47 protein-coding genes and 1 pseudogene (1 of these 48 only partly in view) are annotated in these 56,544 nt (G+C 69.1%); 19 read left to right on the plus strand and 29 right to left on the minus strand.

Annotated elements, in window-relative coordinates; all coding sequences use genetic code 11:
* Positions 1-132: 132 nt before the first annotated feature.
* From aceA to AVS7_RS18915, 4 genes are all read right to left on the minus strand, one after another.
* Positions 133-1,464 (minus strand): isocitrate lyase, encoded by a 1,332-nt coding sequence (gene aceA / locus AVS7_RS18900; protein ID WP_020229622.1) that lies wholly within the window; start codon positions 1,462-1,464, stop codon positions 133-135.
* A 334-nt stretch (positions 1,465-1,798) separates the two neighbouring features.
* On the minus strand, positions 1,799-2,536 hold the full coding sequence (gene phbB / locus AVS7_RS18905; RefSeq protein WP_024001874.1) for an acetoacetyl-CoA reductase: 738 nt from the start codon (positions 2,534-2,536) through the stop codon (positions 1,799-1,801).
* A gap of 239 nt (positions 2,537-2,775) precedes the next feature.
* Positions 2,776-3,954 carry an acetyl-CoA C-acetyltransferase gene (locus AVS7_RS18910; protein ID WP_020229624.1) on the minus strand — a complete coding sequence of 393 codons (1,179 nt, stop codon included), beginning with the start codon at positions 3,952-3,954 and terminating at the stop codon, positions 2,776-2,778.
* 135 nt (positions 3,955-4,089) lie between these two features.
* Positions 4,090-5,802 (minus strand): alpha/beta hydrolase, encoded by a 1,713-nt coding sequence (locus tag AVS7_RS18915; protein ID WP_020229625.1) that lies wholly within the window; start codon positions 5,800-5,802, stop codon positions 4,090-4,092.
* A 142-nt stretch (positions 5,803-5,944) separates the two neighbouring features.
* Here AVS7_RS18915 and AVS7_RS18920 point away from each other — a divergent pair, with 142 nt between their 5' ends.
* Positions 5,945-6,250 (plus strand): hypothetical protein, encoded by a 306-nt coding sequence (locus AVS7_RS18920; RefSeq protein ID WP_034691225.1) that lies wholly within the window; start codon positions 5,945-5,947, stop codon positions 6,248-6,250.
* On the opposite strand, the gene pgeF is transcribed toward AVS7_RS18920, so the two are convergent.
* Together pgeF and maiA are read right to left on the minus strand one after the other, a co-directional pair.
* Positions 6,167-6,994, minus strand: coding sequence for a peptidoglycan editing factor PgeF (pgeF, locus tag AVS7_RS18925; RefSeq protein ID WP_024001876.1), 828 nt, complete (start codon positions 6,992-6,994; stop codon positions 6,167-6,169). The two genes, AVS7_RS18920 and pgeF, sit on opposite strands and share 84 nt — an antisense overlap.
* 5 nt (positions 6,995-6,999) lie before the next feature.
* Positions 7,000-7,668 (minus strand): maleylacetoacetate isomerase, encoded by a 669-nt coding sequence (maiA, locus tag AVS7_RS18930; RefSeq protein WP_034691245.1) that lies wholly within the window; start codon positions 7,666-7,668, stop codon positions 7,000-7,002.
* A gap of 59 nt (positions 7,669-7,727) precedes the next feature.
* On the opposite strand from maiA, the gene AVS7_RS18935 reads away from it, so the two are divergent.
* Both AVS7_RS18935 and AVS7_RS18940 read left to right on the plus strand, forming a co-directional pair.
* Positions 7,728-8,426: a fumarylacetoacetate hydrolase family protein gene (locus AVS7_RS18935; RefSeq protein ID WP_020229628.1), complete on the plus strand. Its 699-nt coding sequence runs from the start codon at positions 7,728-7,730 to the stop codon at positions 8,424-8,426.
* Positions 8,427-8,498: 72 nt separating this feature from the next.
* The gene (locus AVS7_RS18940; protein ID WP_020229629.1) at positions 8,499-9,047 is read left to right on the plus strand and encodes an NUDIX hydrolase; all 549 of its coding nucleotides are present in this window, start codon (positions 8,499-8,501) and stop codon (positions 9,045-9,047) included.
* A gap of 3 nt (positions 9,048-9,050) precedes the next feature.
* Here AVS7_RS18940 and AVS7_RS18945 read toward each other — a convergent pair whose 3' ends face one another.
* From AVS7_RS18945 to AVS7_RS18990, 10 genes are all read right to left on the minus strand, one after another.
* A complete protein-coding gene (locus AVS7_RS18945) occupies positions 9,051-11,513 on the minus strand; it encodes a penicillin-binding protein 1A (RefSeq protein WP_020229630.1) in 2,463 nt (820 codons plus the stop codon).
* Between the two features lie 44 nt (positions 11,514-11,557).
* Positions 11,558-12,496, minus strand: coding sequence for a GSU2403 family nucleotidyltransferase fold protein (locus AVS7_RS18950; protein WP_020229631.1), 939 nt, complete (start codon positions 12,494-12,496; stop codon positions 11,558-11,560).
* 60 nt (positions 12,497-12,556) lie between these two features.
* The gene (locus AVS7_RS18955; protein ID WP_020229632.1) at positions 12,557-13,507 is read right to left on the minus strand and encodes a patatin-like phospholipase family protein; all 951 of its coding nucleotides are present in this window, start codon (positions 13,505-13,507) and stop codon (positions 12,557-12,559) included.
* 28 nt (positions 13,508-13,535) lie between these two features.
* Positions 13,536-14,168: an excalibur calcium-binding domain-containing protein gene (locus AVS7_RS18960; RefSeq protein WP_020229633.1), complete on the minus strand. Its 633-nt coding sequence runs from the start codon at positions 14,166-14,168 to the stop codon at positions 13,536-13,538.
* 3 nt (positions 14,169-14,171) lie between these two features.
* Positions 14,172-16,241 (minus strand): NAD-dependent DNA ligase LigA, encoded by a 2,070-nt coding sequence (ligA, locus tag AVS7_RS18965; RefSeq protein WP_020229634.1) that lies wholly within the window; start codon positions 16,239-16,241, stop codon positions 14,172-14,174.
* A gap of 11 nt (positions 16,242-16,252) precedes the next feature.
* The gene (locus AVS7_RS18970) at positions 16,253-16,627 is read right to left on the minus strand and encodes a hypothetical protein (RefSeq protein ID WP_020229635.1); all 375 of its coding nucleotides are present in this window, start codon (positions 16,625-16,627) and stop codon (positions 16,253-16,255) included.
* Between the two features lie 8 nt (positions 16,628-16,635).
* Positions 16,636-17,730, minus strand: a complete 1,095-nt coding sequence (locus tag AVS7_RS18975) for a ZipA FtsZ-binding region (RefSeq protein WP_024001878.1) — start codon at positions 17,728-17,730, stop codon at positions 16,636-16,638.
* Between the two features lie 11 nt (positions 17,731-17,741).
* Positions 17,742-21,266 carry a chromosome segregation protein SMC gene (smc, locus tag AVS7_RS18980; protein ID WP_020229637.1) on the minus strand — a complete coding sequence of 1,175 codons (3,525 nt, stop codon included), beginning with the start codon at positions 21,264-21,266 and terminating at the stop codon, positions 17,742-17,744.
* 150 nt (positions 21,267-21,416) lie between these two features.
* A complete protein-coding gene (locus tag AVS7_RS18985; protein WP_020229638.1) occupies positions 21,417-21,746 on the minus strand; it encodes a YnfA family protein in 330 nt (109 codons plus the stop codon).
* Positions 21,739-24,879 carry an EAL domain-containing protein gene (locus AVS7_RS18990; RefSeq protein WP_020229639.1) on the minus strand — a complete coding sequence of 1,047 codons (3,141 nt, stop codon included), beginning with the start codon at positions 24,877-24,879 and terminating at the stop codon, positions 21,739-21,741. Before AVS7_RS18990 ends, AVS7_RS18985 begins: the two co-directional genes overlap by 8 nt.
* A gap of 305 nt (positions 24,880-25,184) precedes the next feature.
* On the opposite strand from AVS7_RS18990, the gene AVS7_RS18995 reads away from it, so the two are divergent.
* Both AVS7_RS18995 and AVS7_RS19000 read left to right on the plus strand, forming a co-directional pair.
* Complete coding sequence (locus tag AVS7_RS18995) at positions 25,185-26,975, plus strand: ABC transporter ATP-binding protein (RefSeq protein WP_049696970.1); 1,791 nt, start codon at positions 25,185-25,187, stop codon at positions 26,973-26,975.
* A gap of 29 nt (positions 26,976-27,004) precedes the next feature.
* Positions 27,005-28,333, plus strand: a complete 1,329-nt coding sequence (locus tag AVS7_RS19000; RefSeq protein ID WP_020229641.1) for a tol-pal system YbgF family protein — start codon at positions 27,005-27,007, stop codon at positions 28,331-28,333.
* Between the two features lie 64 nt (positions 28,334-28,397).
* Here the strand turns inward: AVS7_RS19000 and AVS7_RS19005 are convergent, their stop codons facing one another.
* Both AVS7_RS19005 and mdtD read right to left on the minus strand, forming a co-directional pair.
* Entirely contained in the window at positions 28,398-29,903 is a 1,506-nt protein-coding gene (locus tag AVS7_RS19005; protein ID WP_020229642.1) for a rhomboid family intramembrane serine protease, read from the minus strand.
* Between the two features lie 67 nt (positions 29,904-29,970).
* On the minus strand, positions 29,971-31,398 hold the full coding sequence (gene mdtD / locus AVS7_RS19010) for a multidrug transporter subunit MdtD (protein ID WP_020229643.1): 1,428 nt from the start codon (positions 31,396-31,398) through the stop codon (positions 29,971-29,973).
* A 279-nt stretch (positions 31,399-31,677) separates the two neighbouring features.
* Between mdtD and AVS7_RS24035 the strand changes: the two genes are divergently transcribed.
* Positions 31,678-31,836, plus strand: a complete 159-nt coding sequence (locus tag AVS7_RS24035; protein ID WP_024001881.1) for a DUF3309 family protein — start codon at positions 31,678-31,680, stop codon at positions 31,834-31,836.
* A 19-nt stretch (positions 31,837-31,855) separates the two neighbouring features.
* On the opposite strand, the gene AVS7_RS19015 is transcribed toward AVS7_RS24035, so the two are convergent.
* Positions 31,856-32,119 (minus strand): YdeI/OmpD-associated family protein, encoded by a 264-nt coding sequence (locus AVS7_RS19015; RefSeq protein ID WP_020229645.1) that lies wholly within the window; start codon positions 32,117-32,119, stop codon positions 31,856-31,858.
* 41 nt (positions 32,120-32,160) lie between these two features.
* Positions 32,161-33,057, minus strand: coding sequence for a LysR family transcriptional regulator (locus AVS7_RS19020; RefSeq protein ID WP_020229646.1), 897 nt, complete (start codon positions 33,055-33,057; stop codon positions 32,161-32,163).
* A gap of 108 nt (positions 33,058-33,165) precedes the next feature.
* On the opposite strand from AVS7_RS19020, the gene AVS7_RS19025 reads away from it, so the two are divergent.
* The 9 genes and pseudogenes from AVS7_RS19025 to AVS7_RS19065 all read left to right on the plus strand — a co-directional run bounded on the left by AVS7_RS19025 (position 33,166) and on the right by AVS7_RS19065 (position 39,738).
* Positions 33,166-34,686: a CoA-acylating methylmalonate-semialdehyde dehydrogenase gene (locus AVS7_RS19025; protein ID WP_020229647.1), complete on the plus strand. Its 1,521-nt coding sequence runs from the start codon at positions 33,166-33,168 to the stop codon at positions 34,684-34,686.
* Positions 34,683-35,066, plus strand: a complete 384-nt coding sequence (locus tag AVS7_RS19030) for a lysozyme inhibitor LprI family protein (RefSeq protein WP_020229648.1) — start codon at positions 34,683-34,685, stop codon at positions 35,064-35,066. Before AVS7_RS19025 ends, AVS7_RS19030 begins: the two co-directional genes overlap by 4 nt.
* A 13-nt stretch (positions 35,067-35,079) precedes the next feature.
* Positions 35,080-36,246: an acyl-CoA dehydrogenase family protein gene (locus AVS7_RS19035; RefSeq protein WP_020229649.1), complete on the plus strand. Its 1,167-nt coding sequence runs from the start codon at positions 35,080-35,082 to the stop codon at positions 36,244-36,246.
* A gap of 6 nt (positions 36,247-36,252) precedes the next feature.
* Entirely contained in the window at positions 36,253-36,627 is a 375-nt protein-coding gene (locus AVS7_RS19040) for a TfoX/Sxy family protein (RefSeq protein ID WP_020229650.1), read from the plus strand.
* 54 nt (positions 36,628-36,681) lie between these two features.
* Positions 36,682-37,602 (plus strand): annotated as a pseudogene (gene mmsB, locus AVS7_RS19045) (3-hydroxyisobutyrate dehydrogenase); the annotation flags it as partial.
* 139 nt (positions 37,603-37,741) lie between these two features.
* A complete protein-coding gene (locus AVS7_RS19050; protein ID WP_034691228.1) occupies positions 37,742-38,293 on the plus strand; it encodes a C40 family peptidase in 552 nt (183 codons plus the stop codon).
* A 141-nt stretch (positions 38,294-38,434) separates the two neighbouring features.
* Positions 38,435-38,686 (plus strand): GlsB/YeaQ/YmgE family stress response membrane protein, encoded by a 252-nt coding sequence (locus AVS7_RS19055; protein ID WP_020229653.1) that lies wholly within the window; start codon positions 38,435-38,437, stop codon positions 38,684-38,686.
* A gap of 19 nt (positions 38,687-38,705) precedes the next feature.
* Positions 38,706-39,221 carry a hypothetical protein gene (locus tag AVS7_RS19060; RefSeq protein ID WP_020229654.1) on the plus strand — a complete coding sequence of 172 codons (516 nt, stop codon included), beginning with the start codon at positions 38,706-38,708 and terminating at the stop codon, positions 39,219-39,221.
* Positions 39,222-39,252: 31 nt separating this feature from the next.
* Entirely contained in the window at positions 39,253-39,738 is a 486-nt protein-coding gene (locus AVS7_RS19065; RefSeq protein ID WP_034691230.1) for an EVE domain-containing protein, read from the plus strand.
* Between the two features lie 49 nt (positions 39,739-39,787).
* Here the strand turns inward: AVS7_RS19065 and AVS7_RS19070 are convergent, their stop codons facing one another.
* Complete coding sequence (locus tag AVS7_RS19070; RefSeq protein WP_034691233.1) at positions 39,788-40,735, minus strand: hydroxymethylglutaryl-CoA lyase; 948 nt, start codon at positions 40,733-40,735, stop codon at positions 39,788-39,790.
* Between the two features lie 126 nt (positions 40,736-40,861).
* Between AVS7_RS19070 and AVS7_RS19075 the strand changes: the two genes are divergently transcribed.
* On the plus strand, positions 40,862-42,013 hold the full coding sequence (locus AVS7_RS19075) for a CaiB/BaiF CoA-transferase family protein (protein ID WP_020229657.1): 1,152 nt from the start codon (positions 40,862-40,864) through the stop codon (positions 42,011-42,013).
* Here AVS7_RS19075 and AVS7_RS19080 read toward each other — a convergent pair.
* From AVS7_RS19080 to AVS7_RS19090, 3 genes are all read right to left on the minus strand, one after another.
* Entirely contained in the window at positions 41,994-42,983 is a 990-nt protein-coding gene (locus tag AVS7_RS19080) for a tripartite tricarboxylate transporter substrate binding protein (RefSeq protein ID WP_020229658.1), read from the minus strand. The two genes, AVS7_RS19075 and AVS7_RS19080, sit on opposite strands and share 20 nt — an antisense overlap.
* A gap of 100 nt (positions 42,984-43,083) precedes the next feature.
* On the minus strand, positions 43,084-43,971 hold the full coding sequence (locus AVS7_RS19085) for a LysR family transcriptional regulator (RefSeq protein WP_020229659.1): 888 nt from the start codon (positions 43,969-43,971) through the stop codon (positions 43,084-43,086).
* Positions 43,962-44,921 carry a class I SAM-dependent methyltransferase gene (locus AVS7_RS19090; RefSeq protein WP_020229660.1) on the minus strand — a complete coding sequence of 320 codons (960 nt, stop codon included), beginning with the start codon at positions 44,919-44,921 and terminating at the stop codon, positions 43,962-43,964. The genes AVS7_RS19085 and AVS7_RS19090 overlap by 10 nt, the downstream gene beginning before the upstream one ends.
* 88 nt (positions 44,922-45,009) lie before the next feature.
* Here AVS7_RS19090 and AVS7_RS19095 point away from each other — a divergent pair, with 88 nt between their 5' ends.
* The gene (locus tag AVS7_RS19095; protein WP_020229661.1) at positions 45,010-45,324 is read left to right on the plus strand and encodes a DUF2322 family protein; all 315 of its coding nucleotides are present in this window, start codon (positions 45,010-45,012) and stop codon (positions 45,322-45,324) included.
* A 69-nt stretch (positions 45,325-45,393) separates the two neighbouring features.
* Here AVS7_RS19095 and AVS7_RS19100 read toward each other — a convergent pair whose 3' ends face one another.
* The 5 genes from AVS7_RS19100 to aceE all read right to left on the minus strand — a co-directional run bounded on the left by AVS7_RS19100 (position 45,394) and on the right by aceE (position 53,323).
* Positions 45,394-46,359: a tripartite tricarboxylate transporter substrate binding protein gene (locus AVS7_RS19100; RefSeq protein ID WP_020229662.1), complete on the minus strand. Its 966-nt coding sequence runs from the start codon at positions 46,357-46,359 to the stop codon at positions 45,394-45,396.
* A 116-nt stretch (positions 46,360-46,475) separates the two neighbouring features.
* Positions 46,476-47,027, minus strand: coding sequence for a YdeI/OmpD-associated family protein (locus AVS7_RS19105; RefSeq protein ID WP_034691235.1), 552 nt, complete (start codon positions 47,025-47,027; stop codon positions 46,476-46,478).
* A 72-nt stretch (positions 47,028-47,099) separates the two neighbouring features.
* Positions 47,100-48,938: a dihydrolipoyl dehydrogenase gene (gene lpdA / locus AVS7_RS19110; protein ID WP_020229664.1), complete on the minus strand. Its 1,839-nt coding sequence runs from the start codon at positions 48,936-48,938 to the stop codon at positions 47,100-47,102.
* A 13-nt stretch (positions 48,939-48,951) separates the two neighbouring features.
* The gene (aceF, locus tag AVS7_RS19115; protein WP_020229665.1) at positions 48,952-50,604 is read right to left on the minus strand and encodes a dihydrolipoyllysine-residue acetyltransferase; all 1,653 of its coding nucleotides are present in this window, start codon (positions 50,602-50,604) and stop codon (positions 48,952-48,954) included.
* A 13-nt stretch (positions 50,605-50,617) separates the two neighbouring features.
* Positions 50,618-53,323, minus strand: coding sequence for a pyruvate dehydrogenase (acetyl-transferring), homodimeric type (aceE, locus tag AVS7_RS19120; RefSeq protein ID WP_024001882.1), 2,706 nt, complete (start codon positions 53,321-53,323; stop codon positions 50,618-50,620).
* 173 nt (positions 53,324-53,496) lie between these two features.
* Here aceE and AVS7_RS19125 point away from each other — a divergent pair, with 173 nt between their 5' ends.
* Together AVS7_RS19125 and AVS7_RS19130 are read left to right on the plus strand one after the other, a co-directional pair.
* Positions 53,497-56,049 (plus strand): PAS domain S-box protein, encoded by a 2,553-nt coding sequence (locus tag AVS7_RS19125; protein ID WP_024001883.1) that lies wholly within the window; start codon positions 53,497-53,499, stop codon positions 56,047-56,049.
* On the plus strand, positions 56,046-56,544 hold the 5' portion of the coding sequence (locus AVS7_RS19130; RefSeq protein WP_020229668.1) for a response regulator transcription factor. The gene runs 128 nt beyond the window's last position; only the first 499 of its 627 coding nucleotides appear in the window; the start codon lies at positions 56,046-56,048; its stop codon lies beyond the right edge, outside the window. Before AVS7_RS19125 ends, AVS7_RS19130 begins: the two co-directional genes overlap by 4 nt.

Here is a 56,544-nt window from a genome sequence, read left to right on the forward strand (position 1 = left end):
CCGCGCCAGCTCTTGCTCGACGCCATCGGAGTGCCGGTCATCAACACAGATTTGTGACAGAGCCAAAAGAAAAGCCACCCGACGGGTGGCTTTTTCACCTTCCAGTGCCCTATCGGGCACCTGGTGGCTCGATCAGTGGAACTGCTCTTCTTCGGTGGAACCCGTCAGGGCCTTCACGGAAGACGAACCGCCTTGGATCACCGTGGTCACGTCGTCGAAGTAGCCCGCGCCCACTTCCTGCTGGTGCGACACGAAGGTGTAGCCCTGCTCGCGTGCGGCGAATTCAGGTTCCTGGATCATTTCCACGTAATGGCGCATGCCTTCGCCGCGAGCGTAGGCGTGGGCGAACTTGAACGTGTTGTACCAGTTGCTGTGAATGCCGGCCAGCGTGATGAACTGGTACTTGTAGCCCAGTGCGGACAGGTCTTCCTGGAAGGAAGCGATCTGCTTGTCGTTGAGGTTCTTCTTCCAGTTGAACGAGGGCGAGCAGTTGTAGCTCAGCAGCTTGCCAGGGCATGCGGCCAGCACGGCCTGGGCGAATTCGCGGGCGAAGCCGATGTCGGGCACGCCGGTCTCGCACCACACCAGGTCGGCATAGGGCGCGTACGCCACGCCGCGGCTGATGGCCTGCTCCAGGCCGTTCTTCACGCGGTAGAAGCCCTCTTGCGTACGCTCGCCGGTCAGGAAGGGCTTGTCGTTGGCGTCGTGGTCGCTGGTGATCAGGTTGGCGGCCTCGGCATCGGTGCGGGCCAGCACGATGGTGGGCACGCCCATCACGTCGGCGGCGAAGCGCGCGGCGATCAGCTTCTCGCAGGCTTCCTGCGTGGGCACGAGCACCTTGCCGCCCATGTGGCCGCACTTCTTCACGGCGGCCAGCTGGTCTTCGAAATGCACACCTGCGGCACCGGCGGCGATCATGTTCTTCATCAGCTCGAAAGCGTTCAGCACGCCGCCGAAACCGGCTTCCGCATCGGCCACGATGGGCAGGAAGTAGTCGACGAACTCCTTGTCGCCGGGGTTCACGCCGCGGCCCCACTGGATTTCATCGGCACGCTTGAAGGTGTTGTTGATGCGGCGGACCATGGTGGGCACCGAGTCGTAGGCATACAGCGATTGGTCGGGATACATGGTTTCGCTGGTGTTGCCGTCGGCGGCCACTTGCCAGCCCGACAGGTACACGGCTTCCAGGCCCGCCTTGGCCTGCTGCATGGCCTGGCCGGCGGTGATGGCACCGAAGGCGTTCACGTAGCCCTTCTTGGCCCCACCGTTCACCAGTTCCCACAGCTTTTCGGCGCCGCGCTGGGCCAGCGTGTATTCGGGCTGCAGGCTGCCGCGCAGGCGCACCACGTCGGCAGCGCTGTAGCCGCGCTTGACGCTCTTCCAGCGAGGGTTCTGGGCCCAGTCCTTTTCGAGGGCTGCGATCTGTTGCTCACGGCTGAGTTGTGCGTTCAGGGACTTCGACATGGTTGCTCTCCAAGGGTTGGTTCATCGGGGGGCATCGGTGCGATGCCCTTGGAGACAACTTTAAGTCTTCTATAAGACTCGCACAAGCTCTTATGTCTTATAGAAGACATGATTTTTTTACTTAAAAATCAACGACATAACTTTTCATTTTTATGATGAGAAATATATTTTCTCGTATTGAGAAATTTTGCGGCAATGCAGCATGACTCATTTTTCATTTAGCAAAACTTCACTCACCATATGAAAAATCATGGCCGACATGAAAAAAGGGAACGCGCTGCGTTCCCTTTTTCGGCTTTCGCGCCCGCCTGGCAGCGGGCGCATGCCTGCATGCTTAGCCCATGTGCAGGCCGCCATTGACGGAGAAATCCGCCCCCGTGGCGTAGCCGCCTTCTTCCGAGGAAAGCCACGAGATGATGGATGCGATCTCGCTGGGCTCGCCCAGGCGCTTGACCGGCACCGTCGCCACGATCTTTTCCAGCACGTCCGGACGGATGGCCTTGACCATGTCGGTGCCGATGTAGCCCGGGCTCACGGTGTTCACGGTCACGCCCTTGGTGGCCAGCTCCTGCGCCAGGGCCATCGAGAACCCGTGCATGCCCGCCTTGGCGGCCGAGTAATTGGTCTGTCCGGCCTGACCCTTTTCGCCGTTCACGCTGCTGATGTTGACGATGCGGCCCCAGCCCTTCTCCACCATGTCGCCCACGACCTGCTTGGTCACGTTGAACATGCTGTTGAGGTTGGTCTCGATCACCGCGTCCCAGTCCTCGCGCGTCATCTTGACGAACATGCGGTCGCGCGTGATGCCAGCGTTGTTGACCAGCACGTCAATGGTGCCGTGCTCGGACTTGGCCTTGGTGAAGGCCTCGACGGTGGAGTCCCAGTCGCCCACGTTGCCCACCGATGCATGAAAGGTGTAGCCCTGTGCCTTCTGCTCTCCCAGCCATTTCTCGTAGTCGCGCGTCGGGCCGCAACCTGCGATGACCTTGAAACCATCCCGGTGCAGACGCTGGCAAATGGCAGTGCCGATGCCCCCCATGCCTCCTGTGACGTACGCGATCTTCTGACTCATTGTGCTCTCCTGGTTTGGCAAAACGGAATGTGTTCCAAGTGCCACTCTACCCAAGAATCGCGGTGTTTCCGTCGAGGAAAACACGGGGCGCCGCAGAGATTTTGGAGGCCCTCAGGCATGCGATGATGACGGGTTATGGATGCGCCATGCTTTGCCATGGGACCATGAAAAAAGCCGCGCCCGAGGGCGCGGCCTGTGGGCCTGGAGGCCCCGCTCGCGCAGGGCCACCGTCTGGCTCCTCAGCGCTCCACCGCCAGCGAAACGCCCATGCCGCCGCCGATGCACAGTGCGGCCAGCCCCTTCTTGGCATCGCGGCGCTGCATTTCGTGCAGCAGCGTGACCAGCACGCGGCAGCCCGATGCGCCGATGGGGTGGCCGATGGCGATGGCGCCGCCGTTCACGTTCACCTTGGCGGGGTCGACGCCCAGCTCCTTGTTCACAGCGCAGGCCTGCGCGGCGAAGGCTTCGTTGAGTTCGAACAGGTCCACGTCGCCCACGTTCCAGCCTGCGCGCTGCAGTGCCTTGCGCGATGCGGGCACCGGGCCCATGCCCATGGTGGCCGGGTCGAGGCCGCTCGTACCAAAGGCCGCGATGCGCGCCAGGGGCTTGAGGCCCAGGGCCGCGGCCTTCTTGGCGCTCATGACCACGACGGCGGCAGCGCCGTCGTTGATGCCCGAGGCGTTGCCCGCAGTCACGGAGCCGGCCTTGTCGAAGGCGGGGCGCAGGCCGGCCAGGGCATCGGCATTGGTCTTGCGGTTGAGGTATTCGTCGGCCGCGAAGACGATGGGGTCGCCCTTCTTCTGCGGCAGCGATACGGGCACGATTTCGTCGGCGAAGCGGCCGGCGTCCTGCGCGGCCGCGGCCTTCTGCTGGCTGGCCAGGGCCAGCGCGTCCTGCATCTCGCGCGTGATGCCGTGCTGCTTGGCCACGTTCTCGGCGGTGATGCCCATGTGGTACTGGTTGTAGACGTCCCAGAGGCCGTCCACGATCATGGTGTCCACCAGCTTCCAGTCGCCCATGCGCTGGCCGTCGCGCGAGCCGTTGAGCACGTGGGCCGAGAGGCTCATGTTTTCCTGGCCGCCGGCCACGACGATCTCGCTGTCGCCCGTGGCGACGGCCTGCGCGGCCAGCATCACGGCCTTCAGGCCGGAGCCGCACACGGCGTTGATGGTGAGCGCGGGGGTTTCCTTGGCCACGCCGGCCTTCATCATGGCCTGGCGTGCAGGGTTCTGGCCGCAGCCGGCCGCGAGCACCTGGCCCATGATGACTTCGCCCACCTGGTCGGGAGCCACCCGCGCACGCGCCAGCGCCTCGCGGATGACGAGGGCGCCCAGCTCGGTGGCGGGCGTCTTGGCGAGTGCGCCGCCGAACTTGCCCACAGGCGTGCGTACGGCAGAGACGATGACGATGTCTTCCATGATGTCTTCCTTTCTTTCATCCGGCCGAAAGGCCGTATTTGGCGGGACCCGCGCACGGGGCGGCGCAGGCCCTGCAATGCATTCTGAATCTGCCTGCTGTCAGGACTATTGCGTAATCAATGCCGCGGAAAACTCTCAGGCCTTCTGCTGGACGTAGCTGCCGGGCGCGGGCTCGATGGCCTTGAACTTGGGCGCCTTGCCGTAGCACTTGGGCGCAGCGACCTGCTTGCCCGCATGGCCCTTGAGCCAGGCGGCCCAGTCGTCCCACCAGCTTCCGGGCAGTTCGGTGGCGCCTTGCACCCACTCGTCCAGCGTAGCCGGCAGCTTGCCGTCCTCGCGCAGCCAGTGGCTGCGCTTTTTCTTGGCCGGCGGGTTGATCACGCCCGCGATGTGGCCGGAGGCGCCCATCACGAAACGCTTCTTGCCCGGCAGCACCTGCGTGGAGGCGTAGGCCGCGCCGATGGGCACGATGTGGTCCTCGCGCGAGCCGTAGATGTACACGGGCAGCTTCACCTTGCGCAGGTCCAGCTTCTCGCCGCAGACGGTGAGCTTGCCGGGCTGAATGAGGTTGTTCTCCAGGTAGAAGTTGCGCAGGTACCAGGCGTAATAGGGGCCGGGCAGGTTGGTGGCGTCGCTGTTCCAGTAGAGCAGGTCGAACGCGGGCGGCGTCTCGCCCTTAAGGTAGTTGCCCACCACGTAGTTCCACACCAGGTCGTTGGGCCGCAGGAAGCTGAAGGTCGATGCCAGCTCCTGCCCCTTCATGAGCCCGCCCTGCCCCATCTGCATCTCGCGCAGGCGCACGAAGCTCTCGTCGATGAAGACGTCGAGGATGCCGGTGTCGGAGAAGTTGATGAGCGTGGTGAGGAAGGTGGCGCTGGCCACAGGCTCCTCGCCACGCGCGGCCAGCACGGCCAGGGCGTTGGCCAGCATGGTGCCGCCCACGCAGAAGCCCAGGGCGTTGATCTGCGGCGCGCCCGTGATCTGCTGCACGGTGGCGATGGCGGTGAGCACCGCGTCCTCGATGTAGTGGTCCCAGGTCTTGTCGGCGAGCGACATGTCCGGGTTGCGCCAGCTCACCACGAAGGTGCGGTGGCCCTGCGACACGGCGTAGCGGATCACCGAGTTGTCGGGCTGCAGGTCGAGGATGTAGAACTTGTTGATGCACGGCGGCACCATGAGGAAAGGACGCTCGTACACCTTGGGCGTGAGCGGCTTGTATTCGATGAGCTGGAACAGCTCGTTCTCGAACACCACCGCGCCCTCGGTCGTGGCCACGTTGCGGCCCACCTCGAAGCGGCTTTCGTCGGTCATGGAGATGTGGCCCTGGCGCAGGTCGTGCAGCAGGTTGGCCACACCCTTGGCGATGCTCTCGCCCTGGGTTTCCAGCGCCTTCTTCTGCGCATCGGCGTTGAAGGCCAGGAAGTTGCTGGGCGCCATGGCGGCCAGCCACTGCTCCACGCTGAAGCGGATGCGCGCGCGGGTCTTGTCGTCGGCCTCCACGGCATCGACCAGCCCCATGAGCGTGCGTGCCTGCAGCTGGTAGGCCGCCACGGAGAACGCCGACAGGGGGTTTTGCGCCCAGCCGTCGCCGCTGAAGCGCTTGTCGCCGCCTTGCGGGGGTGCTGCCTGCCAGCCCTGGCTCCACAGGGCGCGGGCGCTTTCCATGTACTGCTGCTGCAGCTCGGCCAGCTTGCCGGGCGCGAAGCCCACGGGCTGGTGCGGCTTCAGGGCCGCGGACAGGGCGCCCATGTCCACGGGTTGCAATGCTTGCAGCATCTTGGTCCAGCCGTCACCGAAAATCTGCTGGAATTGCCGGGCGCCTTCGGCCCAGCCTGCGTCAGAATCCATGCTGCCTCCTTGTGAATGCATGTGCCATGGCGCGGGCCCTCGCCCGCGAGCCATGGCAACCATTGTTGCCGAGCCCGGAACCGCCCCGCAAGCCATGGCATTCACCAAGGCCCCTCCAAAACCCTTTGTTTCCTGTCCGTTCATGTATCTGGTGGTCATTGCGTGGCTGTACATCACCCTGCTGATGGCCGTGGCCGAAGCCACGGCCGCCAACGGCACGGTGCTGGGCGCCATCGTCACGTTCGTGCTCTACGGGCTGCTGCCCCTGGGCCTGGTGCTCTACATCCTGGGCACGCCGGCACGCAAGCGCGCGCTGCGCGCGCGCGAGCAGGCCGAGCGCACGGCGGAGGCGCAGGCCGCGCCGTCAGCCGGCCAGCCAGATGCAGGCGGCCATACGCCCGCTGGCGCCGAAGCGGGGGTTGTCCCGCCGGTAGGAAAAGAACCGTGACGGGTTGCCCACGGTGCACCACGCAGGCGAACTGTCGTTGCCGTAGAGCCGCTCCACACCTGCCGCGCGAAGGCGCTGGCGCGCCAGGCCAGCCAGGTCGGCCAGGTACTTGCCGCCGGCCCGGGGCTGGAAGTGCGCAGCAGCCGCGCCGTCCTGCACGCAAAAGGCCTCGCGCACTTCGGGGCCGACCTCGAACGCCGTGGGGCCGATGCAAGGGCCCAGCCAGGCGATGACGTCCGCCGCCTCGATTGCTTCTTTTTTCATAGCTGCTTGCGCTTGGCCAGCAAGCGCTGGAGGCTGAAAAGACTCCAAGGCCGATTCCAGCACCCCCGCCGCCAGCCCGCGCCAGCCCGCATGCGCGGCCGCTACGCGGGTGCCGGCGCGGTCGGTGAAGAGCACGGGCAGGCAGTCGGCGGCCATGGCCACGCAGGCCACGCCGGCCTGCGCGGTGGTGCAGGCATCGGCCTCGATGCCGTCGGGCGTGTCCGCCAGCAGAGGCTGCAGGACCGTGCCGTGCACCTGCCGCAGGTACACGGGGCGCACGGGGCCTTCCGCACTCAGCACCGCCTGCAGCGTGGCCCAGTTGGCGCGCACGGCGGCGGGGTCGTCGCCCGCGTAGCGCCCCAGGTTGAAACTGTCCCAGGGCGCGGCGCTCACGCCGCCGGCGCGCGTGGTGCACACGGCGTGGACGTGCGCGGGCGCGGGCCAGTCGGGCCTGAGCCAGTCGGCGGGCTGCGCTGCCACGGGGGTCAGCCCTCGCCGTCGGGGCAGGCCGAGGGCTGCGCGCACTGGAACGCGGGCAGCTGCATGCAGGCCTCGAACGCGGCCATGGTGCGCGGCAGGCCGCCCATGTCGACCTGGAAGCGCTGGCCGTTGAAGATCTGCGGCACCAGGCAGCAGTCGGCCAAGGTGGGCGCGTCGCCCCAGCTGTAGACGGAGGGCGGCAGGCCCGCGCCGTCGCGCTCCGCGGCCAGCAGGGCGAGCTGGCGCTCGTAGGCCTCCAGGCCGCTGCGCACCCAGTGGCGGTACCAGGCGTCCTTGGCCTCGTCCGTCACCTGCAGCTGGTGCTTGAGGTACTTGAGCACGCGCAGGTTGTTGAGCGGGTGGATCTCGCAGGCCACCATCTGCGCGAGCGCACGCACGCGGGCGCGGGCCAGCGCGTCCGGCGGCAACAGCGGCGGCGCGGCGTGGGTTTCTTCCAGGTATTCGATGATGGCCATCGACTGCGCGAGCAGGTGGCCGTCATCGGTTTCCAGCGCCGGCACCAGCGCGTCGCCCTGGCGCTGGGCGTAGGCCGGCGCGTGCTGCTCGCCCTTCACCAGGTGCACCGGCAGGTATTCGTAGGGCAAGCCCTTGATCTCGAGCGCGATGCGCACGCGGAACGATGCCGAGGAACGGAAGTAGTTGTAGAGCTTCATGGAGCGCAGCATAAGGCACCGTGGCACACTGCATGCTCCTTCGAAACGCTTGGCTTTCCATGACTTCCTACGTGATTCCCCCCGCTCCCCAGGCCAGTGTGCCCGTCGCCGGCACGGCCGACCGTTTCCCCGTGCACCGCATCTATTGCGTGGGCCGCAACTACGCCGAGCACGCCAAGGAAATGGGATTCACCGGCCGCGAGCCGCCCTTCTTCTTCATGAAGCCCGCCGACGCCGTGCTGCCCGTGGCCGCCGACGAGACGGGCCGCATGCCCTACCCCACGCTCACGGCCAACCTGCACCACGAGATCGAGCTGGTCGTCGCCATCGGCAAGGGCGGTGCCGGCATCAAGGCGCAGGACGCGCTGCAGCACATCTGGGGCTACGCCGTGGGCCTGGACATGACCCGCCGCGACCTGCAGAACGACATGAAGAAGCAGGGCCGCCCCTGGTGCATCGGCAAGGGTTTCGAGGCCAGCGCGCCCATCGGCCCCATCACGCCCGTGGCCCAGGCAGGCGACGTGGAGAAGGCCGCCATCTGGCTGCAGGTGAACGGCACCGACCGCCAGCGCAGCAACGTTCATCAACTCATCTGGAACATCGCCGAGACCATCGAACACCTCAGCGCCGCATGGACGCTGCAGCCGGGCGACCTGATCTTCACAGGCACGCCCGAAGGCGTGGGCGCGGTGGTGCGCGGCGATGTGCTGGAAGGCGGCATCGACGGCCTGGGCTCCCTGCGCGTCGCGCTCACCTGACCGCTACCACAACCATAGCTGCCAGCGCTTGATGGACGGGCGCTGGAGCCGTTTTTCATTCAAAAAGAAAGCATGACCTTCCGCCGCCCCATCCAGCACTGCCGCGCGTGCGGCTCGGCCGTGGCCTACCGCGTGCCCGACGACGGTGACACGCGCGAGCGCGCCGTCTGCCCCGCCTGCGGCACCATCCACTACGAGAACCCGCTGAACGTGGTGGGCACGGTGCCCGCGCTGGGCGACCGCGTGCTGCTGTGCAAGCGCAACATCGAGCCGCGCTGGGGCAAGTGGACGCTGCCCGCGGGCTTCATGGAACTGGACGAGACCACCGCGCAGGGCGCGGCGCGCGAGACCGACGAGGAAGCGGGCGCGCAGATCGAGATGGGCCCGCTGTTCTCGGTGCTGAACGTGCCGCGCGTGGGACAGGTGCACCTGTTCTACCTGGCCACGCTGCTCAGCGACCGGTTCAACCCCGGCTACGAGACCATCGAGGCGCGCCTGTTCCCCGAAGACGAGATTCCCTGGGACGAGCTGGCCTTCCGCACGGTGAAGGCCACGCTGGAGCGCTACTTCGCCGACCGCCGCGCGGGACGCTTCGGCATGCACTGCATCGACATCGTCTAGGGTCTACTGCGGCGGGCTCTCCCACGGGCTGGGCACGACCACGCCGCGGTGCACCGGCTCCGTCGTCACCATGCCCGGCTCGGGCTGCGGCCCGTCGGGCTCCGTCATCCACACGGGCGGCTCCACGGGCACCGGTGCGCGCGGCGCCACTTCCTGCAGCGGCACCAGGGGCGCGTCGGTGATCTCGGGGCGCTCGCTCTCCAGAGGCGCGCTGGCGGTGCTGGCCGGGGGCGCGGGCGCGCGCGGCAGCTCGGGCTCGGGCGCGCCTGCCGGGCCGGCCTGCTCGCCGGTGGGGCGGCCGAACAGGTCGTAGACCCAGTTGCGCAGGGCGCTCACGGCCCCCGCCGTGCGGCCGGCCCAGGAGCTTTCCTCCTCGTCGACGAAGCGCTCGCGCGCGTCGATGAGCTTGGCGCGCAGCGCTTGGCGGAACACGTCCCCCACCATCGGCAGCGCGCTGTGCGCGCCCTGGCCCCAGTAATCGCTGCGCAGGGTGATGCGCGCATCGTTGAAGCCCACCCAGGCGCCGGCCACGAGCTGCGGGTGCATGAGGATGAACCAGCCGTCCGTGTTGTCCTGCGTGGTGCCGGTCTTGCCGGCCACGTCGGCGGTGATGCCGTAGCGGCTGCGGATGGCCGCGCCCGTGCCCTTGTCCACCACGCCGCGCAGCGCGTCGCGCAGTTCCTGCGCGGCGGTGAGGCCCAGGGCACGCTCGGGCGGCGCGGCCTTGAACTCCTCCAGCAGCCTGCCGTCCTTGTCCTCGATGCGCGTGATGACCTGCGGCGCCCGGTAGCTCCCTGCGCTGGCGATGGTGCCGTAGGCGGCCACCATTTCCTTGAGCGTGACGTCGCTCGTGCCCAGCGCCAGCGCGGGCACGGGCTCCAGCTTCGACTCGCGCACGCCCATGGCGCGCGCGAGCTGCGCCACGCGCTCGGGGCCCACCTGCTGCATGAGCTGGGCGGTGATGGTGTTCTTGGAATAGGCCAGCCCGTCGCGCAATTGCATGGGCTCCTCGCTCGGCGGAGTATTACCGTCCGTGGGGCGCCAGACGCGCTTGCCGCCCAGGGGGATCTCAACAGACGTGTCCAGCAGCGTGTCGGTGGGCAGCATGCCCTTGGCGAAGGCCGCGCCGTAGACGAAAGGCTTGAACGTGGAGCCCGGCTGGCGCCGTGCGGCCTGCACGTGGTCGAACGGGTCGCTGCCGTAGTCGCGGCTGCCCACCCAGGCCAGCACCGCGCCGCTGCGCGGGTCGAGCGCCATGAAGCCGGCCTGCACGCGGGTCTTGGCAGCGCGCAGCTCGCGCAGGAAGGCCGCATCCTGGAGCAGGTCCTGCAGCACCGCGTCGGGCTCGCCGCCCGCGGCCACGGCCTTTTCGTAGCGCGCGGACTCGCGCACCAGCTGCTGCACCAGCGTGCTCTTGGAGCCCCACACGCCGCGCGGCGCCCAGGCCCCGTCGGCCACGCCCTGCAGCGCCCGGCCCTGGCGCTGCACGGCTTGGGTGGCGATCTCCTGCAGGCGGCCGTCGATGGTGGTGCGCACCACGAGCCCGTCGGAATACAGGCTGTAGCCGTTGCGGTCCGCCCAGTCGATGAGCTGGCGCCGCAGCTGCTGCGCCAGGTGCGGCGCCAGGCCCGCCACCTCGCTCTGGCGCTCGAAGCGGATGCGCAGCGGACGCTTGGCCAGCGTGTCGTATTCGGCGGCCGCGAGCTTGCCGCGCTTCTTCATCTGCGCGAGCACCGTGTTGCGCCGTGCTTGTGCGCGCTCGGGGTTGAGCACGGGGTTGTAGTAGGCCGTGCCCTTGAGCATGCCGATCAGCGTGGCGCTCTCCAGCACCGTGAGCTTGTCGGCCGACTTGTCGAAATACGTGCGCGCCGCCATCTCGATGCCGTAGGCGTTGTAGAGGAAGGGCACGGTGTTCAGGTAGGTCTCCAGGATCTCGTCCTTGGAGTAGCTCCACTCGATCTTGAGCCCGGTGATCGCCTCCTTGAGCTTGCGCGTGAGCGTGGGCGCGCGGCCGATCTCCTCGGGGTACAGGTTGCGCGCAAGCTGCTGCGTGATGGTCGAGCCGCCCTGCCGGTCGCCCCCCGCCGTGCGCACCACGGCCGAGAGCGTGCGCCGCCAGTCCAGCCCGAAGTGCTCGTAGAAGCGGTGGTCCTCGGTGGCGATCAGCGCGTCCACCACCGCGGGCGCGATCGCATCGAACGGCACCCACTCGCGGTTGACCCACTTGTACTCGGCCAGCAGCCGCCCGTCGCTGGAGACGAGCTGCGCGGGCTGGTCGGTCTTGGCCTTGCGGATGTCGCTGATCGCCGGAGTGAACGGAACCAGCGCCAGCACGTAGAGCAGCACTGCTGCAGGCACGGCCGCCAGGAACAGCGCGAGGGTGTGCTGCGACCACAGGCGGTCGGGCTTGCGCAGAAAACGGCGCAGCGCCTGCCAGGCGGTGCGGGGAATGTCGGATGGATTCATGTCAAAATGGGCTCTGGCGCTTATGTGACAAGCGCAAGCAGCTATCAATTCAGAAGCAATCCCTCGTCCAGCAGGGCTTGCACGATATCCGCCTGGCGTGCATCGCGCCGGCGCTTGATGGGTTCGCGGTGCGGCGCCTCGGCCGCCATCCAACGCTTGAAGGCCACGAAGGCTGCGGGCGCAATGGTGCGCATGCGCGCCATCCGCCCCGTGGCGGAAACCACCACCTGCTCGAAGCGCGCGGCGCTCGTGAGGAACGAGGCGCGCCGAGCCTGCACAGGCCAGAGGTCCTCCTCGTCGCTGGAGAAGCGGAATGGGTGCGGATCGTCGCCTTCGGGCTGCCGGCGCAGGAAATCCACCTCAAAACCCTGGGCGTTGATGGCCGTCTCGTTCTGGCCTTCCTTGCGGCGGAAGCTCGGGTCGGCGCGCTGCAGCACCTGGAGCATGGACACATCGAGCCTTTGCATGTCCGCCAGGAATTGCACACGTCGCCGCGCATCCCAGAGCAGATCCACGTCCTGCGTGGCCAGCGCACCCTGCACGATGCGCACGCCCGCAGCCATCTCGTAGGCGTAGAGGGCATGCGTGCCGACCACCGTGAAGTGCCGGTCCAGGCCGCTTTCGGCCAGGGTATGCAGCAGCGTGATGAGCAAGGCCGGAGCCCTGCCGACCTTCAGCGCCTTGTTCATGCGCTCGGCATCCCTGAGTGCCATGCGCAGCGATTGCAGCCGGGCCTGGCACTGCGCCTTGCGCTCCGTGAAAGCGGCGTAGGTGGCTTCAGTCTCGGCGCTGCGCGCGCCGATGCGGGTCTGGCGGTTGTCCGGTTGCGTCTTGACCAGGTATTCGTACTCCCCTTGGCGTTTCCAGTACATGCCGCCCGCACAGGTGCGCGCATCCCGCGCGACGCGTGCGTGCTCGTCGAACACGGTGGCCGCATCGATCACCTGGCGCGCGGCGTTGTCGGAAAGGGGCAGGTAGTCCATTGGCCGTAAAAATTCAAAAATTGATTTTTATACGGCCAATTATTGCAAATCAACCACTTATCACCCCATGAATCGCCGCAACTGCGGCAACGCAGCCTGTGCGGCGCGGCGGCCCTCAGCGATCGCCTCGGGCGCGCGGTGGAAGTCCAGCAGGCCCAGGTGCGCGAGGCTGGGCGCCACCACCACCTCGGGCGGGTCGCCCGCCATGCGGCTGCGGGTGATGCGCATCTGCATGATGGTGACGCTGGTCATCACCACGTCCAGTACGGAGGGCTTGCGCGGCAGGGGCGCCACGGCCGGGCCTGCTGCGGGCGCCCCGGCAGGTGCCCAGAACCGCAGACGGCTCATCCAGTCGGTGCTGGCAGCCGGTTCGGGCTCGGGCACCGCGCCGGGCTGCTCCGGCGGCGGGTCCTGCACCACGGCCAGGGGCTGCATGTGGCGGTGCAGAATGTCGGTGTTCAGGTCCACCGCGATGACGATGTCCGCTCCCATCGCGCGTGCGAGCGAGGCCGGCACGGGGTTGACAATGCCGCCGTCAACCAGCAGCCGCCCGTCCGCCCGCGCCACGGGCGTAAACAGGCCGGGCAGCGCGATGGAGGCGCGCACCGCGTCGGCAATGGAGCCTTCGCGCAGCCACACCTCGGCGCCCGAATGCAGGTCCGTCGCCACGGCGCCGAAGGCCAGCGGCGAGTCCTCGATGTCGAAATCCGCGAAGTGGCGGCGCCAGAAGGCGATGAGTTTTTCGCCCTTGAGCATGCCGCCCGCGAGGTTGAAGTCCATGAAGCCGAACACGTCGCGCATGCCCAGGCCCTGCACCCAGTCGGCGAAACGCTCCAGCTCGCCGCCCGCGAAGGCCGCGCCCACCAGCGCGCCGATGGACGCGCCGCAGACCACGTCGGGCTTGAGCCCCTCTTCCTGCAGCACCTGCAGCACGCCGATGTGCGCCCAGCCACGCGCGGAGCCGCTGCCCAGCGCCAGGCCCAGCCGAGGTGAGCGGCGTGTGAGTACCATGGGTCAAGCTCCTTGCAACATCGGCAGCCTATGGAGCAAGCGGACGGGTGCACCACTGCTGCTCGCATGGGACTCCATCACCGTTGCCATCCATTTGAACGCCCGGGCAATTGCGCAGGAAATAGGTGGCTTCCTCGCACGACGTCATTTGTGAGCAGTACCGGCGGCCATCGCAGCGGAAGGTGACGGCATGGGCACTGCTGCTACCTCCGCTCACGCCGGAGGGTGCAGCCACCATCGGCTTGGCCGTCCGCTGGCCCTGCGCGGCCCACCACTGGTAGGCCTGCCAGCCGATCAGCCCCACCACAACCCAGCCCACCAGCAGGCCCAACCAGCGCCCTGAACCGCCCGCGGGGGCAGAATAGCCACGTCGATCTCCCCCCGCATCCCCGCGCCGCTCCGGAACACCGGGCAGACGCTCGGATACTCGGACAGGGATGGCATCCAAGCGGCTGACACGCCGTGCCTGTTTGCGCCCCTGGTCATCGGATCCGATCTCGAAGCTTATGCGCTCGCCCATGCGGGGGCGCGCGTCCGCGCCCCGGTCAACCGGGGCGAACGCGCGGATGTGAACGAACACCTGATCGCCCCCTGCCGCCGGTTCGATGAACCCAAAACCGCGTTCATCGTTCCAGCGGGCGATGCGACCCTCGAACCGCATGCCTTACGCCCCCGCCGCCAGCAACGCGCGCAAACCATCTTCGTCCAGCACGGGAATGCCCAGCGCCTGGGCCTTCTCCAGCTTGCTGCCTGCCTCGGCGCCGGCCACCACGTAGTGGGTCTTCTTGCTGACCGAGCCGGCCACCTTCGCTCCGGCAGCTTCGAGCAGGTCCTTGGCCTCGTCGCGGCCCAGCGTGGGCAGCGTGCCGGTGAGCACGATGGTCTTGCCCGCGAGGGGCAGCGTGGCACCCTCTTGCGGCTCGCCCTCTTCCCAGGTGACGCCGCAGGCGCGCAGCTGCTCCACCACCTCGCGGTTGTGCGGCTGGGCGAAGAAGGTGTGGATGGCCTCGGCCACCACGGGGCCCACGTCGTTCACCTGCAGGAGCTGATCGACGCTGGCATCCATGATGGCGTCGAGTGCGCCGAAATGCCGCGCCAGATCCTTGGCCGTGGCCTCGCCCACGTGGCGGATGCCCAGGCCGAACAGGAAGCGCGGCAGCGTGGTGCGCTTGGATTTCTGCAGCGCGTCGAGCACATTCTGCGCGGACTTCTCGGCCATGCGGTCCAGCTCGCTGAGGCTCGACAGGCCCAGCCGGAACAGGTCGGGCAGCACGCGGATCACATGGCCCTCGACGAGCTGGTCCACCAGCTTCTCGCCCAGGCCCTCGATGTCCATCGCGCGGCGCTGGGCGAAGTGCAGCACCGCCTGCTTGCGCTGCGCGGGGCAGAACAGGCCGCCGGAGCAGCGGTGGTTGACCTCGCCCGGCTCGCGCACCACGCTGCTCCCGCAGATCGGGCACTGCGCGGGCATGCGGAAGTTGGGCACGTAGCCGGCGCGCGGTGCGGGCACCACGCCCACCACCTCGGGAATCACGTCGCCCGCGCGGCGCACGATGACCTGGTCGCCCACGCGCACGCGCTTGCGGCGCAGCTCGAACAGGTTGTGCAGCGTGGCGTTGGTGACGGTGACGCCGCCCACGAACACGGGCGCCAGGCGCGCCACGGGCGTGAGCTTGCCGGTGCGGCCCACCTGCACGTCGATGCCCTCGACGCGCGTCATCATCTCCTGCGCGGGGTATTTGTGCGCCACGGCCCAGCGCGGCTCGCGCGTCACGAAGCCGAGCTGCCGTTGCAGCGCCAGGCTGTTGACCTTGTAGACCACGCCGTCGATGTCGTAGGGCAGCTGGTCGCGCTCGGCGCCGATGCGCTGGTGGAATGCTATGAGTTCCGTAGCGCCTCGCGCAATCTGCACCTGCGCTGCGACCGGAAAACCCCATGAACGGAGTTTTTCCAGCAGTTCGAAGTGCGTGGCGAACTCCGCGCCCTCCACCTCGCCCACGCCATAGGCGAAGAACGAGAGCGGCCGCTGCGCGGCGATGCCCGAATCGAGCTGGCGCACCGCGCCCGCCGCCGCGTTGCGCGGGTTCACGAAGGTCTTGCCGCCCTGCTCGCGCTGGCGCTCGTTGAGCCGCTCGAAATCCGCGCGGCGCATATAGACCTCGCCGCGCACCTCCAGCACGGGCGGCGCGTCCTTCGGCAGCGTGAGCGGGATCTGGCGGATGGTGCGGATGTTGTGCGTCACCTCCTCGCCCACCTCGCCGTCGCCGCGCGTGGCGGCCTGCACCAGGCGGCCGCGCTCGTAGCGCAGGCTCATCGCCAGGCCGTCGAACTTGGGCTCGGCCACGTATTCGACGGGCGGGGCATCGGGCGCCAGCTTCAGCTCGCGCCGCACGCGTGCATCGAACGCCTCGGCGCCGGTGGCCTCGGTGTCGGTCTCGGTGCGGATGGAGAGCATGGGCACCTGGTGGCGCACGGGCGTGAGGCCATCCATCACCGCGCCGATCACGCGCTGCGTGGGCGAGTCGGGCGTGACCAGATCTGGGTAGGCGCCTTCGAGCGCCTGCAGCTGCTGGAACAGGCGGTCGTACTCGGCGTCGGGCACGCTGGGCGCGTCGAGCACGTAGTACGCGTGCGCCCACTGGTTGAGCTGGTCGCGCAGCGCTTCGATTTTGCTGGCTACCAGCGCTGGCCCCTTGGGCGCTGGAGCCGGAAAAAGGTCGGATTGTTCAGACATGCCAGGAAAGGTCAGGCCCGGTCCCACTGGGCCAGGTGCAGCAGCACGCCCGACGGGTCCCAGACGTAGGTCACGCACGCGCCGTAGGGCTCCTGCTTCGGCGCGGCTACGCGGGCGCCGGGGAAGCGGCCCGTGCCGATGAGCTGCGAGACGTCCGCGAAGCACTGGGCCGCGTCCTGCACGGAAATGTGCAGCATGCAGTTGTCCGCCCAGTCCTTCACGTAGTAGCGCTGCAGGTAGAACCGCGTCCCGCCCAGCTGGAACAGCGCCAGGCCGTCGTCCGACCACTCCAGGGTGCAGCCCAGGGCCGTATAGAACGCCTTGGACAGCGCGAAGTCCTGGGCCGGGAGGAAGGAGCGCACATCGTGGGCGCGCAGGTCGATCATGCCGGCTCCTAGCTGAACAGCCGCCGCGCCAGCACCGAGCCGGCCGACAGCTCGCGCTGGTCGAGCGTGTCGTAGAGCTGCTCCAGGTCGGCGGCGATGGGCTCCATGGTCATGGCGGGCAGCGGCGTGCCGTTCTGGTCGCACAGCACGCCGTCCATGGCCTGGCACAGGGCGGCGGCGGCCTCGCGCAGGCGCGCGAAGGGCTGCTCGGCGCGGTGCACCTGGGCCACGTCCAGGCTCAGGATCACGTCGCGCACGGCTGACTGCTCGGGCTCGTCGGACATGGCGGCCTGCGGATCGTAGGCCAGCGTGAGCATGGGCGGCAGGCCGGGGCCGCTCGCGGGCAGCACCAGGCGGCCCGGCATGGCGCCGGGCAGGAAGCCCAGCCGCGCGGCATGCTGCTGCACGTAGCCGGGGCTCCATGCGGCCTGGCGCGCGCGCAGCACGAAGGTGAGCTGGGCATCGTGATCGCTGGCGAACTGGTCCAGCTCGCGCGCGCGGGCCACCTCGTGCAGCATGTCGGGGAAGTCGGGCGCGGCGTTGATGGCATCGGCGAAGCCCTGGGTCTTCATCACGAATTCGGAGAACTCGATCTCGTTGAGCGCGCCCACGCGGTTGGCCAGCTGCACACCGGCCTGGAACTGCTGGTAGCGCTGGCCGGGCTGCGGCGTTTCCCACTGGCGGGTGGCCTCGTTCAGGCCCTCGATGGCGAAGGGCTTGCTGCCCGCGCGGCGCGTCGGCGGCATGGCCGCCAGGGCGGCGTCGCCCGAGACCGGCTGCTCGGCGGCGACGGGGGCGATGGCGTCGATCAGCGCGTCCAGCCCGCCGCGGCGCTCGGGCGGCGGCACGGGCAGGTCGAGGGCGTCCTGCACGTGGATCGCGTGGCCGTCCAGGCTGGGCTCCATACCCCCGCCCTCGCCCACCGCGAGCGCCGGGCCGTCGAACGCGGGCTCCTGGCGCGGCGCGCCGTCCTGCGCGGCCTCGGGCGGGTTCGGCTGCGGCCGCTTGGGCGCGTTGCGGTGGGTTGTCCAGGCGTTGTAGGCGACGACGACGATCAGCACGAGGCCGCCGGCGATGATGAGTCCGAGTTGGAAGTTGCTCATGATGGGATGGTTCAAGCCTCTGCCATTGACAAGGCGGATTCCATGTCGACCGCCACGATGCGCGAGACGCCCTGCTCCTGCATGGTCACGCCGATGAGCTGCTCGGCCATTTCCATGGCGATCTTGTTGTGGCTGATGAACAGGAACTGCGTGCCCTTGGACATGCTGGCGACCAGCTTGGCGTAGCGCTCGGTGTTGGCGTCGTCCAGCGGCGCGTCCACCTCGTCGAGCAGGCAGAACGGCGCGGGGTTGAGCTGGAAGATGGCGAACACCAGCGCGATGGCCGTGAGCGCCTTCTCGCCGCCCGAGAGCAGGTGGATGGTCTGGTTCTTCTTGCCCGGCGGCTGGGCCATGACCTGCACGCCGGAGTCGAGGATCTCGTCGCCCGTCATGATGAGCTTGGCCTGGCCGCCGCCGAACAGCTCGGGGAACATGCGGCCGAAGTGGTGGTTGACGGTGTCGAACGTGCCCGACAGCAGCGTGCGCGTCTCGCCGTCGATCTTCTTGATCGCGTCTTCCAGCGTGGTCATGGCCAGCGTCAGGTCTTCGGTCTGCGCGTCCAGGAAGGTCTTGCGCTCGCGCGCCAGGGTCAGCTCGTCCAGCGCGGCGAGGTTCACGGCGCCCAGGGCGGCGATCTCGCGGTGCAGGCGGTCGATCTCGCCCTGCAGGCCGCCGACGCGCACGTTGCCTTCCTCGATGGAGCGGGCCACGGCCTCCAGGTCGGCCTGCGCGTCCTGCAGCAAGGTGCCGTACTGCTCCAGGCCCAGGCGCGCGGCCTGTTCCTTCAGCTGGAATTCGGTGATGCGCTGGCGCAGCGGGTCCAGCGCGCGCTCGTGCTGCATGCGCAGCTCGTCGCTCGCGCGCAGGCGGGCGGTCAGGTCGTCGTACTGGCTGCGCTGGGCGGCAAGCTGGCCTTCGCGCTCCATCTTCAAGTCCAGCGCCTGCTGCAGCCCGCCTTGCGCGGCGGCATCGGTCAGGCGGCCCAGCTCATCCTGGGCGCGCTGGCGCTCGTCGGCTAGCGACCGGGCCTGGGTGCCCGCAGTGTCGATGGTGCGCGCCAGCTCGGCGCGGCGCGCCTGCAGGCTGCGCTGGGAGAACTGCGCCTCCTGCGCCTGGCGCTCCAGCGTGCGCTGCTGTTCGCGGCATTCGGCCAAGCGCCGCTCGGCCTCGATCACGCGGTCGCCGAGCTGCGCGTGGCGCTCCTGGCTGTCGGCGAGCTGCATGTCCAGCTCCTCGAAGCGCGCCTCGGCGGAGACGCGGCGCTCCTGCAGGTCGGACAGTTGCGCCTCCACCTCGGCCAGGTCGGCGCCGATCTGTGCGCTGCGCGCGCGGGCCTGCTCGGCCAGTTGCGACAGGCGCAGGGTTTCGACCTGCAGCTCGTGCGCGCGGCCCTGGGCCTCGGTGGCCTCGCGGCGCGCGGCGACGAGGCGCTGCGACGCATCGGCATACGCGGCCTCGGCGCGCACCAGGGCCGTGCGCGCCTCCTCGGCGATCAGGGCCTGGGCGCGCAGCTCCTTTTCAAGGTGTTCGATTTCCTGCGCGCGTGCGAGCAGGCCGGACTGTTCGGAATCCTGCGCATAGAAGCTCACGCTGTGCGCATCCACCGCGTGGCCGCTGGCGACGTAGACCACCTCGCCCGGCTGCAGTTGCGCGCGGCGGGCGAGCGCGTCGTCGAGCGACTGCGCGGTGTAGCAGCCCTGCAGCCAGCCTGAGACCACGGCGCGCAGGCCCGCGTCGTGCACGCGCAGCAGGTCGGCCAGGCGCGGCTGGCCGGCCGCACCTTCCAAAGCGGGGGCGGACGGGCTGCTGTAGAAGGCCAGCCTGGCGGGCGGCGCGTCCTGCCCGCCCGCGCCGAGAAAGCCGCGCACACGGTCGAGCTGGCCCACGGGCAGCGCGGCCAGGCGCTCGCGCAGCGCGGCCTCCAGCGCGTTCTCCCAGCCGGGCTCGATGTGGATGCGGCTCCACAGGCCCTGCAGCCCGTCCAGGCCGTGCTTGGCGAGCCAGGGCTGGAGCTTGCCGTCCACCTTCACTTTTTCCTGCAGCGCCTTCAACGCCTCCAGCCGCGCGGACAGGTCGGCCTGGCGCGCGGCCTCCTGGTTCACGGCCTGCTGGCGCGCGCGGCGTTCTTCGTCCAATTGCGGCACGCTGTCCTGCAGCTCGGCCAGGCGGGCCTCGGCCATCTCGGAGCCCTCCTGCGCCTCCTGGAGCTGCTGGCGCAGGTTCTCCAGGCGCGCCTCGTCGGGCGCGGCCAGGGCGTTGCGGTCGGTGCGCAGGCGCTCGTGGCGCGCTTCGAGCTGGCGGCTTTGTTCATGAAGGCTGCGCTGTTCGGCGGCCAGCACCTGGATCTGCTGCTGCACCTGCACCACGGCGGCGCGCTGCTCCTCGCTGCGCTGCTGGCTCTGGCGCAGGGCCTCTTCGAGGTCGGGCAACTGCATGGCCTGCTCCTCGACCTGCGCGGCCAGCAGCTCGGCCTGCTCCTCCGCATGAATGCCCGAGCCTTCGATGTTCTCCACCTCGGCCTCGGCCTCTTCCTTGCGGGCGGACCACTGGGCGATCTGCTCGGCGAGCTGCACCAGGCGCTGCTCCACGCGCTGGCGGCCCTCGACCACGTAGCGGATCTCGGCCTCCAGCTTGCCGACTTCGGCCGTGGCCTCGTAGAGCTTGCCCTGGGCCTGGTTCACCTGGTCGCCGGCCTCGTAGTGCGCCTGGCGGATGGTCTCCAGGTCGGCCTCCACGCGGCGCAGGTCGGCCATGCGCGATTCGAGGTCGTTCACGGCCTGCAGGCCCTCGTTGCGCACGCGGGTCTGCTCGGCCTCGGCATCGGCGCGCTTCAGGTACCAGAGCTGGTGCTGCTTGAGCGTGGCGTCGTGCTGCAGCGCGTTGTATTTGGCGGCCACCTCGGCCTGCTTTTCCAGCTTTTCGAGGTTGGCGTTCAGCTCGCGCAGGATGTCCTCGACGCGCGTGAGGTTCTCGCGCGTGTCGGCCAGGCGGTTCTCGGTCTCGCGGCGGCGCTCCTTGTACTTGGAGACGCCGGCGGCCTCCTCCAGGAACAGGCGCAGTTCCTCGGGGCGCGACTCGATGATGCGGCTGATGGTGCCCTGGCCGATGATGGCGTAGGCGCGCGGGCCCAGGCCCGTGCCCAGGAACACGTCCTGCACGTCGCGCCGGCGCACGGGCTGGTTGTTGATGTAGTAGCTGCTGGCGCCGTCGCGCGTGAGCACGCGCTTGACGGCGATCTCGGTGAACTGGTTCCACTGCCCGCCCGCGCGGTGGTCGCTGTTGTCGAAGGTCAGCTCCACGCTGGAGCGGCTGGCGGGCTTGCGGTGCGTGGTGCCGTTGAAGATAACGTCCTGCATGCTCTCGCCGCGCAGCTCGCTGGCCTTGGATTCGCCCAGCACCCAGCGCACCGCGTCCATGATGTTGGACTTGCCGCAGCCGTTGGGGCCCACCACGCCCACGAGCTGGCCCGGGAGCATGAAGTTGGTGGGCTCGGCGAACGACTTGAAGCCGGCGAGTTTGATGGAATTGAGGCGCACGGGGCTGCTGCGGCGGCGATGACGGCGGTGGCGGGAAGGCTGGAATCATACCGTGGCGCCTCCCTGCACCCGGCCGCTACAGGGTTCTACGCCGAATCGGCCTCCAGCGCTTATCCATCAAGCGCAAGCAGCTATCAAAACAGAAGTTTTTCAGCGGGGAGCGAAGGCGATGATCGCCATGCCGCACAAGGTGACGGCCACGCCCAGCCAGTCCCACGGGCCGGGACGGATGCCGTCCACAGCCCACAGCCATGCCAGCGCCACGGCCACGTAGACGCCGCCGTAGGCCGCATACACGCGCCCTGCGGCCGCCGGGTGCAGCGTGAGCAGCCAGGCGAACAGGGCCAGGCTGGCGGCGGCAGGCAGCAGCAGCCAGGCGCTGGCGCCCTGGCGCAGCCAGAGCCATGGCAGGTAGCAGCCGACGATCTCGGCCAGCGCCGTGGCGAGGAACAGGCCCAGGGTCTTGGAGATCTCAAGCACGGGACGCGTGCTCCAGCACCAGGGCCTCGTAGTCGGCGACCGCGAGCGGGGGGCTGAGCAAGTAGCCCTGCCAGGCATGGCAGCCGTTGCGCTCCAGGAAGACGCGCTGCGCCTCGGTCTCCACGCCCTCGGCGGTGACCTGCAGGCCCAGGCTGGTGCCCAGCGCGACGATGGTGCGGGCGATGGCGGCGTCGTTGGGGTCGGTGAGCACGTCGCGCACGAAGCTCTGATCGATCTTGAGCTCCTGCAATGGCAGGCGCTTGAGGTAGGCCAGCGACGAGTAGCCGGTGCCGAAGTCGTCCAGCGAGAAGCCCACGCCGTAGCCGCGCAGCTGCACCATCTTGGCGATGGTGTCCTCCACGTCCTGCAGCAGCAGGCCCTCGGTCAGCTCCAGCTTCAGGCGGCGCGCCTCGGCGCCCGAGCCGGCCAGCGCGGCCAGCACCTGGGGCACGAAGGACGGCTCGTGGAACTGGCGCGGGCTCACGTTCACGGCCAGCGTGAGCTGGCCCAGCACCGGGTGGGCGCTCCACCGCGCCAGGCGCTCGCAGGCCGTGCCCAGCACCCATTCGCCCAGCGGCAGGATGAGGCCGCAGTCTTCGGCCAGCGGAATGAACTGCGACGGAGGGATGAAGCCCTTGTCCGGATGGCGCCAGCGCAGCAGGCCTTCGGACCCGATGATGCGGCCGTGGACCATCTTGGGCTGGTAGAACAGCTCGAACTGGCCGCCCTCCAGGCCCGCGCGCATGTCCGCTTCCAGCGCCACGCGCGCCGCGACCGCGGCCTGCATCTGCGGGTCGTAGAAGCGCAGCGTGTTGCGGCCGGCGGCCTTGGCCTCGTACATGGCCAGGTCGCTGCGCTTGAGCAGCTCGTCCACCGACTCGCGCAGGCCCTGGAACAGCGTGATGCCCACGCTCAGCGTGGTGTGGTGCTGCTCCCCGTCGAGCTGGAAGGGGCCGCGCAGCGCGGCCAGGATCCTCGTGCCCACTTCCTCGGCGCGCGCCGCGGCCTCCTGCGGGTTGCCGTCGAGGTCGGTGAGCACCACCACGAATTCGTCGCCGCCCAGGCGTGCCAGGGTGTCGTCCTTCTCCGCGCAGCAGCGCAGGCGGTCGGCCACCTCGCGCAGAAGGCGGTCGCCCATCTCGTGGCCCTGGGTCTCGTTGATGGTCTTGAAATGGTCGAGGTCCAGCATCAGCACCGCGCCGCAGCGCTGGTGCCGCGCGCTCAGGGCCAGGGCCTGCTGCAGGCGGTCGAGCAGCAGGCGCCGGTTGGGCAGGCCGGTGAGCGGGTCGTAGTAGGCCAGGTAGCGGATCTCCTCCTCGGCGGCCTTGCGCTGGCTCAGGTCCACCATGGTGACGATGTGGCTGTCGCCCAGCCGCATGCCCGACAGCTCGATGGTGCGGGTCTGGCCGGACTTGGCGGTGATCACGCATTCCACCGGACGGATGGCGCCGTCCTCGCCGTCCTGCGCCTGCGCGCAGGCGGTGCGCCATTCGCTCTGGGCGCGCTGGCGCTGCTGCGGGTCGGGCACGACCAGGCGCCACCAGGTGTCCACGTCGGGCGCCTCCTCGGCGCCGTAGCCGCAGATCTGCACGTGGCGGTCGTTGCGGAAGACGATGGCGCCGTTCTGCACCAGGTTCACCCCGGCGGGCATGTGGTTCAGGATGTTGCGCAGGTGGTGCTCGCTGCCGCGCAGCGCATCCTCCATCTGCTTGCGCTCGCTGATGTCCTGCACCACGGCGATGTAGAAGCCGGCCCGCCCGCCGTCGATGCGCAGCGGCGACGCGGTGAGGTCCGCCCAGACGAAGTGCCCGTCCTTGTGGCGGTAGCGCTTCTCCATGTGGAACTCGGAGATCTCCCCCGCCAGCATGCGCTCCAGGAGGGCCTGGCCCTCCTGCAGGTCCTCGGGGTGGCTGAAGTCCTGCAGGCGCATCTGCTGCAGCTCCTGCGCCTCGTAGCCGAGGATGTCGCAGAACTTCTGGTTCACGCGCACCAGCCGTCCGCCGCGCGAGTCCGCCTGGGCCATGCCCACGGCGGCCTGGTTGAACACGGCGCGGAAGCGCTCCTCGCTGTCGCGCAGGGCCGTGTCGGCCACCTTCACGTGGTCTAGCGCCTGGGCGCGCCGCAGCACCAGCAGGGCCACCAGGGCCGTCAGCAGCGCGGTGACCAGCAGCCCGCCGGAGGCGAGCACGCCCGGCAGCTGCATTTCGTAGGGCGACAGGAAGCTGGCGGTGGGCTGGAACTCCAGGTGCCAGCGGCGCCCGCCCACCTGCACGTCGGACTCGCGGCGCATGTCCGTGTACCAGGGGGTCTCCTGGGCGGTCAGCAGGGGATAGGCGGGGCCGGGCTGGGCCGCGTCGGCCGGGCCGACGTCCGCCATCGTCAGCGACAGGCCCTGCAGGTAGCCCTCGCCGCGCAGCGACTGGACCACGTCGTACACCCGCAGGCTCACTCCCACCGCGCCGAGAAAGCGCGGCGCCGCGCCGGGGCCGGCCGCGAACACCGGCACGCGGATGATGATGCCCGCGCGGTGCTCCGTCTCCTGGTGCAGGTCGAACGGGGCCGACGCCACCAGCGCCCTGGTGTCGCGGGCCCGGTACATGGCCTCCAGGTTGGCCGGCTGCGAATGGATGTCCAGCCCTTCCACGCCCGGGTTGCCTTCCCGGGGCCAGAGGAAGTCCACCACGAAGTATTCTGGCCGCTGCCGGGGCGGGTGGATGGCAAAGCCGCTGGGCATGCTGCCGTCCAGGTGCGCGTCGGCGCGCGCCCGGACCTCGAACGCCTCTCGCTCGGGGCCGGGCACGTAGCGCGTGAAGTTCACGTTCTTCACGCTCGGGTGGTAGCGCGACAGCTCCAGCTGGCTGGCCACGCGCTCGAACTCGCTGCGGCGCAGCTGCGGGTTGACGGTGAGCAGGCCGCGTATGCCGTGCAGCAGGTCCACGTGCGATTCCATGCGCCGCTGCAGGGCCTCCGCGAACGAGCGCGCCTGCTGCTCGAAGCGCGCCTGCGCGATGGCCGTCATCGACGTGCGCTGCTGTTGCCACAGCGCATAGCACGCCACGCAGCCCGCCAGCACCATCGCCAGGCTGGGCAGCCAATGCCACGGCGAACGGCGCGAATCGGCGGGCGGTGTCATGTGGGGGAAGAAGAGAGGAGCCGGGCACCATGCCCGGTCGGGTGTGGGCAGAGCATAGCGGCATTTGCGCGCCCGATTGGCCGGCAGCGCGCGTGCCGGGCGCCTGCCGCCATGAAAACCGCGCGCCGGCCTGCAAGGTGCGGCGCCGCCGCAACACTTGCCCGCCGCCCGCGCCCCGATGCCCCCACGGCGACCCCTGCGCGCCCAGGTACTTACCATCGGCGGCACAAGGAGTTTTGTCCGTGCTATCTCGTTTCTTCGGTTTCTTCGAGGCGCAGGTGCCGCCCTATCCCGCGGCCGAACCCATGCCGCCGCCCAAGGGCTTCTTCGCCTTCCTGTGGGCGTGCACGCAGGGCATGCGCGGCTGGATCGCGCTGCTCACGGCGACGTCCGCGCTGCTGGCGCTCTACGAGGCGCTGCTGTTCGCCATCATGGGCCACGTGGTGGACTGGCTGGGCACCGTCTCGCCCGGGCAGTTCTGGCAGGAGCAGCGCGCCACCGCGCTGGGCATCGCGGCGGTGCTGCTGGCCAGCGGCGGCCTGCTGGCGCTGCACACCTCGGTCATGCACCAGGTGCTGGCCATCAACTTCCCGATGCGGCTGCGCTGGGTGTTCCACCGGCTGATGCTGGGCCAGAGCATGTCGTTCTACGCCGACGAGTTCGCCGGCCGCATCACCACCAAGATCATGCAGACCGCCCTGTCGGTGCGCGAAGTGGTGTTCCTGGTGGTGGACGTGCTGGTGGGCGTGAGCGTCTACATGATCGGCATCCTGGTGCTGGCGGCCAGCTTCGAGTGGCGGCTGATGCTGCCCTTCGCCCTGTGGCTGACCGCCTACGTGGCGGCATGCTTCTACTTCGTGCCGCGCCTGGGCAAGATCGGCAAGGAGCAGGCCGACGCGCGCTCGATGATGACCGGCCGCGTAACCGACGCCTACACCAACATCGCCACCGTCAAGCTCTTCGCCCACACGCGCCGCGAGGCCGAATACGCGCGCAGCGCCATGGAGGCCTTCAAGAGCACCGGCTATGCGCAGATGCGGCTGGTGAGCCAGTTCGAGATCGCCAACCACCTGATGATCACGCTGCTGCTGCTGGGCAGCACGGGCACGGCGCTGTACCTGTGGTCGCAGGGCCAGGCCAGCCCCGGCGTGGTGGCGGCGGTCACGGCCATGGCGCTGCGCCTGATGGGCTACTCGCACTGGGTGATGTGGCAGATGACGGGCCTGTTCGAGAACGTGGGCACGATCCAGGACGGCATCGTCACGCTGACCCGGCCGCGCACCATCGTGGATGCGCCCGATGCCCGGCCGCTGCAGGTGCCGCGCGGCGAGATCGCCTTCGAGGACGTGAGCTTCGCCTACAAGGACGGCGGGCGGCAGGTCATCGACCACCTGAACCTCACCATCCGCCCCGGCGAGCGCATCGGACTCATCGGCCGCTCGGGCGCGGGCAAGTCCACGCTGGTGAACCTGCTGCTGCGCTTCCACGACGTGCAGGGCGGGCGCATCGCCATCGACGGGCAGGACATCCGCGGCGTGACGCAGGACAGCCTGCGCGGCAACATCGGCATGGTCACGCAGGATACGTCGCTGCTGCACCGCTCCATGCGCGACAACATCCTCTACGGCCGCCCCGACGCCACCGAGGAGCAGATGCGCGCCGCCGCGCACAAGGCCGAGGCGGCGGACTTCATCGCCCAGCTCACCGACCTCAAGGGCCGAAGCGGCTACGACGCCCAGGTGGGCGAGCGCGGCGTGAAGCTCTCGGGCGGCCAGCGCCAGCGTGTGGCCATCGCGCGGGTGATGCTGAAGGACGCGCCCATCCTGCTGCTGGACGAGGCCACCAGCGCCCTGGACAGCGAGGTGGAGGCCGCCATCCAGCACAGCCTGGACAGCCTGATGCACGGCAAGACCGTGATCGCCATCGCCCACCGCCTGTCCACCATCGCCGCGATGGACCGGCTGATCGTGCTCGACGACGGGCGCATCGCGGAGCAAGGCACGCACGCCGAGCTGCTGGCGCAGGGCGGCGTCTACGCGCGCCTGTGGGCGCACCAGAGCGGCGGGTTCATGGGCAGCGACCTGGATGAGGCATAGTCGCATGTCACAAACCGTTACCCCGACCCATGCCCTCCCCCCGTCCGGCCCCGCTCAACGACGACGACGAAGACTCCGCCCGCTGGGACATCCCGCCCTTCTGGCAGCGGCTCAATAGCTTCTTCCTCTTCCCGCTGCAGCTCGAGCCGCTGCTCTACGCCGCCCTGCTGGCCCTGGCCTGCCTGGCGCTGCTGCTGGGCGGGCTGTTCGCGCCCTTCGTCCTGCTGGGCCTGCTGCTGGCGGTAAGCCGCTATGCCTTCAAGGTGGCGGCGCTGGCCTCGGTGGGCGTGACCCACAGCGACGACTACCGCAGCGACCTGGTGCAGGACGAATGGAAGTGGCTGCCGTGGAAGCTCTTTGCCGTGATGGTCGTCCACGGCCTGGCGATCGGCTGGCTGGCGCACGTCAGCCTGCGCCTGGGCGTGCTGGGCAACGTGGTGTCTTCCCTGCTGTTGCCCGCCACGGTGATGGTGCTCATCAACACCTGCAGCCTGCGCGCGGCCATCAACCCGTTCAAGCTGCTGGGCACGATCACGGGCATCGGCAAGTCCTACCTGCTGCTGTGCTTCTTCCTGTTCCTGCTGATGCAGGGCATGCCGATGGCCGCCGGGCTGCTGGCGGCCATCGTGCCGCGTGCGGTGGTGGTGCCGGCCATCGGCTTCGCCGTCATCTACTTCACCTGGGTCATGGCCGCAATGATCGGCTACGTGATGTACCAGCACCACCGCGCGCTCGACATCAGCCCCGTGCGCGCGCCCGAAGGCGCCGCCGCGCCGGTGCAGGACCCTGCCGCGGCCGAGGCCAGACGGCGCGACGCGCAGGTGCTGCAGTGGGTGCGGGCCGGCGACATGCACGAGGCCCTCACCATCGCCCGCGAATGGCTGCGCACCGGCGCCGACGACCTGGCCGACCACCGCCGCTACCACCGCGTGCTCAAGGTGGCCGAGCGGCCGGACGCGCTCGCCACCCATGCGCAGCAGTTCATCCTCGTGCTGCTGCGCCAGCAGCTCACGGGCGAGGCGCTGGAGGTCTGGACGTCCTGCTACAAGCGCGCGAAGGGCTTCCAGCTCGCCGCGCCCGACGCCACGCTGGCCCTGGCCCGGCACGCCTGGAAGGCCCAGCAGGCGCGCCACGTGCTGGCCTTGCTGCAGGGGTTCGAGAAGCAGTTCCCCGATGACGGGCGCGTCCCCGAGGCGCTGGAGCTGATCGTGCGCGCCCTGCAGCAGGGGTTGAACGACTCCGAGCGCGCCGTGCGCGTGTTCATGCGCATGAAGGGCCGCTACCCCGATCACCCCTGCACGCAGGAAGCCGCATGGGTGCTGCGCGAGCAGCTCGGCAATACGGCCACGGCGGCCTGAACGCTAGGCGCTGCATGAGGTGCCTGGTCCGTGGATCGGGCCCGTGCATGCGTTTCCCCTTTGTTCATTGCGCTGCGCGGCCTGCCAGCCACCGGGTCACCGCCTCCTGCGGCGCGTCGCGCTGTAGGGCCGGCAGCCAGGCCCGGGCCGACTCCATGCGCCCCGCCTGCGCCAGCCCGTTTGCCAGCAGCGCCAGCGTGTCGGGCCACTGCGGGTGGCCGCGGTGCGGCTCCAGTGCGCGGCACAGGCGCTCGGCGTCCGCCAGTTCGCCCAGGCGCACGAAGCAGCGCACCAGGCCGTGCATGGTGTCGGCGCTCATGCGCACGCCGGGGCGGGCTCGCTCGCGGTAGGTGACGAAGCTCGCGTGCTGCAGGCGGCGCTCGTCCTCGGTGCGCGCCGGCAGCTTGAAGATGAGGCGCGCGGCGGCGTGGAAGTCGTCGCTGCCGGGAGCGTAGCGGGCGCTGTCGAACCAGGCGCGCAGCACCTGCGCGTCCGTCGGCGCCAGGCGGGCCGCGCCGCGCCATGCGGGCGCCGCGCGCTCGAAGTCCAGCGCGTCGCTGTAGCGGCAAGCGCGGGCGATGGCCTCCTGCAGGGGCCGGACGGATGCGGCCTGCTGCGCCGGCGCCGCGCCTTGCGCCGGCACGTCCACGCGGCGCAGCTTCATGTAGAGCGCCATGGCCAGCGCGCCCGTCAGCAGCCCGCCGAAGTGCGCCATGTAGGCCACGCCGCGCCCGCCCACGAAGTGCTGCACCAGCTCGAACGCCATCCACACCGGCAGCATGACCAGCGCGGGCCAGCGCGCGTAGTTGAAGTAGAAGAGCACCATGTAGAAGAAGCGGATGCGCCGCATGCGGTACATCACCGCGTACATGCCCATCAGCGCCGACACCGCGCCCGAGGCCCCCAGACCGTAGCCGCCCAAGCCGGCGTAGAACGCCAGCGCGAAGAACGACGCCCCCACGCCCCCCAGCAGGTAGAAGCCCAGGTAGGCCCAGGCCCCCAGCGCCATCTCCAGCGTGAAGCCGAAGAGGAACAGGAACACCATGTTGCCGACCAGGTGCCCCGTGCTGCCGTGCAGGAAGGTGGACGTGAGCGCCTGCACGGGCTGCCACCCCGCGCCGCTTTCGTAGCTCATGGCCCAGCGCTGGGTGAACGGCGCGGGCTCCTGCGGCGCGAAGGCCTCGCGCGCAGCCTTCCAGCGCGGATAGGCCTCGTCGCCCGGGCGGATGACCTCCCCGGCCAGCAGGCGCTTGCGGAACGCGCCTTCGTCCCACATGAGGCGGTACAGCTCGGCATGGGCGCCCTTGCGGTACAGGCCCTGCGCGGCTTCGGCGAATGCCCCGTCGCGCCGGTCGCCCCGGGCCCTGGCCTGCAGGTGCTCGACGAACGGCGGCAGCTCCAGCCGGGGCAGCGGCGTGGCGGCGTAGCGCGCCGCGGCGCGCTGCACGGCCGCCTGCTCTCCTTCCTGCCAGCCCCAGTAGATGAAGCACTGCACGGCGATGAGCAGCACCGTCATCCACGGCGGCGAGCGCCAGGTGGGCTTGTTCTCGAGCGGTATGGCGATGAACATCTGTTATGCGAAAAAAGGCTGCGGCGCCCGTCCATCAAGCGCTGGCAGCTACGCTAACCATAGCAGATCAGCTCTGCTCCTCCGGCCCCAGCGGGCGCGGGCGCGGCGGCTCGTGCGGCGGCAGCTGCAGGAACAGCGCCGTGGCCGCCAGCGTGAGCACGCCCATGCAGGCGAAGGTGGCGCGGAAAGCCCAGAGTGTCTCGCCCTGGCTGAAGTAGCCCTCGAAACTCGCCAGCACCGCGCCCGCCACCGCCACGCCCATGCCCATGGCGAGCATCTGCACCATCGACAGCAGGCTGTTGCCGCTGCTGGCATGCACCGTGTCCAGGTCCTTGAGCGTGACCGTGTTCATGGCCGAGAACTGCATCGAGTTCACGCTGCCGAACAGCGCGAGCTGCAGCACCAGCACCGGCAGCGGCTGCCCCGGCGTGAGGAAGGCGAAGCTGGCGATCAGCAGCGCCAGCATGCAGGTGTTGGCCACGAGCACCTCGCGGTAGCCGTGGCGCCGCACCAGGCGCGTGACCAGCGGCTTGACCGCCATGCTGCCCAGCACCGTGGGCAGCATCATCAGCCCGGCCTGCAGGGGCGCGAAGCCCAGGCTCACCTGCAGCACCAGCGGGATCATGAACGGCATGCACGAGCTGCCCAGCCGCGAGAACAGGTTGCCCAGCAGCCCCACGCGCAGCGTGCGCACGGTGAACAGCCCCGGCGCGAACAGCGGGTTGCCGCTGCGCAAAGCATGCAGCCAGTAGGCCGCCAGGCTGGCCAGTCCGAACACCAGCATGACCAGCGCCGACGCGCCGCGCACGCCGCCCCCGGCCATGCCCTCCACGGCCAGCGACACCGCCGCCATGCCGAAGGCCAGCAGGCCGTAGCCCACCGCGTCGAACGCGCGCACGGCCAGCGCGTCGCCCCCGGCCATGAAACGGCGCGCGGCCACGAACCCCACCACGCCCACGGGCACGTTCACCCAAAAGATCCAGTGCCAGGACGCGTACTCCACCATCCACCCGCCCAGCGTGGGCCCGATCAGCGGCCCCACCAGCCCCGGGATGGCCACGAAGCTCATGGCCCGGATGAACTCGTCGCGCGGGAACGCCCGCAGCACCGCCAGCCGCCCCACCGGCAGCAGCAGCGCCCCGCCCAGGCCCTGCACCACGCGCGCGCCCACCAGCAGCGGCAGCGTGGGCGAGAGCGCGCACAGCACCGACCCGAGCACGAACAGCGCGATGGCCGACATGAACACCCGCCGCGTGCCGAAGCGGTCCGCCAGCCAGCCCGAGGCCGGGATCAGCACCGCCATGGCCAGCGAATACGCCACGATGACCGAATGCATCTGCAGCGGGCTTTCCTGCAGGTCGCGCGCCATGGCGGGCAGCGCGGTGTTGACGATGGTCGCGTCCAGCGTCTGCATGAAGAAGCCCAGCGCCACCAGCCAGAGCAGCGCGCGGCGTGGCGGGGCGGAAGACGGGGAGGAAGGCGGCGGCATGGACATGGGCGGGCAAGCGGGTAGCGCCCGAGTGTGCCACCGCGCCGTACCCCGCGCAGTTCATGGCGAAAATGCCCTGCAGTGCCCGTCCAACAAGCGCAGGCAGCTATGAAAACAAAAGCGCTTTATCCGCATGCGCACCCGTCCCACCGTATGCGCCGGCCGCGCCCACAGGCCGCGTCGGAAAACCCTGACGCGGCCATGCGCCGCCTGCCGTCCTGCGCGTACGGGTGGCCTGCGAAGAATGCAAGACATCGTCAACACCGCCTCTTGGAGGGAACCGCCATGTCGATCTCGCTTCTCCTGCTGATCATCCTGATCCTTATCCTGGTCGGCGCCCTGCCCACCTGGGGCTACAGCCGCAACTGGGGCTATGGACCGTCGGGCGGCCTGGGGCTGGTGGTGGTCATCCTGCTGGTCCTGCTGTTGATGGGACGGATATGAGCGCGGGCCGCCGGGCCGTTCAGCCCTGCGGCCGCTTGCCAGGCGACCAGGCCATGTTCATGTAGGCCGTTCCGCCGCGCAGCTCGTCCAGCATCTGCCGCAGGCGCTTGTGCCGGGTGGCTTCCAGCTTGGCGCGCGAGATCCAGCCCAGGTAGTCGTTGCGCTGGTAGGGCGGGCGGGCCTCGTAGGCCGGCATCAGCCCCTCGCCGTCCAGCGCCTCCCGCACGAACGGGGGCATCGGGTTCTTCGCCCGCTTGAGGGTGGATTGCTTCGCAGCAGCCATGCATGTCTCCTTTGCAGTTGGGCGCGCCATCATAAAAAGCCTCACGCCGGCATCAACCGCTGCGCCTCCCGCTGCCCCACCTCCTTCAGAACCCCCCACACCGCCTGCGTGCGCGCGAGGTGCTTGGCCTCGGCGGGCATGCTCATCCAGAAGGTGCGGGTGAAGCGCGCCTGCTGCGGCAGCACGCGCGCCAGGATGGGGTCGCGGTCGGCCAGGAAGGCGGGCAGCACGGCCAGGCCCGCGCCGGCGCGCACGGCCTCGTACTGCGCGGTGATGCTGGTGCTGCGCAGCGCGAAGCGCTCGGGCTGGTGCAGCTGGTCGAGAAACTGCAGCTCCTTGGTGAACAGCAGGTCGTCCACGTAGCTGATGAAGGCATGGTGGCGCAGGTCCTCGGGCCGCGCCACCAGGGGGCGGCGGGCCAGGTATTCGCGCTGGCCGTACAGGCACAGCCGGTAGTCGGCCAGCCGGGTGACGATGACGGAGCCGCGCTTGGGCCGCTCCAGCGAGATGACGATATCCGCCTCGCGCCGCGACAGGTGCAGCATGCGCGGCACGGCCAGCAGGTCGATGGACAGCTGCGGATGCTGCTGCGTGAGGCGCGCCAGGTGCGGCGCCAGGATCAGCGTGCCGAAGCCCTCGGTGGCGCCCACGCGCACCAGGCCCGAGGGGCCGCTGCTGGCCGCGTTGGCGGGTGCGGCGCGCTCCACGCCGAGCACGGCGGTCTCCATGGCCTCCACGGCGGGCAGCAGGTGGCGACCGGCCTCGGTGAGCCGGTGGCCTGCCGCCTCGCGCGCGAACAGGGGCGCGCCCATCTGCTTTTCCAGCGCCTGGATGCGGCGCGCCACGGTCGTGTGCTCCACGCCCGTGCGGCGGGCGGCGGCGGCCAGGGTGCCGGTGCGGGCCAGTTCAAGGAAGTAGCGCAGGTTGTCCCAATCCATGGCGAATGTGCAATTTTGCAAAGCTGGAGTGCGTGATTGTCTATTGCATGAAGAATTTCGCACACATACGATGGCTATATTCATTCCACTTCTCCAGGAGACAGACCCATGGACGCTTCCACCACCGCCGTGCAGGCCCCCACCGTCAAGCTGCTGATCGGCGGCAAGCTGGTCGAATCGAAGACCACGCAATGGCGCAACGTGGTCAACCCCGCCACGCAGGAGGTGCTGGCACGCGTGCCGTTCGCCACGCCCGACGAGATCGACGCCGCCGTCGCCTCGGCCAAGGAGGCCTTCAAGACCTGGAAGAAGACGCCCATCGGCGCGCGCGCCCGCATCTTCCTGAAGCTGCAGCAGCTCATCCGCGAGAACATGAAGGAGCTGGCCGCGCTGCTGACAGCCGAACAGGGCAAGACCCTGCCCGACGCCGAGGGCGACGTGTTCCGCGGCCTGGAGGTGGTGGAGCACGCCAGCGCCATCGGCAACCTGCAGCTCGGCGAGCTGGCGAACAACGTCGCCAACGGCGTGGACACCTATACCGTGCTGCAGCCGCTGGGCGTGTGCGCGGGCATCACGCCGTTCAACTTCCCGGCCATGATCCCGCTGTGGATGTTCCCGATGGCCATCGCCACGGGCAACACCTTCGTGCTCAAGCCTTCCGAGCAAGACCCCATGGTGACGATGCGCCTCGCCGAGCTGGCGCTCGAAGCCGGCATTCCCCCCGGCGTGCTCAACGTGATCCATGGCGGCGAGGACGCGGTGAACGCCATCTGCGACCACCCGGACATCAAGGCGATCAGCTTCGTGGGCTCCACCAAGGTCGGCACCCATGTGTACAACCGCGCCAGCCTCGCCGGCAAGCGCGTGCAGTGCATGATGGGCGCGAAGAACCACGCCATCGTGATGCCCGACGCGAACAAGGAGCAGACCCTCAACGCCCTGGCGGGCGCGGCCTTCGGCGCGGCGGGCCAGCGCTGCATGGCACTGTCGGTGGCGGTGCTGGTGGGCGAGGCACAGAAGTGGATTCCCGAGCTGGTCGAGAAGGCCAAGACGCTCAAGGTGAGCGGCGGCACCGAGGCCGGCACCGACGTGGGCCCGCTGGTGAGCTGCGCCGCGCTCTCGCGCGTGGAAGGGCTGATCGAGCGCGGCATCGCCGACGGCGCCACGCTGGAGCTGGACGGCCGCAAGCCGCAGGTGGCGGGCTACGAGAAGGGCAACTTCGTCGGTCCCACGGTGTTCTCCGGCGTGAAGGCCGGCATGAGCATCTACGAGCAGGAAATCTTCGGCCCCGTGCTGTGCCTGGTGGCCGCGGGCGACATCGACGAAGCCATCGACTTCATCAACGCCAACCCCAACGGCAACGGCACCGCCATCTTCACGCAGTCGGGCGCGGCGGCGCGCAGGTTCCAGGAGGACATCGACGTGGGCCAGGTGGGCATCAACGTGCCGATCCCCGTGCCCGTGCCGCTGTTCTCGTTCACCGGCAGCCGCGCCTCCAAGCTGGGCGACCTGGGGCCGTATGGCAAGCAGGTGGTGATGTTCTACACGCAGACCAAGACGGTCACCGCGCGCTGGTTCGACGACAGCACCACCAGCCACGGCGTGAACACCACCATCAGCCTGAAGTGACCGGCACGCGCGCGGCCCTCGCCCTCGTTCTGTGCCTTGGCGGTGCTACCGCCTGGGCGCAGGCGGGCAGCGCCTGCCGCGCGGGCGGCACGGTGGAGGAGACCAACGCCTGCGCCGTGCAAAGCTACCAGCGGGCCGACACGGCCATCCAGATCCTCTACGGCGACGTGATGCGCGCCCTCTCGGCCCACGAGCGCCCCGCCCTGCGCCAGGATCACGCCGCCTGGCAGCGCGAGCGCGTCACGCACTGCAAGCAGGCGCAGCGCGCGGCCGAGTCGCGCCCCGAGTGGCCACGGCTGTACCACGAATGCCTGACGGCGCAGACCGAAGCCCGGCGCGATGCGCTGATGCACTGGCTGCACCACGGCGAAAAACCATAAGGAGACGATTCGCATGGACTTTGAACTCACCGAAGACCAGCGCGCCTTTGCCGATACGGCCCACCAGTTCGCGCAGACAGAGCTGGCACCGCATGCGGCGCAGTGGGATGCCGAGGCCATCTTTCCGCGCGAAACCATCGCCAAGGCGGGCGAGCTGGGCTTTTGCGGCCTCTATGCGCCCGAGTGCATCGGCGGCCTGCAACTCCCCCGCCTCGACGCCACGCTGGTGTTCGAGGAACTGGCCGCCGTCGATCCCAGCACCACAGCCTTCATCACCATCCACAACATGGCGACCTGGATGCTGGGCACCTGGGGTACCGACGAGGTGCGCGCCGAATGGGGCGAGGCACTGACCAGCGGGCAAAGATTAGCCAGCTACTGCCTGACCGAGCCCGGCAGCGGCTCCGATGCGGCCAGCATCAAAACCCGTGCAGAGTTGCAAGGCAACGAATACGTCATCAACGGCGGCAAGGCCTTCATCAGCGGCGCGGGCGCGACCGACGTGCTGGTGCTCATGGCCCGCACGGGCGACGGGCAATCGGGCGCGGCCGGCATCAGCGCCTTCGCCGTGCCTGCGAATCTGCCCGGCATCCACTACGGCAAGAAGGAAGAAAAAATGGGCTGGAACAGCCAGCCCACGCGCCAGATCAGCTTCGACAACGTGCGCATTCCCGCCAACCACCTGCTGGGCCACGAGGGCGAGGGCTTCAAGATCGCGATGAAAGGCCTGGACGGCGGGCGCATCAACATCGCCACCTGCTCCGTGGGCGCGGCTCAAGGCGCGCTGGGCCACGCGCAGCGCTACATGCAGGAACGCAAGCAGTTCGGCAAGCCCATCGCGAGCTTCCAGGCGCTGCAGTTCAAGCTGGCCGACATGGCGACCGAACTCGTCGCCGCGCGCCAGATGGTGCGCCTGGCCGCGAGCAGGCTGGACGCGGGCGCGCGCGACGCCTCCACCTACTGCGCGATGGCCAAGCGCTTCGCCACCGATGCGGGTTTCAACATCGTCAACGAAGCGCTGCAGCTGCACGGCGGCTACGGCTACATCCGCGAATACCCGCTGGAGCGGCTGCTGCGCGACGCGCGCGTGCACCAGATCCTCGAAGGCACGAACGAGATCATGCGCGTCATCATCGGCCGGCGCATGCTCGACGGCGATGCGCCAGACGTGATCCGCTGAAACCCCATGCCCGCTCGTCCCATCGCTCCCGAAACCCTGCGCCTCATCGGCGCGGTGCAGGACGCGCTGGCCGAGCGCCTGGGCGCGCAGGCCACGGTGGAAGAGCGCACCCTGTTCGGCTGCCACGCCTTCATGGTGGACGGCAAGCTCTGCCTGGCCGTCAAGGGCGAAGACCTGCTGGTGCGCCTGCCGCCGCAGGATCATGCCGCCACCGCCGAGCAGCCCGCGGTGCGCGAGCTGGATTCGCGCGGCGGCATGCCGGGTTACTTCTGGGTCGAACCCGCCGGCTACGCCACGCGCGCGCAGTGGGAGCACTGGGTGGACGCCGCCCTCGCCTACAACCCGCGGGCTAAGGCATCACCCCGCAGGCGCAAGAAATGATTTCAAGCCTTTTCGGGCTCCAGCGCTTATCCATCAAGCGCAGGCAGCTATCAAAACCATAGTTTTCACACCACCAGGAGACACACCATGCAAATCGCATTCATCGGCCTCGGCAACATGGGCGGCCCCATGGCCATCAACCTCGTCAAGGCCGGCCACAGCGTCAAGGCCTTCGACCTGAGTCAGGACGCCCTGGCCAAGGTCAAGGCCGAAGGCGCCCAGGCGGCGGCCAGCGCCCAGGACGCCGTGCAGGGCGCCGAGGTCGTGGTCACCATGCTGCCCGCGAGCCAGCACGTGGAGGGCCTGTTCCTCGGCAACGGCAACCTGCTGGCCAGCATCGCCAAGGGCACGCTGGTGATCGACAGCTCCACGATCGCCGCGGCCACCAGCCAGAAGGTCGCCAAGGCGGCCGAGGCGGCGGGCATAGCCTTCATCGACGCGCCGGTCTCCGGCGGCACCGGCGGCGCCATCGCCGGCACGCTGACCTTCATGGTCGGCGGCAGCGATGCGGCCCTGGAGCGCGCCCGCCCCCTGCTGGAAAAGATGGGCAAGAACATCTTCCATGCCGGCGGCGTGGGCGCGGGCCAGACCGCCAAGATCTGCAACAACATGCTGCTGGGCATCCTGATGATCGGTACCAGCGAGGCCATCGCCCTGGGCGTGGCCAACGGGCTCGACCCCAAGGTGCTCTCGGAAATCATGCGCCGCAGCTCCGGCGGCAACTGGGCACTGGAGGTCTACAACCCCTACCCCGGCGTGCAGGAGGCCAGCGCCGCCACGCGCGGCTACACCGGCGGCTTCGGCACCGACCTGATGCTCAAGGACCTGGGCCTGGCGCAGGAGAACGCGATGACCGTGAAGGCCAGCACCCCGCTGGGCGGCATGGCGCGCGCGATCTACGCCGCGCACAGCATCGCGGGCCACGGGGGCGAAGACTTCTCCAGCGTCATCAAGATGCTGCAGAAGAAGGGCTGACGCCGGGCGGCACCCGGCCGCCCCGGGCCGCAAGAGGCTGCCTATCGGCCTCGGCGGCCCCATGAAATCGGCCAAAATCAAAGGCTTGCAACATTTTGGGGGTGAGAAAAAGCCCCGACCCGTGTTACCCTCGCGCCCCATGTCCCGTTGGTTGTGCCTCCTGTTACTCCTTTGCGCAAATGCTTACGCCGCTCCCGCCGATGAGATGGACGGTGCACGCACGGAACGCAACCTGATCGCCCACCTGCAGGAAGTGCGCCACGACGTGGCGGACCGCACCTCCGAGCTGGTCACCACCGCCATGGGCTTCATCGGTGTGCCCTACCGCCGGGGCGGCAACAGCGCCGAGACGGGCTTCGACTGCAGCGGCCTCGTACGCACCATCTACGAGCAGGCCAAGGGCCTGGTGCTGCCACGCCGGGCCAACGAGCAGGCCGCCGCCACCGAGACCATCGAGAAGAAGGACCTGCAGCCCGGCGACCTGGTGTTCTTCAACACCATGCGCCGCGCCTTCAGCCACGTAGGCATCTACCTGGGCGACGGCAAGTTCATCCACGCCCCCCGCTCGGGCGCGCAGGTGCGCGTGGAGGACATGCGCACTTCCTACTGGCAGCGCCGCTTCAACGGCGCGCGCCGCGTTGCGCTGGACGAAGCCGACGAGACCCTGGCCGCCGCGACGCGCCAGCCCTGAGCGTCCGCTCCCGCCCCCTCCATTGAAGATCGTTGACAGTTGGCAAGGGCCGCGCCCCCTTGTCCGACACGCGCATGCCTGCGCGCGGCCTTAGAGTGTGGCGACTCTCCAATCCTCACAACTACGAAGGCGTTTTCCATCATGATGACTTTTCTCGGCACCGTACTGGTCGGCTTCATCGTGGGCCTGCTGGCCCGCGCCCTCAAGCCCGGCGACGACAAGCTCGGCTGGTTCATGACCACCCTGCTGGGCATTGCCGGCTCGTTCATCGCCACCTACATCGGCATCGCCATGAACTGGTACGCGCAGGGGGAAGCCGCGGGCTGGATCGCCTCGGTGATCGGCGCCATCGTGCTCCTGGTGCTGTACGACCTGGTGCGCCGCAAGTCCTGACCCGCTGATCCGTCACGCCATGGCCCTGCGCCGCACTCCCAGCGCCCACGCCCTGGCCGGCGACGACCCGGCGCTGCTGGCCGCGGTGCAGCGCAGCCGCCGGCTGCTGCACCGGCGCGCGCTGGTGGCCGCCGCCGCGGGCGTGGTGCCCGTGCCGGGGCTGGACTGGGCGGTGGATGCCGCCCTGCTCTCGCGGCTGATCCCGCTGGTGAATGCCGAATTCGGCCTCACCCCGGCGCAGCTCGATCTGCTCGCACCCGAAAAGCGCGAGCAGGTGCAGAAGGCGGTGGCCATGGTGGGCTCGGTGCTCATCGGCAAGTTCGTCACGCGCGAGCTGGTGCTGCGCGCCACGCAGGCCGTGGGCCTGCGCCTGTCGGCCCGGCAGGCCGCCAAATTCGTGCCCCTGGCAGGCCAGGCCGCGGCCGCCGCGCTGGGCTACGCCACGCTGCGCTACCTGGGCGAGCAGCACCTGCGCGACTGCGTGCGCGTGGTGCAGCAGGCACAGCTGCCGCTGCCGCCGCCCCAGGCGGCCTGACGCCTGCGCAGCGTTTTGCCAGAATGCGGCCATGACCGCTCCTGCTCCCCATGCACCGCGCTACTGGCTCATGAAGTCCGAGCCCGACGAATGCTCCATCGACGATGCCCTGGCCGCGCCCGGCGCCACCGTGCCCTGGACCGGCGTGCGCAACTACCAGGCGCGCAACTTCATGCGCGACGCGATGCAGGTGGGCGACGGCGTGCTTTTCTACCATTCGAGCTGCCCCGAGCCCGGCATCGCCGGCATCGCGCGCGTGGCCTCCGGCACGCGGCCGGACCCGACGCAGTTCGACCCCGGCTCGCCCTACCACGACCCCAAGTCCTACCCCGGCCAGCCGCGCTGGCTGGTGCTGGACGTGCAGGCCCAGCGCAAGACGCGCCTGATCGGCCTGCCGGAGCTGCGTGCCACCCCCGCGCTGGCGGACATGCGCGTGCTGCAGCGGGGCAACCGGCTGTCCATCACGCCGGTGGAGCCGCACGAGTGGGAAGCGGTGCTGATGCTATCCAATGAATAGCGCCTTGCGCTTTCTGGGCAAGCGCTAAAGGGCTTTTTCGCCTGAAACCCTAACCCTGTGCCGCGTGCTGCTCGTCCAGCGCATGCAGGCGCAGGCGCGGGCCGGCGCGCATGACCTGCCCCGGCAGGTCGCGTCCCAGCACGCGCTGCAGGTCGTGCGCCACCGCGACCAGGCGCTCCAGGTCGATGCCGGTGTCTATGCCCAGCTCGTGCATCAGGTGCACCGTGTCCTCGGTGCAGATGTTGCCGGTGGCGCCCGGCGCGAACGGGCAGCCGCCGATACCGCCCAGCGACGATTCGTAGTGCTCCACGCCGTGCGCCAGCCCCTCCATCACGTTGGCCAGGCCGAGCCCGCGCGTGTTGTGGAAGTGCAGCGCGATGGGCAGGTGCGGCAGATGCTCGCGCAGCGCCTGCACCGTTCGCGCCACGAGCGGCGGCGTGGCCATGCCGGTGGTGTCGCCCAGCGTCAGGCCGGTGAAGCCCAGGTCGGCGAAGGTGCGGGCGATGGCCAGCACCTGCTGCACGGGCACGTCGCCCTCGAACGGGCAGCCGAAGGCGCAGGCGATCGCCCCCTTGAGCCGGATCGGCGCCCCCAGCGTGGCGGCGGCGATCTCGCGGATGTCCTGCAGCGAGCGCTCCACGCTGCGGTTCAGGTTCTTCTGGTTGTGGCTCTCGGAGGCCGAGACGAACACCACGGCTTCGTCCGCACCCGCGTCCAGCGCGCGCTCCACGCCGCGCCGGTTGGGCGCGAGCACGGCCAGCACCACGCCGGGGCGCCGGCGCACGGCGGCCAGCAGCTCGGCCGCGTCGCGCAGCTGCGGCACGGCGCGCGGCGAGACGAAGGACGTGGCCTCGAAATGGCGCACGCCCGCGTCCATCAGCGCCTCCAGCAGCCGCAGCTTGGTGGCGGTGGGGATGAATTCGCTCTCCATCTGCAGCCCGTCGCGCAGGCCGACTTCGGTGATGGAGGCCCGGGGAGGATAGGTGCGCGCCGTCATGCCCGCAGCATAGGACGCGGTGCGCTGGCCCCTGCTCTCCATTCTTCGCGCCGCCATCGCGCTTCGCGACGCGCACGCGCGCAAACGCGACGCGCCGGGGGTGGCGTTTGCGGGATAGTCGGCGCCATGCAACTCGAAGGCATCCGCATCATCGACCTGACCCGCATCATCTCCGGGCCGTTCTGCACCATGCTGCTGGCCGATCTCGGCGCGGACGTGATCAAGGTGGAGACACCCGACGGCGACCCCGTGCGCGCCCAGGGCGAGGTCGTCGACGGTATGAGCTGGTATTTCGCGGCGTTCAACCGCAACAAGCGCTCCGTGGTGCTGGACCTGCGCAGCCCCGAGGGGCTGGACGCGCTGCGCCACCTGATCCACCACGCGGACGTGGTGGTGGACAACTTCCGCCCCGGCGTGATGGAGGCCATGGGCCTGGGCTGGGAGCAGCTGCAGGCGCTCTCGCCCGGTGTCATCCACACCAGCATCACCGGCTTCGGCGCCGACGGGCCCTACGCCCAGCGGCCCGCGTTCGACTTCATCGCGCAGGCCATGAGCGGCTTCATGAGCCTCAACGGCGATGCGCAGTCCGGCCCCATGCGCACGGCGGTCCCGATCAGCGATCTCGTGGCCGGCAACTACGCGGCGCTGGGCACGGTGGCCGCGCTGGTGCGCCGCGCGCGCACCGGCCAGGGCGAGCGCGTGGGCGCCGCGCTGCTGGACGGGCTGGTGAGCTACGGCGCGTTCTCCAGCGCCAACTTCCTGGCCAGCGGCCGGCTGCCGCCCGTGACGGGCAACGACCATTCGCTGGTCGCGCCCTACGGCCTGTTCGCCGCGGCGGACGGCGAGATCGCCGTGGCACCGTCCAACGATGCGGTGTACCGCAAGCTCATGCACGCGCTGGGCCTGCAGGCGCTGCTGGAGGACCCGCGCTTCACCACCAATGCGCTGCGCGTGCGCCACCGCCCGCAGATCAACGCGCTGATCAGCCAGGTGACGGTGCAGCGCGGCAAGGCGCACTGGGTGGAAGTGCTCAACGCCGCCGGCGTGCCCTGCGGCCTGGTGCAGGACCTGGCCGAGGTGTTCGCCGACCCGCAGGTGGCCCACCAGCAGATGGTGCTGGACGTGGAGCATCCGGGCCACGGCAGCGTGCGCATGACCGGCTTTCCCGTCAAGTTCGCCCGGCAGCCGTGCGCGGTGCGCCGGCCGGCACCCGACCTGGGGGCGCACAGCCGGGAGGTGCTGCACGAGCTGGGCTACGTCAGCCCAGCTCCAGCGTGAGTCCGGTGGCCGCGATCGCCGCGCGCCACTTCTTCGCGTCCTGCGCCAGGCGCTCGCCCAGCTGCTCGGGCGTGAGCGGGCGCGGCTCGCCGCCCTGGGCACTGATGGCGCCGCGCACCTCGTCGGTCTGCAACAGGCGGTTGACCTCGGCGTTCACCCGCTGCACCACGCCGCCAGGCACGCCGTTGGGGGCGAACAGGCCGTACCAGGTCGTCACGTCGAACTGCGGCAGGCCCTGCTCGGCCACGGTGGGCACGTCGGGCAGCACGGGATTGCGCCCGGCCGAGGTGACGGCCAGGGCGCGCAGCTTGCCCGCCTTGAGCTGCGTGAGCACGGAAGGGATGGACGCGGCCAGCATCTGCACCTGGCCGCCCAGCGTGTCCGCGAGCGCGGGGCCCGAGCCCTTGTAGGGCACGTGGCGCAGCCGGATGCCCGCCTGGTGCGCGAGCAACTCCACCGACAGGTGGGTGATGGTGCCCGCGCCGGGCGATGCGTAGGTGACGGTGTCGGGCGCCTTGCGCGCCGCCGCGATCAGGTCAGCCAGGCTTTTGTAAGGCGAGGCCGTGGGCACCACGTAGACCAGCGGCGAGTCGCCCACCAGCGCCACGGGCGACAGGTCGCGCTGCGCGTCGTAGGGCAGGCTCTTGTAGAACAGCGGCGCGATCACGAGGTTGTCGAGCTGCCCCATGACCAGGGTATGCCCGCTGTGCTCGGCCTTGGCCGCCTCGCCGATGCCGATGGTGCCGCCTGCACCGGCCTTGTTGTCCGGCACCACGGTCCAGCCCGTGGACTCGGCCAGCTTGGTGGCCACCACGCGCGAGAGGAAGTCCGTGCCGCCGCCAGGCGGAAACGGAACGATGAGCCGGATGGCCCGCGCGGGCCACGCGGCCGCGGTCTGCGCCTGCAGGTGCGGCGCCAGGCCTGCGGCCAGGGCGGCCGCCAGCGCCTGCCGTCGGGTGATGCACGTCATAGGGGGATGTCTCCTTCGGTCTTGTCGCAGCCCATGGTGCAGCCGGGACGCCAGCCATGGCGTCGCAAATCCGCACGGCGGCATCTCGTTCAGCGATGCATCACGCCTGCGGGCCGCGCAGGTGCTCCAGCAGCAGCCGCGCCGCGGCGCCGAGCTGGTCGTCCGGGCGCACGCCCAGCAGCAGTTGGCGGCGCGCCCAGGTGTCGTTCAGGTCCACCAGCGCGATGCCCTCCTGCACGTAGCGGCGCACGGCGGCCACCGGCGCCACGCACACGCCCAGGCCGGCGCTCACCATGGCGATCATGGCGTCGTAGGAGGTGACGTGGAAGCGCGGGCTGAAGCCCTGCTCGCCCTGCGCGGCGGCGCGCGCCAGCATGTTGTTGGCGGCAGAGCCGCGGTGCATGGCCACGTGTTCGTACTGCAGCGTGGCGGCGAAGTCCACCGCTCCGCGCCCGGCCAGCGGGTGGCCGCGCGGCACCACCAGCGCCATGCGGTCCTGCCGGTAGGGGTGCACCTGGAGCTGCCGCGCGTCGTCCGACTCGGCGAACACGCCGATGTCGGCCGCGTTGTCCAGCACCATGCGCGTGACCGTGCTGCTGATGCGCTCCTCCAGCTCCACCTTCACGCGCGGATGCAGCGCCAGGAAGCGCGCGATGTCGTGTGCCAGGAACTGGGTGATGGACGACAGGTTGGCCGCCACGCGCACAAGGCCGGTCACGCCGCTGGCGAAGTCGCGCACCTCGGCGGCCAGGTCCTCCGCGCCATGCAGCAGCGTGCGGGCGCCGCGCGCCAGCGTGCGCCCCGCCTCGCTGGGCACCACGCCGCGCGACTGGCGGATCAGCAGCGGCGTGCCGATCAGGCGCTCCAGCTCGGAGATGCGCTTGCTCAGCGCCGAGGTGGCGATGTGCTCGCGCTCGGCCGCGGCGGCGATGGTGCCCTCCTCGACCACGGCCACGAAAAGCTGCAGGGAATAGAGGTTCAGCCGCATGGCGCACTGTCCTGCCGGAAGACCAGCACCTTGAGCGCGCGGCCCGGGTCCACGTCGGCGAAAGCCGGCGGGTTGCCCACCCGCTCCACGAATATCAGGCCCGGCGCCAGTTCGCGCACCTGCTCCCGCAGGAAGTCCACGCCCAGCTCGGGCGCATTCAGGCACAGCAGCGCGTGGCCGCCCGGCGCCAGCAGCGCGGGCAGGCGGCGCACCAGCCGCGCATAGTCCTTGGTGGCGACGAAGCTGCCCTTCTGGTAGCTGGGCGGGTCGGCGATCACCAGGTCGTACGGCCCGCCGCGCGTGATCTTGCCCCACGAGCTGAACACGTCGTGCGCCAGGAAGCTGGCGCGCGCGCCCAGCCCGTTGAGCTGGTGGTTCTGCTGGCCCGTGCCCAGCGCGCCCCGGGCCATGTCCACGTTCACCACCTGCGCAGCCCCGCCCTGCAGCGCCGCGACCGAGAAGGCGCAGGTGTAGGCGAACAGGTTGAGCACCCTGGCGCCGGGCCGGGCGGCCATGTGGCCGCGCACCCAGCGCCGCCCCTCGGCCATGTCGAGGAACAGGCCGTGGTTCTGCCCGCGCAGCACGTGCACGCGAAAGCGCGCGCCCTGCTCCGTCACCCTGTGCGGATCGGGCACGCTGCCGGCCATCAGCCGCGTCATCGGCAAGTTAGGGCTGCGGCCCTCGATGCGCAGGGCCTCGCCGCGGTGCTGGAACACCCAGGAGAGAGGCTCGCCCGGCGCCAGCTGCGCCCAGCGCGCGTGCAGCGCATCGCCGACGGCGGCCAGTTGCCCCTCGTCCACGGGGGCGAAGCTCGTCAGCACGAAAACCGGCGGATAGGCATCCAGCGTCCACTGCTCGCAGCCCGCGTGCAGCCCGCCGCGGCCGTGGAAGATGCGGCAGGCGTCCTCGGGCAGAGGCATGGCGGCGATGGCGTCGAGCAGGGCTTGCATGGTGGGGCGCTTATTCTGCCAGCGCGGGCAGCTATCTTTTTTGAGGTAGGGTATGGGGCTTTCGCCTCTTCACCCAAGGAACCCTCCCATGGCATTCGCCGACAACCTGCGCCAGCTGCCCTCCATCGCCCACCTGTCCGCGCTCGAACTGCTGGACGACGCGGGCCAGGTGGTGGCCACCATCCCCAACCAGCCGGGCAAGACCGGCTCGCTCACCGTCTACGCCGCCCTGGCAGCCAAGCACGGCGGCATCACCCCCGATGCGGCGTGCGAAGGCCTAGAGCTGTTCGCAGAGCACACCGAGGACGCACGCCAGCACCCCGGCAACCACCCCAACATCGACCGGCTGCTGGAGGTGATCGCCAGCGGCAAGGGCTACGCGGTGCGGACCGTCGCGGCTTGACGGTTTCAAGCCAAATCGCCCCGCAGCGCTTATTCACGAAGCGCAGGCAGCTATCTAATAGATAGCAAATCAGTCCACCGTTGCGCCGGACTGTTTCACCGCCTTGCCCCATTCCATGATCTCGCTGGCGACGAACTGGTCCATCTCCTGCGGCGTGGTGGGCGTGGGCTCGGAGCCGCGGTCACGGATGAACTTCTGCATCTCCGCGCTGCGCAGGATGTCCACCGTCTCGCGGTTCAGCGTGTCCACGATCACTTGCGGCGTGCCCTTGGGCGCCATCAGGCCCAGCCAGCCCACCGCCTCGAAACCCTTGAACTCGGGCAGGCCCGATTCGTCGATGGTAGGCACGTCGGGCAGCTTGGACGAGCGCGTGCGCGAGGTCACGCCCAGCGCCACGGCCTTGCCGGACTGGATGTTGGCCAAGCCCGCCGTGACGGAGTCCACCATCAGCGGCACCTGCCCGCCCAGGAAGTCGGCCTGCGCCGGGCCGCTGCCCTTGTAGGGGATGTGCTCGATCTCGATCTTCGCGCGGGCCTTGACCATCTCGGCGCTCAGGTGCTGCGTGCCGCCGATGCCGGCGCTGGCGTAGCTCAGCTTGCCGGGCTCGGCGCGCGCCTTGTTCACCAGGTCCTGCATGGACTTCATGCCGCTGCCCGGGTGCGCCAGGAACACCAGTGGCACCTTGGCGATGAGCGTGATGCCCTGCAGGTCCTTGCGCGGGTCGAAGTTCACCTTGCGGTAGAGCGTCTGGTTCACCGCCATGGCGCTGCCGGCCACCAGCAGCGTGTAGCCGTCGGGCTTGGCGCGCACCACCTGCTCGGAGCCGATGTTGCTGCCCGCGCCCGCCTTGTTGTCCACCACGACGGCCTGGCCCAGCCGCGTGCCGAGCCGCTCGGCCAGCGCGCGGGCGAAGATGTCCGTGGCCTGCCCGGGCGGGAACGGCACGACGAGGGTGATGGGCCGCTCGGGCCATGCCGCCAGCGCGGCGCCCGAGAGCGTGCATGCGGCCAGGGCCAGGCCGATCTTCTTGAACATGGGGGTCTCCTTGCTTGCGCCCGTGCAACGGGCACCGGGTTTATTGAAAGAAATGGCTTCCAGCGCTTATCCTTCAAGCGCTGGCAGCTATTAATTCTATAGCCACCATGCGGCACCTAATCCACCGCCTGCGGAGCGCTCAGGCTCTTGCTGTAGAAGCCCGAGGGGTCGAAGCAGCAGACCCGCTTCTTTCCCGAGGCCAGCATGTCGCACGCATCCGCAATGCGGCTCTTGCGCGTCTTGGCCTGCTTCGCGGACTCGATCCAGTGGATCCAGTCGATCCGGGCCAGCGTTGTGGTCGCGTCCCACACCACGCTGGCCTGCGGCGAGCCGGCCAGAGCCTGCCGGAAATCGGGCGGCAGTTCCGGCTCCGGCTCCCTGGCCACGGCGGATATCTCCAGCTCGACCATGTCGCCCGCCGCCGCACCGCAAGCCGCCAGCAGCGATGGGCTCACCTTCAGCCAGTGGCTGCGCTGGCCGTCCGGTTCTAGGGTGGCCTGGAAAGGGTGGCCGCCGAGTGTGCCTTCCACGGTCGTTCTCCCACGCCTGGGCAGCTTCTCGCTCGCGGACCTGGGCAGGACCACGAACGCCCATGCATCCCCCTTGGCCAACTTGGCCGGGCGAAGCAGCTTTGCCTTGAAGCATGATCTCGTCGTTTCCTGGTTCATGGCGGCGTCCCGGACAAAAAAGCCGCGCAGCCCTTGCGGAGCATGCGCGGCCCACTGCGGCGTCTGCAGCAGTTACTTGCGTTGCGGCGGCACGTCCGTGCAGGAGCCGTGCGCGATCTCGGCGGCCATGCCGATGCTCTCGCCGAGTGTGGGGTGCGGGTGGATGGTCTTGCCGATGTCCACCGCGTCCACGCCCATCTCGATGGCCAGGGCCACTTCGCCGATCATGTCGCCCGCATGCGTACCCACGATGCCGCCGCCGAGGATCTTGCCGTGGCCATGGGCCTCGGGGGAATCGTCGAACAGCAGCTTGGTGTAGCCCTCGTCGCGGCCGTTGGCGATGGCGCGGCCGGAAGCCGTCCAGGGGAACAGGCCCTTCTTGACCTTGATGCCCTGGGCCTTGGCCTGGTCTTCGGTCAGACCCACCCAGGCGACTTCGGGGTCGGTGTAGGCGACGCTCGGGATCACGCGGGCGTTGAACGCGGCGGATGCCAGCGCCTTGTCGCCCTTGAGTTCCCCGGCGATGACTTCCGCCGCCACGTGCGCCTCGTGCACCGCCTTGTGCGCCAGCATGGGCTGGCCCACGATGTCGCCGATGGCGAAGATGTGCGGCACGTTGGTGCGCATCTGGATGTCGACGTCGATGAAGCCGCGGTCGGTGACGGCCACTCCCGCCTTTTCCGCGCCGATCTTCTTGCCGTTGGGCGTGCGGCCCACGGCCTGCAGCACGAGGTCGTACACCTGCGGCTCGGGGGCGGTGCCGCCCTCTTCCGCCGGGGCGAAGCTGACCTTGATGCCCTCGGGCGTGGCCTCGGCGCCCACGGTCTTGGTCTTCAACATGATGTTGTCGAAGCGGTGGGCGTTCATCTTCTGCCAGACCTTCACCAAGTCGCGGTCGGCGCCCTGCATCAGGCCGTCCATCATTTCCACCACGTCCAGGCGCGCGCCCAGCGTGGAATAGACGGTGCCCATTTCCAGGCCGATGATGCCGCCGCCGAGGATCAGCATGCGCTTGGGCACGCCCGCCAGCGCCAGGGCGCCGGTGGAATCGACCACGCGCGGGTCGTCGGGCATGAACGGCAGGCGTACGGCCTGCGAACCCGCCGCGATGATGGCGCGCTGGAAGGCGATGACCTTCTTGCTCCCGGTCTTTTCCTGGCCGACTGCACCCGTGGTTTCCTCCACTTCGAGGTGGTTGGCGCCGACGAAGCTGCCCACGCCGCGCACGGTGGTCACCTTGCGCATCTTGGCCATCGCGGCCAGGCCGCCGGTCAGCTTGCCGATGACCTTTTCCTTGTGGCCGCGCAGGGTGTCCACGTTGACCTGGGGCGCGCCGAAGCTGATGCCCGCCTTGTCGAGGTGGGCCACTTCGTCGATGACGGCCGCCACGTGCAGCAGCGCCTTGGACGGGATGCAGCCGACGTTGAGGCACACGCCGCCCAGGGTGGCGTAGCGCTCGACGATGACGACCTTCAGGCCCAGGTCGGCCGCGCGGAAGGCGGCGGAGTAGCCGCCGGGGCCGCCGCCCAGGACGAGCACGTCGCATTCCAGATCGGCCGTGCCGCCGAAGCTGCTTGCTACAGGTGCAGGAGCTGCCGGCGCTTGCGCTGCGGGCGCTGGAGCCGGTTTGGGCTCCGAAGGCGCGGATGCGGGCGCAGGTGCCGGCGCGGCGCCTGCGGCTTCCAGCGTCAGCACCACCGTGCCTTCGCTGACCTTGTCGCCGAGCTTCACTTTGAGTTCCTTCACCACGCCCGCGTGGCTGGAAGGAATCTCCATGGAGGCCTTGTCGGACTCCACGGTGATCAGGCTCTGCTCGGCCCTGATGGTGTCGCCGGCCTTTACCAGCACTTCGATCACGCCGACTTCGTCGAAGTCGCCGATGTCGGGCACCTTGATGTCGATCACTGCCATGTCAGTCGTCCTTTCACAGCAGCACACGGCGGAAGTCGCCGAGGATCTGGCCCAGATAGGCGTTGAAGCGCGCGGCGGCGGCGCCGTCGATCACGCGGTGGTCCCAGGTGAGCGAGAGCGGCAGCATCAGGCGCGGCTGGAAGGCCTTGCCGTCCCACTTGGGTTCGGTCTGGCTCCTGCAGACGCCGAGGATGGCGACTTCGGGCGCGTTGATGATGGGCGTGAAGTAGCGCCCGCCGATGCCGCCCAGGCTGGAGATCGTGAAGGTGGCGCCGCTCATGTCAGCCGGGCCAAGCTTGCCGTCGCGCGCCTTCTTGGCGAGTTCGCCCATTTCCTGGCTGATCTGCAGCACGCCCTTCTTGTCGGCGTCCTTGATGACGGGCACGACGAGGCCGTTGGGCGTGTCGGCCGCGAAGCCGATGTGGTAGTACTGCTTGTAGACCAGCGCGTCGCCGTCGAGCGAGCTGTTGAACTCGGGGAATTTCTTCAACGCGGCGACGCTGGCCTTGATGAGGAAGGCGAGCATGGTGACCTTCACGCCGCTCTTCTCGTTCTCCTTGTTGGTGGAGACGCGGAAGGCTTCGAGGTCGGTGATGTCGGCATCGTCGTGGTTGGTGACGGCCGGGATCATGATGGCGTTGCGCGTCAGGTTCGCGCCGCTGATCTTCTTGATACGCGACAGCTCCTTGCGCTCGATGGGGCCGAACTTGGCGAAGTCCACCTTGGGCCAGGGCAGCAGGTCGAGGCCGACGCCGGAGCCGCCGCCTGCAGGAGCCTTGGCCGCCTGGGCCTTGGTCTGCACGGCGCCCGCCATCACCTGCTTGGTGAACGCGGCCACGTCTTCCTGCGTAATGCGCCCCTTGGGGCCGGAGCCCTTGACTTCTTCCAGCGGCACGCCGAGCTCGCGGGCGAACTTGCGCACCGAGGGCGATGCGTGCGGCAGGCCCGGCGCGGGCGTGCCGGGCTGGTGCGCGGGCACGGCAGCCGTGGCGGCCGCAGGTGCGGCGGCGGCAGCGGCGGGTGCGGGCGATGAAGATGCGGGCGCCGGCGCAGCGGCCGCAGGTGCGGGTGCGGCGGCAGGCGCACTGCCCGCCGCGCCTTCCAGCACGGCCACGAGATCGCCGATGTTGATCTTGTCGCCGATCTTGATCTTCAGCTCCTTCACCACGCCTGCGGCGGGCGACGGGATTTCCATCGATGCCTTGTCGGATTCGACGGTGAACAGCGACTGTTCCTCCTTCACCGTGTCGCCCACTTTGACGAGCAGCTCGATGACGGCCACGTCCTTGAAGTCGCCGATGTCGGGCACGCGCACCTCGAGCGGGCCGGCCGCAGCGGCAGGCGCGGCGGCGGGCGCTTCTGCTTTAGGAGCTGCCGGCGCTTGTGCAGCGGGCGCTGGAGCCTGTTCGGGCTCCTGGGCGCCGGCGTCGGCCGTTTCCAGCACGGCGATCACCGTGCCTTCGCTGACCTTCGCTCCCAGCGCGACTTTCAACTCCTTGATGACGCCTGCGTGGCTGGAGGGGATCTCCATCGAGGCCTTGTCGGACTCCACGGTGATGAGGGACTGTTCGGCCTTCACGGTATCGCCCGCCTTGACCAGCAGTTCGATCACGCCGACCTCGTCGAAGTCGCCGATGTCCGGAACCTTGATATCTACCAATGCCATTGTTGTCTCCGGTTCAAGCGTAGAGCGGGTTGGTCTTCTCGGTATTGATGCCGTACTTCTGGATCGCCTCGGCCACCTTGGCGGCGGGCACCTTGCCTTCCTCGGCCAGGGCCTTGAGCGCGGCCACGACGATGTAGTGGCGGTTGATCTCGAAGTGCTCGCGCAGCTTGCTGCGGAAATCGCTGCGGCCGAACCCGTCGGTGCCCAGCACCTTGTAGGTGCGGCCGGCCGGGATGAACGGACGGATCTGCTCCGCGTAGTTCTTCATGTAGTCGGTGGAGGCGATCACCGGGCCCGTGGTCTTGCCCAGCTGCTCGGCCACGAAGGAGGTGCGCGGCGCATCGGCCGGGTGCAGCAGGTTCCAGCGCTCCACGGCCTGGCCGTCGCGGGCCAGCTCGTTGAAGCTCGGGCAGCTCCAGATGCCGGCGGCCACGCCCCAGTCTTTCTCCAGCAGCTCTTGCGCAGCGAACGACTCGCGCAGGATGGTGCCGCTGCCCAGCAATTGCACCGTGGGTGCGTCGGCGGCCAGGGCGGGCGCCTGCTTGCACAGGTACATGCCCTTGATGATCTGCTCCTCCGTGCCGGGCTGCAGGCCGGGCATGGCGTAGTTCTCGTTGAGCAGGGTGATGTAGTAGAAGACGTTTTCCTGGCGCTCGACCATGCGCTTGAGGCCGTCGTGCATGATCACCGCGACTTCGTGCGCGAAGGTCGGGTCGTAGCTCACGCAGTTGGGGATGGTGCCCGCCAGGATGTGGCTGTGGCCGTCCTCGTGCTGCAGGCCTTCGCCGTTGAGCGTGGTGCGCCCCGACGTGCCGCCCAGCAGGAAGCCGCGCGCCTGCATGTCGCCGGCTGCCCAGGCCAGGTCGCCGATGCGCTGGAAGCCGAACATCGAGTAGTACACGTAGAACGGGATCATGATCCGGTTGTTCGTGCTGTAGCTCGTCGCGGCGGCGATCCAGCTGGCCATGCCGCCGGCTTCGTTGATGCCTTCCTGCAGGATCTGGCCGGCCTTGTCTTCCTTGTAGTACATCACCTGGTCGCGGTCGACCGGGGTGTAGAGCTGGCCCTTGGGGTTGTAGATGCCGATCTGGCGGAACAGGCCTTCCATGCCGAAGGTGCGCGCCTCGTCGACGAGGATGGGCACCACGCGCGGGCCGATGGCCTGGTCACGCAGCAGCTGCGTGATGAAGCGCACGTAGGCCTGGGTGGTCGAGATCTCGCGGCCCTCGGCCGTGGGTTCGAGGATGGCCTTGAAGGTCTCGAGCGAGGGCACGGTGAAGCTCTCTTCGGCCTTCGCGCGGCGGCTGGGCAGGTAGCCGCCCAGGGCCTTGCGGCGCTCGTGCAGGTACTTCATCTCCGGCGTGTCGTCGGCCGGCTTGTAGTACGGCAGGCTGGGCAGCTCGCTGTCGGGAATCGGGATGTTGAAGCGGTCGCGGATGTACTTGATGTCCTCGTCGCTGAGCTTCTTGGTCTGGTGCACCGTGTTCTTGCCTTCGCCGGCCTTGCCCATGCCGTAGCCCTTGACGGTCTTGACCAGCAGCACCGTGGGCTGGCCCTTGTGCTCGTTGGCGGCGTGGAAGGCGGCGTAGACCTTGGCGGGCTCGTGGCCGCCGCGGCGCAGCTCGAACACCTCTTCGTCGGTCATGTGCTCGACGAGCTTGAGCGTCTCGGGGTACTTGCCGAAGAAGTTCTTGCGCACGAAGGCGCCGTCGTTGGCCTTCATGGCCTGGTAGTCGCCGTCGAGCGTCTCCATCATCAGTTGCTTGAGCTTGCCGCTCTTGTCGCGCGCCAGCAATGCGTCCCAGCCGTTGCCCCACAGCAGCTTGATGACGTTCCAGCCGCTGCCGCGGAACTCGCCCTCGAGCTCCTGCACGATCTTGCCGTTGCCGCGCACCGGGCCGTCCAGGCGCTGCAGGTTGCAGTTGATGACGAAGACCAGGTTGTCCAGGTTCTCGCGCGCCGCCAGGCCGATGGCGCCCAGGGACTCGGGTTCGTCCATCTCGCCGTCGCCGCAGAACACCCAGACCTTGCGGTTCTCGGTGTTGGCGATGCCGCGCGCATGCAGGTACTTGAGGAAGCGTGCCTGGTAGATGGCCATCAGCGGGCCCAGGCCCATGGAGACAGTGGGGAACTGCCAGAACTCGGGCATCAACTTGGGGTGCGGGTAGCTGGACAGGCCCTTGCCGTCCACTTCCTGGCGGAAGTTGTCGAGCTGCTCCTCGGTCAGGCGCCCTTCGAGGAAGGCGCGGGCATAGATGCCGGGGGCGCTGTGGCCCTGGATGTAGAGCAGGTCACCGCCGTGGTTCTCGCTCTCGGCATGCCAGAAATGGTTGAAACCGGCACCGAACATGCTGGCCACCGAGGCGAAGGAGCCGATGTGGCCGCCCAGGTCGCCGCCGTCGGCGGGGTTCAGGCGGTTGGCGCGCACCACCATGGCCATGGCGTTCCAGCGCATGTAGGCGCGCAGGCGCTTCTCGATGGCGATGTTGCCGGGGCAGCGCACTTCCTGGTCCGGCTCGATGGTGTTCACGTAGCCCGTGTTGGCCGAGAACGGCATGTCGATGCTGTTCTGGCGTGCATGTTCGAGCAGTTGCTCCAGCAGGAAGTGCGCGCGCTCGGGCCCTTCCTTGTCGATCACGGCCGATAGTGCTTCCATCCACTCTCGGGTTTCCAGTTGATCGGTGTCTTTCGTGGTCGAGCCTTGGGTCGGATCGGACATGCCAATGTCTCCTTGTGTATCGATGGCGTAAACGGGGTTATGCCCGCAAGTTTCTCACAATTTTCCAAGATTTCAAATAGTGCTTTTGATTTTCATATTGAGAAAATTTGTTGCAATCGCACAATATTTCTCCAGATGAAATAGCGTCAACGCCCTCCCTTAAACTCCACTCCATGGACTCCCACCCGCCATCTGCCGAGCAGCCCGAATCCGCCGTGCCCACCCCGGCCCGCTGGTGGCGTACTTGGTGGCGCAGCCTCTCTCCTCACCGGCAGGACCGCTTTGCCGCCCTGGCACCCCTGGCGGCCGTTCTCATGTTCCTTGCAGCCATCATCGCTGCGTTCTGGTATTTACGCGCAGAAGAGGTGGAGCGCGAGAAAGAGGCCCTCAAGCGCGACGTAGAATACGCCCAGCAGCGCGTGCGGCTACGCCTGCTGGAACGGCAGGAGCAAATCATGCGCATCGCGCGCGACCTGTCGAACCAGGACCTGGAGCGCGCCGATTTCGTGGCGCGCGCCGAGGGCCTGATCAGCCAGTACCCCGAGTTGCAGGCCATCACCTGGATCGACGAGCGCGGCCGCATCCGTGCCAGCCACGCGGCGCCCACGGTTACCAGTGGCCAGTTGCGCGTGGCCGGCGAGGTGCTCAAGGCCGGAGAAACGGCCGACACCTTCGGGCTGGCGCGCGATCTGCAGCAGCCGGTCTACGCACAGCCCACAGGCAGCAGCGGCGAGGCCGCCCCGCTGCTGCAGCTGCAGGTGCCGCTGTCGTACCAGGGCAAGTTCGGCGGCGTGGTGCTCAGCGAATACTCCATCGACAGCCTGCTGCGCTACGGCACGCCCACCGAGGTGCTGGCGCGCTACGCCGTCACCCTGCTCGACGGCAACGACCACGTGCTGGCCGGCACGCCGCTGGCCCCGCGCCCCGGCGCCCGCCTGCCCTGGACGGCCAAGGCCAACGGCTACGAGGTGCCCGTGTCCCCCGTCGGCAACGGCCTGGTGCTGCGCGCGCAGGCCTACCGCACCTCGCTGGGCGTGGTGGGCAGCGGACTGTTCTGGCTCGTGGGCACGCTCAGCGTGATGACCGCCTGGCTGCTGATCGCCACCTGGCGCCACACGCGCCGGCGCATGCAGGCCCAGCAGGCCCTGGTGGCCGAGACCAACTTCCGCCGGGCGATGGAGAACTCCATGCTTACCGGCATGCGCGCGCTCGACATGGAGGGCCGCATCACCTACGTGAACGCGGCCTTCTGCCAGATGACGGGCTGGACCGAGGCCGAACTGGTCGGCCAGACGCCCCCCTTCAGCTACTGGCCCGAGGGCGAATACGAAACCCTGCACGCCCGGCTGCGCGACGAGCTTTCGGGCAGGGCCATGATCGGCGGCTTCCAGATGCGCGTGAAGCGCCGCAACGGCACACTGTTCGACGCGCGCCTCTACGTCTCGCCGCTGGTCGATGCGCGTGGCCAGCAGGCGGGCTGGATGACGTCGATGACCGACATCACCGAGCCCAACCGCGTGCGCGAGCAGCTCACCGCCTCGCACGAGCGCTTCACCATCGTGCTGGAGGCGCTGGACGCCTCGGTCTCCGTGGCGCCGCTGGGCAGCGAGGAGCTGCTGTTCGCCAACCGCCTGTACCGCCAGTGGTTCGGCTCCCAGACCAACGGCCACCTGCAGCTTGTGGCCCAGGCCGGCGTGCTGCCCGCACCACGCGACAGCGGCGTGGAGGACGAGGACGGGCTCATGGGCCTGCCCACCGACACGCTGACCAGCGCTCGCTCGGAGAACGCCGAGATCTACCTGCCCGACCTGGGCAAATGGCTGGAAGTGCGCTCGCGCTACCTCAACTGGGTGGACGGGCGCCTCGCGCAGATGGTGATCGCCACCGACATCACGCCGCGCCGCCTGGCCGAGGAGCAGGCCGCGCGCCAGGCCGAGCGCGCGCAGTCCGTCAGCCGCCTCATCACCATGGGCGAGATGGCCTCCAGCGTGGCGCACGAGCTCAACCAGCCGCTCACCGCCATCAGCAACTACTGCAGCGGCATGGTCTCGCGCATCGAAAGCGGCCAGATCACGCAGGATGCCCTGCTTTCGGCCCTCTCCAAGACCGCCCACCAGGCCCAGCGCGCGGGGCAGATCATCCAGCGCATCCGCGCCTTCGTGAAGCGCAGCGAGCCCAATCGCCAGCTCGCCGACGTGGCCGGCATGGTGGCCGAGGCCGTTGAGCTGGCCGACATCGAGCTGCGCCGCCACAACGTGCGCCTGACCCACTACGTCGCCGCGCGGCTGCCCAAGGTGATGGCCGACACCATCCTCATCGAGCAGGTGCTGGTCAACCTCATGAAGAACGGCGCCGAATCCATCGCCCATGCGCACCGTCCGCCCGCGCACCGCAGCGTGGAGCTGCGCGTGGTGCCACGCCAGGTGGACGGCCGCGACGTGATCGAATTCACCGTGCAGGACACCGGCAAGGGCCTCGCACCCGAAGTGCTGGCCCACCTGTTCGAGGCCTTCTTCTCCACCAAGAGCGAAGGCATGGGCATGGGCCTGAACCTGTGCCGCAGCATCGTCGAGTCGCACCAGGGCAGGATGCATGCGGAGAACCTCTACAATGGAACGGAAGTGACCGGCTGCCGCTTCACCTTCTGGCTTCCGCTGGCCGATGCTGCGGATGCCACTATGAATACCGTAGCAACATCTACCTCCACGCCAAGGACTACTGCATGAGCTTGCTTCCGAAAAAAGGCACCGTCTACGTCGTCGATGACGACGAAGCCGTCCGCGACTCCCTCCAGTGGCTGCTGGAAGGCAAGGACTACCGGGTACGCTGCTTTGATTCGGCCGAATCCTTCCTCGCACGCTACGACCCCCGCGAAGTCGCCTGCCTGATCGTGGACATCCGCATGGGCGGCATGACCGGTCTCGAACTGCAGGACCGCCTGGTGGAGCGCAAGTCGCCCCTGCCCATCGTCTTCATCACCGGCCACGGCGACGTGCCCATGGCCGTCAACACCATGAAGAAGGGCGCGCTGGACTTCATCCAGAAGCCCTTCAACGAGGAAGAGCTGCTCGGCCTCGTCGAGCGCATGCTGGACCACGCGCGCGAATCCTTCGCCGACCACCAGCAGGCCGCCAGCCGCGACGCGCTGCTGTCCAAGCTCACCGGCCGAGAGGCACAGGTGCTCGAGCGCATCGTCGCCGGCCGCCTGAACAAGCAGATCG

This window comes from Acidovorax sp. MR-S7, assembly GCF_000400995.2.
GTDB lineage: Bacteria > Pseudomonadota > Gammaproteobacteria > Burkholderiales > Burkholderiaceae_C > MR-S7.

What these genes read in the sequence shown, in the direction of transcription:
- aceA (WP_020229622.1), bottom strand. Translation starts at nt 1,464, where the DNA reads ATGTCGAAGTCCCTGAACGCACAACTCAGCCGTGAGCAACAGATCGCA.
- phbB (WP_024001874.1), bottom strand. Translation starts at nt 2,536, where the DNA reads ATGAGTCAGAAGATCGCGTACGTCACAGGAGGCATGGGGGGCATCGGC.
- AVS7_RS18910 (WP_020229624.1), bottom strand. Translation starts at nt 3,954, where the DNA reads ATGGAAGACATCGTCATCGTCTCTGCCGTACGCACGCCTGTGGGCAAG.
- AVS7_RS18915 (WP_020229625.1), bottom strand. Translation starts at nt 5,802, where the DNA reads ATGGATTCTGACGCAGGCTGGGCCGAAGGCGCCCGGCAATTCCAGCAG.
- AVS7_RS18920 (WP_034691225.1), top strand. Translation starts at nt 5,945, where the DNA reads ATGTATCTGGTGGTCATTGCGTGGCTGTACATCACCCTGCTGATGGCC.
- maiA (WP_034691245.1), bottom strand. Translation starts at nt 7,668, where the DNA reads ATGAAGCTCTACAACTACTTCCGTTCCTCGGCATCGTTCCGCGTGCGC.
- AVS7_RS18935 (WP_020229628.1), top strand. Translation starts at nt 7,728, where the DNA reads ATGACTTCCTACGTGATTCCCCCCGCTCCCCAGGCCAGTGTGCCCGTC.
- AVS7_RS18940 (WP_020229629.1), top strand. Translation starts at nt 8,499, where the DNA reads ATGACCTTCCGCCGCCCCATCCAGCACTGCCGCGCGTGCGGCTCGGCC.
- AVS7_RS18945 (WP_020229630.1), bottom strand. Translation starts at nt 11,513, where the DNA reads ATGAATCCATCCGACATTCCCCGCACCGCCTGGCAGGCGCTGCGCCGT.
- AVS7_RS18950 (WP_020229631.1), bottom strand. Translation starts at nt 12,496, where the DNA reads ATGGACTACCTGCCCCTTTCCGACAACGCCGCGCGCCAGGTGATCGAT.
- AVS7_RS18955 (WP_020229632.1), bottom strand. Translation starts at nt 13,507, where the DNA reads ATGGTACTCACACGCCGCTCACCTCGGCTGGGCCTGGCGCTGGGCAGC.
- AVS7_RS18960 (WP_020229633.1), bottom strand. Translation starts at nt 14,168, where the DNA reads ATGCGGTTCGAGGGTCGCATCGCCCGCTGGAACGATGAACGCGGTTTT.
- ligA (WP_020229634.1), bottom strand. Translation starts at nt 16,241, where the DNA reads ATGTCTGAACAATCCGACCTTTTTCCGGCTCCAGCGCCCAAGGGGCCA.
- AVS7_RS18970 (WP_020229635.1), bottom strand. Translation starts at nt 16,627, where the DNA reads ATGATCGACCTGCGCGCCCACGATGTGCGCTCCTTCCTCCCGGCCCAG.
- AVS7_RS18975 (WP_024001878.1), bottom strand. Translation starts at nt 17,730, where the DNA reads ATGAGCAACTTCCAACTCGGACTCATCATCGCCGGCGGCCTCGTGCTG.
- AVS7_RS18990 (WP_020229639.1), bottom strand. Translation starts at nt 24,879, where the DNA reads ATGACACCGCCCGCCGATTCGCGCCGTTCGCCGTGGCATTGGCTGCCC.
- AVS7_RS18995 (WP_049696970.1), top strand. Translation starts at nt 25,185, where the DNA reads ATGCCGCCGCCCAAGGGCTTCTTCGCCTTCCTGTGGGCGTGCACGCAG.
- AVS7_RS19000 (WP_020229641.1), top strand. Translation starts at nt 27,005, where the DNA reads ATGCCCTCCCCCCGTCCGGCCCCGCTCAACGACGACGACGAAGACTCC.
- AVS7_RS19005 (WP_020229642.1), bottom strand. Translation starts at nt 29,903, where the DNA reads ATGTTCATCGCCATACCGCTCGAGAACAAGCCCACCTGGCGCTCGCCG.
- mdtD (WP_020229643.1), bottom strand. Translation starts at nt 31,398, where the DNA reads ATGTCCATGCCGCCGCCTTCCTCCCCGTCTTCCGCCCCGCCACGCCGC.
- AVS7_RS24035 (WP_024001881.1), top strand. Translation starts at nt 31,678, where the DNA reads ATGTCGATCTCGCTTCTCCTGCTGATCATCCTGATCCTTATCCTGGTC.
- AVS7_RS19015 (WP_020229645.1), bottom strand. Translation starts at nt 32,119, where the DNA reads ATGGCTGCTGCGAAGCAATCCACCCTCAAGCGGGCGAAGAACCCGATG.
- AVS7_RS19020 (WP_020229646.1), bottom strand. Translation starts at nt 33,057, where the DNA reads ATGGATTGGGACAACCTGCGCTACTTCCTTGAACTGGCCCGCACCGGC.
- AVS7_RS19025 (WP_020229647.1), top strand. Translation starts at nt 33,166, where the DNA reads ATGGACGCTTCCACCACCGCCGTGCAGGCCCCCACCGTCAAGCTGCTG.
- AVS7_RS19035 (WP_020229649.1), top strand. Translation starts at nt 35,080, where the DNA reads ATGGACTTTGAACTCACCGAAGACCAGCGCGCCTTTGCCGATACGGCC.
- AVS7_RS19040 (WP_020229650.1), top strand. Translation starts at nt 36,253, where the DNA reads ATGCCCGCTCGTCCCATCGCTCCCGAAACCCTGCGCCTCATCGGCGCG.
- AVS7_RS19050 (WP_034691228.1), top strand. Translation starts at nt 37,742, where the DNA reads ATGTCCCGTTGGTTGTGCCTCCTGTTACTCCTTTGCGCAAATGCTTAC.
- AVS7_RS19055 (WP_020229653.1), top strand. Translation starts at nt 38,435, where the DNA reads ATGATGACTTTTCTCGGCACCGTACTGGTCGGCTTCATCGTGGGCCTG.
- AVS7_RS19060 (WP_020229654.1), top strand. Translation starts at nt 38,706, where the DNA reads ATGGCCCTGCGCCGCACTCCCAGCGCCCACGCCCTGGCCGGCGACGAC.
- AVS7_RS19065 (WP_034691230.1), top strand. Translation starts at nt 39,253, where the DNA reads ATGACCGCTCCTGCTCCCCATGCACCGCGCTACTGGCTCATGAAGTCC.
- AVS7_RS19070 (WP_034691233.1), bottom strand. Translation starts at nt 40,735, where the DNA reads ATGACGGCGCGCACCTATCCTCCCCGGGCCTCCATCACCGAAGTCGGC.
- AVS7_RS19075 (WP_020229657.1), top strand. Translation starts at nt 40,862, where the DNA reads ATGCAACTCGAAGGCATCCGCATCATCGACCTGACCCGCATCATCTCC.
- AVS7_RS19080 (WP_020229658.1), bottom strand. Translation starts at nt 42,983, where the DNA reads ATGACGTGCATCACCCGACGGCAGGCGCTGGCGGCCGCCCTGGCCGCA.
- AVS7_RS19085 (WP_020229659.1), bottom strand. Translation starts at nt 43,971, where the DNA reads ATGCGGCTGAACCTCTATTCCCTGCAGCTTTTCGTGGCCGTGGTCGAG.
- AVS7_RS19090 (WP_020229660.1), bottom strand. Translation starts at nt 44,921, where the DNA reads ATGCAAGCCCTGCTCGACGCCATCGCCGCCATGCCTCTGCCCGAGGAC.
- AVS7_RS19095 (WP_020229661.1), top strand. Translation starts at nt 45,010, where the DNA reads ATGGCATTCGCCGACAACCTGCGCCAGCTGCCCTCCATCGCCCACCTG.
- AVS7_RS19100 (WP_020229662.1), bottom strand. Translation starts at nt 46,359, where the DNA reads ATGTTCAAGAAGATCGGCCTGGCCCTGGCCGCATGCACGCTCTCGGGC.
- AVS7_RS19105 (WP_034691235.1), bottom strand. Translation starts at nt 47,027, where the DNA reads ATGAACCAGGAAACGACGAGATCATGCTTCAAGGCAAAGCTGCTTCGC.
- lpdA (WP_020229664.1), bottom strand. Translation starts at nt 48,938, where the DNA reads ATGGCAGTGATCGACATCAAGGTGCCCGACATCGGCGACTTCGACGAA.
- aceF (WP_020229665.1), bottom strand. Translation starts at nt 50,604, where the DNA reads ATGGCATTGGTAGATATCAAGGTTCCGGACATCGGCGACTTCGACGAG.
- aceE (WP_024001882.1), bottom strand. Translation starts at nt 53,323, where the DNA reads ATGTCCGATCCGACCCAAGGCTCGACCACGAAAGACACCGATCAACTG.
- AVS7_RS19125 (WP_024001883.1), top strand. Translation starts at nt 53,497, where the DNA reads ATGGACTCCCACCCGCCATCTGCCGAGCAGCCCGAATCCGCCGTGCCC.